Origin of the sequence: Paenibacillus sp. cl6col (genome assembly GCF_900102125.1) — a bacterium.
GTDB classification, from domain to species: domain Bacteria; phylum Bacillota; class Bacilli; order Paenibacillales; family Paenibacillaceae; genus Paenibacillus_B; species Paenibacillus_B suaedae.
The window spans coordinates 1-57,671 of record NZ_FNAZ01000014.1; the positions used below are offsets into that span (position 1 = coordinate 1).

At 46.8% G+C, this 57,671-nt stretch carries 55 protein-coding genes, 1 tRNA gene, 2 rRNA genes and 1 riboswitch (1 of these 59 running past the window's edge); of the genes, 38 read left to right on the plus strand and 20 right to left on the minus strand.

Going from position 1 to position 57,671, the window contains the following annotated elements; genetic code table 11:
• The 14 genes from BLS15_RS25900 to BLS15_RS25960 all read left to right on the plus strand — a co-directional run.
• Positions 1-131 (plus strand): 23S ribosomal RNA (locus tag BLS15_RS25900); the annotation flags it as partial.
• Between the two features lie 80 nt (positions 132-211).
• Positions 212-328, plus strand: a 5S ribosomal RNA gene (gene rrf, locus BLS15_RS25905).
• A 334-nt stretch (positions 329-662) separates the two neighbouring features.
• The gene (guaB, locus tag BLS15_RS25910; protein WP_021253505.1) at positions 663-2,126 is read left to right on the plus strand and encodes an IMP dehydrogenase; all 1,464 of its coding nucleotides are present in this window, start codon (positions 663-665) and stop codon (positions 2,124-2,126) included.
• 122 nt (positions 2,127-2,248) lie between these two features.
• Complete coding sequence (locus tag BLS15_RS25915; protein WP_028532401.1) at positions 2,249-3,643, plus strand: D-alanyl-D-alanine carboxypeptidase family protein; 1,395 nt, start codon at positions 2,249-2,251, stop codon at positions 3,641-3,643.
• A gap of 137 nt (positions 3,644-3,780) precedes the next feature.
• The gene (gene pdxS / locus BLS15_RS25920; protein WP_021253503.1) at positions 3,781-4,662 is read left to right on the plus strand and encodes a pyridoxal 5'-phosphate synthase lyase subunit PdxS; all 882 of its coding nucleotides are present in this window, start codon (positions 3,781-3,783) and stop codon (positions 4,660-4,662) included.
• A 120-nt stretch (positions 4,663-4,782) separates the two neighbouring features.
• Positions 4,783-5,376 carry a pyridoxal 5'-phosphate synthase glutaminase subunit PdxT gene (pdxT, locus tag BLS15_RS25925; RefSeq protein WP_021253502.1) on the plus strand — a complete coding sequence of 198 codons (594 nt, stop codon included), beginning with the start codon at positions 4,783-4,785 and terminating at the stop codon, positions 5,374-5,376.
• A gap of 159 nt (positions 5,377-5,535) precedes the next feature.
• On the plus strand, positions 5,536-6,816 hold the full coding sequence (serS, locus tag BLS15_RS25930; protein WP_028532402.1) for a serine--tRNA ligase: 1,281 nt from the start codon (positions 5,536-5,538) through the stop codon (positions 6,814-6,816).
• A gap of 78 nt (positions 6,817-6,894) precedes the next feature.
• Positions 6,895-6,983 (plus strand) — tRNA-Ser (locus BLS15_RS25935).
• Positions 6,984-7,089: 106 nt separating this feature from the next.
• A complete protein-coding gene (locus BLS15_RS25940) occupies positions 7,090-7,446 on the plus strand; it encodes a hypothetical protein (RefSeq protein ID WP_021253500.1) in 357 nt (118 codons plus the stop codon).
• A gap of 11 nt (positions 7,447-7,457) precedes the next feature.
• Positions 7,458-7,628 (plus strand): hypothetical protein, encoded by a 171-nt coding sequence (locus BLS15_RS29165; RefSeq protein ID WP_162833944.1) that lies wholly within the window; start codon positions 7,458-7,460, stop codon positions 7,626-7,628.
• A gap of 21 nt (positions 7,629-7,649) precedes the next feature.
• Positions 7,650-7,802, plus strand: coding sequence for a small acid-soluble spore protein P (locus BLS15_RS25945; RefSeq protein ID WP_028532403.1), 153 nt, complete (start codon positions 7,650-7,652; stop codon positions 7,800-7,802).
• Positions 7,803-8,003: 201 nt separating this feature from the next.
• Positions 8,004-9,008 (plus strand): YitT family protein, encoded by a 1,005-nt coding sequence (locus tag BLS15_RS25950; protein ID WP_021253498.1) that lies wholly within the window; start codon positions 8,004-8,006, stop codon positions 9,006-9,008.
• A 147-nt stretch (positions 9,009-9,155) separates the two neighbouring features.
• Positions 9,156-10,214 carry a hypothetical protein gene (locus BLS15_RS25955; protein WP_028532405.1) on the plus strand — a complete coding sequence of 353 codons (1,059 nt, stop codon included), beginning with the start codon at positions 9,156-9,158 and terminating at the stop codon, positions 10,212-10,214.
• 183 nt (positions 10,215-10,397) lie between these two features.
• Positions 10,398-10,775, plus strand: coding sequence for a GntR family transcriptional regulator (locus BLS15_RS25960; RefSeq protein WP_028532406.1), 378 nt, complete (start codon positions 10,398-10,400; stop codon positions 10,773-10,775).
• A 160-nt stretch (positions 10,776-10,935) separates the two neighbouring features.
• Here the strand turns inward: BLS15_RS25960 and tadA are convergent, their stop codons facing one another.
• Positions 10,936-11,424 (minus strand): tRNA adenosine(34) deaminase TadA, encoded by a 489-nt coding sequence (tadA, locus tag BLS15_RS25965; protein ID WP_021253495.1) that lies wholly within the window; start codon positions 11,422-11,424, stop codon positions 10,936-10,938.
• Between the two features lie 424 nt (positions 11,425-11,848).
• Between tadA and BLS15_RS25970 the strand changes: the two genes are divergently transcribed.
• Positions 11,849-14,191: a PAS domain S-box protein gene (locus BLS15_RS25970; protein ID WP_021253494.1), complete on the plus strand. Its 2,343-nt coding sequence runs from the start codon at positions 11,849-11,851 to the stop codon at positions 14,189-14,191.
• A 94-nt stretch (positions 14,192-14,285) separates the two neighbouring features.
• On the opposite strand, the gene BLS15_RS25975 is transcribed toward BLS15_RS25970, so the two are convergent.
• Positions 14,286-15,122: a flagellar motor protein MotB gene (locus BLS15_RS25975; RefSeq protein ID WP_021253493.1), complete on the minus strand. Its 837-nt coding sequence runs from the start codon at positions 15,120-15,122 to the stop codon at positions 14,286-14,288.
• Complete coding sequence (motA, locus tag BLS15_RS25980; RefSeq protein ID WP_021253492.1) at positions 15,115-15,906, minus strand: flagellar motor stator protein MotA; 792 nt, start codon at positions 15,904-15,906, stop codon at positions 15,115-15,117. The genes BLS15_RS25975 and motA overlap by 8 nt, the downstream gene beginning before the upstream one ends.
• Positions 15,907-16,312: 406 nt before the next feature.
• On the opposite strand from motA, the gene BLS15_RS25985 reads away from it, so the two are divergent.
• The 5 genes from BLS15_RS25985 to BLS15_RS26005 all read left to right on the plus strand — a co-directional run bounded on the left by BLS15_RS25985 (position 16,313) and on the right by BLS15_RS26005 (position 21,435).
• Positions 16,313-17,437, plus strand: a complete 1,125-nt coding sequence (locus BLS15_RS25985) for a sulfonate ABC transporter substrate-binding protein (protein WP_021253491.1) — start codon at positions 16,313-16,315, stop codon at positions 17,435-17,437.
• Between the two features lie 205 nt (positions 17,438-17,642).
• Positions 17,643-18,443, plus strand: a complete 801-nt coding sequence (locus BLS15_RS25990) for an ABC transporter permease subunit (RefSeq protein ID WP_051249893.1) — start codon at positions 17,643-17,645, stop codon at positions 18,441-18,443.
• 106 nt (positions 18,444-18,549) lie between these two features.
• The gene (locus tag BLS15_RS25995; RefSeq protein WP_021253489.1) at positions 18,550-19,362 is read left to right on the plus strand and encodes an ATP-binding cassette domain-containing protein; all 813 of its coding nucleotides are present in this window, start codon (positions 18,550-18,552) and stop codon (positions 19,360-19,362) included.
• Positions 19,363-19,495: 133 nt separating this feature from the next.
• Positions 19,496-20,755 (plus strand): acyl-CoA dehydrogenase family protein, encoded by a 1,260-nt coding sequence (locus tag BLS15_RS26000; protein ID WP_021253488.1) that lies wholly within the window; start codon positions 19,496-19,498, stop codon positions 20,753-20,755.
• A gap of 386 nt (positions 20,756-21,141) precedes the next feature.
• Positions 21,142-21,435 carry a hypothetical protein gene (locus tag BLS15_RS26005; RefSeq protein ID WP_028532409.1) on the plus strand — a complete coding sequence of 98 codons (294 nt, stop codon included), beginning with the start codon at positions 21,142-21,144 and terminating at the stop codon, positions 21,433-21,435.
• A 98-nt stretch (positions 21,436-21,533) separates the two neighbouring features.
• Here the strand turns inward: BLS15_RS26005 and BLS15_RS26010 are convergent, their stop codons facing one another.
• Positions 21,534-22,055, minus strand: a complete 522-nt coding sequence (locus tag BLS15_RS26010) for a GNAT family N-acetyltransferase (protein ID WP_036667058.1) — start codon at positions 22,053-22,055, stop codon at positions 21,534-21,536.
• Positions 22,056-22,262: 207 nt separating this feature from the next.
• Between BLS15_RS26010 and BLS15_RS26015 the strand changes: the two genes are divergently transcribed.
• The 3 genes from BLS15_RS26015 (at position 22,263) to BLS15_RS26025 (ending at position 24,979) form a co-directional block, all read left to right on the plus strand.
• The gene (locus BLS15_RS26015) at positions 22,263-23,114 is read left to right on the plus strand and encodes a sulfurtransferase (protein WP_028532411.1); all 852 of its coding nucleotides are present in this window, start codon (positions 22,263-22,265) and stop codon (positions 23,112-23,114) included.
• 322 nt (positions 23,115-23,436) lie between these two features.
• The gene (locus BLS15_RS26020; protein ID WP_028532412.1) at positions 23,437-24,009 is read left to right on the plus strand and encodes a PadR family transcriptional regulator; all 573 of its coding nucleotides are present in this window, start codon (positions 23,437-23,439) and stop codon (positions 24,007-24,009) included.
• Entirely contained in the window at positions 23,993-24,979 is a 987-nt protein-coding gene (locus BLS15_RS26025; protein WP_028532413.1) for a BtrH N-terminal domain-containing protein, read from the plus strand. The genes BLS15_RS26020 and BLS15_RS26025 overlap by 17 nt, the downstream gene beginning before the upstream one ends.
• 202 nt (positions 24,980-25,181) lie before the next feature.
• On the opposite strand, the gene BLS15_RS26030 is transcribed toward BLS15_RS26025, so the two are convergent.
• On the minus strand, positions 25,182-25,622 hold the full coding sequence (locus tag BLS15_RS26030) for a VOC family protein (protein WP_036667054.1): 441 nt from the start codon (positions 25,620-25,622) through the stop codon (positions 25,182-25,184).
• A 71-nt stretch (positions 25,623-25,693) separates the two neighbouring features.
• On the minus strand, positions 25,694-26,644 hold the full coding sequence (locus BLS15_RS26035) for a sigma-70 family RNA polymerase sigma factor (protein ID WP_021253481.1): 951 nt from the start codon (positions 26,642-26,644) through the stop codon (positions 25,694-25,696).
• 231 nt (positions 26,645-26,875) lie between these two features.
• On the opposite strand from BLS15_RS26035, the gene BLS15_RS26040 reads away from it, so the two are divergent.
• Together BLS15_RS26040 and BLS15_RS26045 are read left to right on the plus strand one after the other, a co-directional pair.
• Positions 26,876-27,469, plus strand: coding sequence for a TetR/AcrR family transcriptional regulator (locus tag BLS15_RS26040; protein WP_028532415.1), 594 nt, complete (start codon positions 26,876-26,878; stop codon positions 27,467-27,469).
• A gap of 94 nt (positions 27,470-27,563) precedes the next feature.
• Positions 27,564-28,670: an alpha/beta fold hydrolase gene (locus BLS15_RS26045; protein WP_090514501.1), complete on the plus strand. Its 1,107-nt coding sequence runs from the start codon at positions 27,564-27,566 to the stop codon at positions 28,668-28,670.
• A 233-nt stretch (positions 28,671-28,903) separates the two neighbouring features.
• Here the strand turns inward: BLS15_RS26045 and BLS15_RS26050 are convergent, their stop codons facing one another.
• The 3 genes from BLS15_RS26050 to BLS15_RS26060 all read right to left on the minus strand — a co-directional run bounded on the left by BLS15_RS26050 (position 28,904) and on the right by BLS15_RS26060 (position 32,031).
• Positions 28,904-29,473 (minus strand): hypothetical protein, encoded by a 570-nt coding sequence (locus tag BLS15_RS26050; RefSeq protein ID WP_021253478.1) that lies wholly within the window; start codon positions 29,471-29,473, stop codon positions 28,904-28,906.
• A 637-nt stretch (positions 29,474-30,110) separates the two neighbouring features.
• Complete coding sequence (locus tag BLS15_RS26055) at positions 30,111-31,016, minus strand: Gfo/Idh/MocA family protein (RefSeq protein WP_028532417.1); 906 nt, start codon at positions 31,014-31,016, stop codon at positions 30,111-30,113.
• An 88-nt stretch (positions 31,017-31,104) separates the two neighbouring features.
• Positions 31,105-32,031 carry a phosphotransferase family protein gene (locus tag BLS15_RS26060; protein WP_090514503.1) on the minus strand — a complete coding sequence of 309 codons (927 nt, stop codon included), beginning with the start codon at positions 32,029-32,031 and terminating at the stop codon, positions 31,105-31,107.
• A gap of 162 nt (positions 32,032-32,193) precedes the next feature.
• On the opposite strand from BLS15_RS26060, the gene BLS15_RS26065 reads away from it, so the two are divergent.
• Positions 32,194-32,610 (plus strand): NUDIX hydrolase, encoded by a 417-nt coding sequence (locus BLS15_RS26065; protein ID WP_090514506.1) that lies wholly within the window; start codon positions 32,194-32,196, stop codon positions 32,608-32,610.
• A gap of 106 nt (positions 32,611-32,716) precedes the next feature.
• On the opposite strand, the gene BLS15_RS26070 is transcribed toward BLS15_RS26065, so the two are convergent.
• Positions 32,717-33,154 carry a MarR family winged helix-turn-helix transcriptional regulator gene (locus BLS15_RS26070; protein ID WP_021253474.1) on the minus strand — a complete coding sequence of 146 codons (438 nt, stop codon included), beginning with the start codon at positions 33,152-33,154 and terminating at the stop codon, positions 32,717-32,719.
• Positions 33,155-33,278: 124 nt separating this feature from the next.
• Between BLS15_RS26070 and BLS15_RS26075 the strand changes: the two genes are divergently transcribed.
• The 5 genes from BLS15_RS26075 (at position 33,279) to BLS15_RS26095 (ending at position 39,077) form a co-directional block, all read left to right on the plus strand.
• Positions 33,279-33,866: an NAD(P)H-dependent oxidoreductase gene (locus BLS15_RS26075; protein ID WP_021253473.1), complete on the plus strand. Its 588-nt coding sequence runs from the start codon at positions 33,279-33,281 to the stop codon at positions 33,864-33,866.
• Between the two features lie 126 nt (positions 33,867-33,992).
• Positions 33,993-35,432, plus strand: coding sequence for an alpha/beta hydrolase family protein (locus tag BLS15_RS26080; RefSeq protein ID WP_021253472.1), 1,440 nt, complete (start codon positions 33,993-33,995; stop codon positions 35,430-35,432).
• Between the two features lie 64 nt (positions 35,433-35,496).
• Positions 35,497-36,048 (plus strand): GNAT family N-acetyltransferase, encoded by a 552-nt coding sequence (locus BLS15_RS26085; protein ID WP_021253471.1) that lies wholly within the window; start codon positions 35,497-35,499, stop codon positions 36,046-36,048.
• A 510-nt stretch (positions 36,049-36,558) separates the two neighbouring features.
• Complete coding sequence (locus BLS15_RS26090) at positions 36,559-36,969, plus strand: BlaI/MecI/CopY family transcriptional regulator (RefSeq protein WP_021253470.1); 411 nt, start codon at positions 36,559-36,561, stop codon at positions 36,967-36,969.
• Positions 36,969-39,077, plus strand: coding sequence for a M56 family metallopeptidase (locus BLS15_RS26095; protein WP_090514509.1), 2,109 nt, complete (start codon positions 36,969-36,971; stop codon positions 39,075-39,077). Before BLS15_RS26090 ends, BLS15_RS26095 begins: the two co-directional genes overlap by 1 nt.
• Positions 39,078-39,358: 281 nt before the next feature.
• Here the strand turns inward: BLS15_RS26095 and BLS15_RS26100 are convergent, their stop codons facing one another.
• Complete coding sequence (locus BLS15_RS26100) at positions 39,359-41,839, minus strand: DsrE/DsrF/DrsH-like family protein (protein WP_090514512.1); 2,481 nt, start codon at positions 41,837-41,839, stop codon at positions 39,359-39,361.
• The gene (locus BLS15_RS26105) at positions 41,836-42,126 is read right to left on the minus strand and encodes an ArsR/SmtB family transcription factor (RefSeq protein WP_021253467.1); all 291 of its coding nucleotides are present in this window, start codon (positions 42,124-42,126) and stop codon (positions 41,836-41,838) included. The genes BLS15_RS26100 and BLS15_RS26105 overlap by 4 nt, the downstream gene beginning before the upstream one ends.
• A gap of 259 nt (positions 42,127-42,385) precedes the next feature.
• Here BLS15_RS26105 and BLS15_RS26110 point away from each other — a divergent pair, with 259 nt between their 5' ends.
• On the plus strand, positions 42,386-43,132 hold the full coding sequence (locus BLS15_RS26110) for a YggS family pyridoxal phosphate-dependent enzyme (RefSeq protein WP_021253466.1): 747 nt from the start codon (positions 42,386-42,388) through the stop codon (positions 43,130-43,132).
• Positions 43,133-43,181: 49 nt separating this feature from the next.
• Here BLS15_RS26110 and BLS15_RS26115 read toward each other — a convergent pair whose 3' ends face one another.
• The 3 genes from BLS15_RS26115 to BLS15_RS26125 all read right to left on the minus strand — a co-directional run bounded on the left by BLS15_RS26115 (position 43,182) and on the right by BLS15_RS26125 (position 46,352).
• Entirely contained in the window at positions 43,182-44,327 is a 1,146-nt protein-coding gene (locus BLS15_RS26115; protein WP_021253465.1) for a DUF4179 domain-containing protein, read from the minus strand.
• On the minus strand, positions 44,308-44,892 hold the full coding sequence (locus BLS15_RS26120) for an RNA polymerase sigma factor (protein ID WP_090514514.1): 585 nt from the start codon (positions 44,890-44,892) through the stop codon (positions 44,308-44,310). The genes BLS15_RS26115 and BLS15_RS26120 overlap by 20 nt, the downstream gene beginning before the upstream one ends.
• 95 nt (positions 44,893-44,987) lie before the next feature.
• Entirely contained in the window at positions 44,988-46,352 is a 1,365-nt protein-coding gene (locus BLS15_RS26125; RefSeq protein WP_090514516.1) for an ABC transporter substrate-binding protein, read from the minus strand.
• A 380-nt stretch (positions 46,353-46,732) separates the two neighbouring features.
• Here BLS15_RS26125 and BLS15_RS26130 point away from each other — a divergent pair, with 380 nt between their 5' ends.
• From BLS15_RS26130 to BLS15_RS26150, 5 genes are all read left to right on the plus strand, one after another.
• Positions 46,733-47,647, plus strand: coding sequence for an ABC transporter ATP-binding protein (locus BLS15_RS26130; RefSeq protein WP_028532425.1), 915 nt, complete (start codon positions 46,733-46,735; stop codon positions 47,645-47,647).
• Positions 47,648-47,716: 69 nt separating this feature from the next.
• Positions 47,717-48,451, plus strand: a complete 735-nt coding sequence (locus tag BLS15_RS26135) for an ABC transporter permease (protein ID WP_021253461.1) — start codon at positions 47,717-47,719, stop codon at positions 48,449-48,451.
• Complete coding sequence (locus BLS15_RS26140; RefSeq protein ID WP_021253460.1) at positions 48,452-49,633, plus strand: sensor histidine kinase; 1,182 nt, start codon at positions 48,452-48,454, stop codon at positions 49,631-49,633.
• Complete coding sequence (locus BLS15_RS26145; protein ID WP_021253459.1) at positions 49,630-50,235, plus strand: response regulator transcription factor; 606 nt, start codon at positions 49,630-49,632, stop codon at positions 50,233-50,235. The genes BLS15_RS26140 and BLS15_RS26145 overlap by 4 nt, the downstream gene beginning before the upstream one ends.
• 180 nt (positions 50,236-50,415) lie before the next feature.
• Entirely contained in the window at positions 50,416-50,928 is a 513-nt protein-coding gene (locus tag BLS15_RS26150; protein WP_021253458.1) for a hypothetical protein, read from the plus strand.
• A gap of 305 nt (positions 50,929-51,233) precedes the next feature.
• Here BLS15_RS26150 and BLS15_RS26155 read toward each other — a convergent pair whose 3' ends face one another.
• From BLS15_RS26155 to BLS15_RS26165, 3 genes are all read right to left on the minus strand, one after another.
• A complete protein-coding gene (locus tag BLS15_RS26155) occupies positions 51,234-51,713 on the minus strand; it encodes a C40 family peptidase (RefSeq protein ID WP_021253457.1) in 480 nt (159 codons plus the stop codon).
• Positions 51,714-51,716: 3 nt separating this feature from the next.
• Positions 51,717-51,858: riboswitch (cyclic di-AMP (ydaO/yuaA leader) on the minus strand.
• Between the two features lie 295 nt (positions 51,859-52,153).
• A complete protein-coding gene (locus BLS15_RS26160) occupies positions 52,154-52,975 on the minus strand; it encodes a hypothetical protein (protein ID WP_021253456.1) in 822 nt (273 codons plus the stop codon).
• Positions 52,976-52,979: 4 nt separating this feature from the next.
• On the minus strand, positions 52,980-54,956 hold the full coding sequence (locus tag BLS15_RS26165) for a M1 family metallopeptidase (protein ID WP_090514519.1): 1,977 nt from the start codon (positions 54,954-54,956) through the stop codon (positions 52,980-52,982).
• Positions 54,957-55,072: 116 nt separating this feature from the next.
• Here BLS15_RS26165 and BLS15_RS26170 point away from each other — a divergent pair, with 116 nt between their 5' ends.
• Complete coding sequence (locus tag BLS15_RS26170) at positions 55,073-55,573, plus strand: YwhD family protein (RefSeq protein ID WP_021253454.1); 501 nt, start codon at positions 55,073-55,075, stop codon at positions 55,571-55,573.
• 103 nt (positions 55,574-55,676) lie between these two features.
• Here BLS15_RS26170 and BLS15_RS26175 read toward each other — a convergent pair whose 3' ends face one another.
• Positions 55,677-56,885: an NAD(P)-dependent malic enzyme gene (locus BLS15_RS26175; RefSeq protein ID WP_021253453.1), complete on the minus strand. Its 1,209-nt coding sequence runs from the start codon at positions 56,883-56,885 to the stop codon at positions 55,677-55,679.
• 186 nt (positions 56,886-57,071) lie between these two features.
• A protein-coding gene (locus BLS15_RS26180; RefSeq protein WP_021253452.1) for a LysR family transcriptional regulator crosses the window boundary here: on the minus strand, positions 57,072-57,671 show its 3' portion. Its footprint extends 285 nt past the window's final position; the window shows 600 of its 885 coding nt (coding positions 286-885); its start codon lies off the right edge, out of view — the gene reads right to left on this strand; the stop codon is at positions 57,072-57,074.

A 57,671-nucleotide genomic window follows, 5' to 3' on the forward strand; every position in this document is an offset into this window, starting at 1 on the left:
GTGAAGCCCCCCTCAAGATGAGATTTCCCAATTAGTAAGACCCCTTGAAGACGACGAGGTAGATAGGTTGGAGGTGGAAGCACAGCAATGTGTGGAGCTGACCAATACTAATCGGTCGAGGGCTTATCCTATTTGATTCAGAGCACGACACTTTCGCATTCAGTGTTCAGGGTATATACCTTGAACTTTATATTGGCTTTAGCCAATGCTGTTTGGTGGCGATGGCGGAGGGGTTCCACGCGTACCCATCCCGAACACGACCGTTAAGCCCTCCAGCGCCGATGGTACTTGGACCGCAGGGTCCCGGGAGAGTAGGACGTCGCCAAGCAATTAAAGACCACTGTTGAGACATCTCGACGGTGGTCTTTTTTTATATTTCTTGCTGATTAGGTGATGAATGGAGAATAACAAACAATCTCATACTATCCATAATAGTAATAAAATTGTTCGCCTGGAGTGGACATTTATTTGTTTGTACATGAATAGGATTCAAATGAATTACGAATTACCAAAACAAGACGCTTATCCTTGACAGCCTCATACCGCTTTGCTAAGATTGCAATAATATATTTTTAGAGACGACGTTAATCAGAGGACAAGCCCTGTATGATAAGGAGTTTGGACAATGAATGCGCCAATACAATCAAGGGAGGAACTTTCTGGTGTGGGAATCTAAGTTTGTGAAGGAAGGCTTAACTTTTGACGATGTGCTGTTAGTACCTCGTAAATCGAGTGTACTGCCACGGGAAACAGACGTATCGACAATTTTGAGCGATAAGGTTAAATTGAACATTCCATTTATGAGTGCAGGTATGGACACAGTTACCGAGGCTCCATTGGCAATTGCAATTGCTCGCGAAGGCGGTATCGGTGTTATTCATAAAAATATGTCGGCTGAGCAACAAGCCGAAGAAGTGGATCGCGTAAAGCGTTCAGAGAGCGGCGTTATTACTAATCCATTTTCGCTTTCTCCAGATCATACTGTTGAAGACGCGGATCGTGTAATGGCGAAGTATCGCATTTCTGGTGTCCCTATTGTGGATGCAGAAAATAAGCTTATAGGTATTTTGACGAACCGGGATCTTCGTTTTGTTCATGACTACAGCATTCAGATTAAAGAAGTGATGACACATGAGAACTTGGTAACAGCTCCTGTCGGCACTACGCTTCAAGAAGCAGAAGTGATTTTGCAGCAGCACAAGATCGAGAAGCTTCCATTGGTTGACGAAAGCAACACGTTGAAGGGACTTATCACGATTAAGGATATTGAGAAGGCAATCCAATATCCGAAAGCTGCGAAGGATGCTCAAGGACGTCTTCTGTGTGGTGCAGCAATCGGTATTTCCCAGGATTCATTCGAACGTGCTGAACTGCTTGTACAAGCTGGTGTTGACCTAATCGTTGTTGACTCCGCTCATGGCCATCATATCAATATTATTGAAGCAGTACGCAAGCTACGCGGCTTGTACCCTGAGTTGACTATCGTAGCAGGGAATGTAGCTACTGGTGAAGCAACTCGTGATTTGATTGAGGCAGGCGCTTCTGTAGTTAAGGTTGGTATTGGACCAGGTTCCATCTGTACGACTCGGGTTATTGCTGGTATCGGCGTACCACAAATTACAGCTGTATACGACTGTGCGAGCGTAGCTCGTGAGTACGGCATCCCTGTTATTGCGGATGGCGGTATTAAATACTCTGGTGATATTACAAAAGCAATCGCTGCAGGTGCAAGTGCGGTTATGCTCGGAAGCTTGTTTGCAGGTACAGAAGAAAGCCCTGGTGAATCTGAAATTTATCAAGGCCGCAGCTTCAAAGTATACCGCGGTATGGGCTCGCTAGGCGCAATGAAGCAAGGCAGTAAGGATCGTTACTTCCAAGACAGCAGCAATGAGAAGAAGCTGGTTCCAGAAGGCATTGAAGGCCGTGTAGCTTACAAGGGGCCTTTGGCTGATACGATCCATCAATTGCTTGGCGGATTGAGAGCAGGTATGGGTTACTGTGGTACGAACACTCTAAAAGAGCTTCAAAATGATACTCATTTTGTGAAGATATCTGGCGCAGGATTGCGTGAAAGTCATCCGCATGATGTACAAATTACAAAGGAAGCTCCTAACTATTCCATGTAATTGTGTTGCATTTACGGAAAATGTCGACAAGGAAAGACAGGGTATTACAACCCTGTCTTTTTTTTGCGTGTCTGGCTATGTTAGAATAGCTATGGGACTCAACAGGAGAGGAGTTGTACGTAGTGTCTAAGCAACATACAACAGTGAAACATAACAAATGGAAACGAGCGGTCGCTTTGGTTACCGCATGTCAAATATTAAGCTTCGCCTTATTGCCATCAGCAGGAATGGTGGCAGCTGAGGCAGCTGCTCAAACTCAAACGCAAACGAAGCAAGTAGCGGCAACGAAGGGGAACAACAATCAAGTTATTACGGATAAGTCTAAGCTTGATTTGAAGCTTCGCTCCGCGGTTCTTATGGAAGCTTCAACGGGAAAAATATTAGTCGATATTGACTCGGAGATCTCTTATCCTCCAGCAAGCATGACGAAAATGATGACAGAGTACATTGTCATGGAGAAAGTGAAGAAAGGCGAGTTGAGCTTCGACGACGAGGTTGTAGCGAAGAAAAATGCATCCGTAACAGAAGGATCCCGCATCTTCTTGGCAGAAGGGGATACGCATAAGGTTCGCGATTTGTATATTGCGATGGCAATCGGTTCTGCCAACGATGCAACGGTAGCTCTAGCGGAGCATATTGCTGGCTCTGAGGCTGAGTTTGTAAAAATCATGAACGAGACAGCAAAGCGTCTTGGCATGACGAAGACACACTATATCAACTCTACTGGATTGGATTGGGCAAGCATGCCGGAAGGCTTCCGCCCCGCTGAAAAAGCAGAGACGATGATGTCCGCAATGGATGTGGCCAAGCTGGTGCGTGCAATCGTTAATGATCACCCTGAATTCAGCGAGTATACAAAGATTCAATCCTATAAGTTCAGAGAACGTGATAAAACGCCAATCTCCAACTTGAACTGGATGCTTGAAGCCAATAAAGATGTCGTGAACTTCAAGCGTTATGCTTATCAAGGCTTGGATGGAATGAAAACAGGATTTACTGATATTGCTCAATATTGCTTCGCAGGTACAGCAGTACGCGATAATATGCGACTGATCTCAGTTGTAATGGGCGCGAAAGATAAAGGAGCACGGTTCGAAGAAACAGCGAAGCTGCTTAATCACGGGTTCGAGCATTTTGAAATAAAGAATGAGATTGCACCGAAGAAGACTGTAACAGGCGTAGAGACAGCTCCAATCAAAAAAGGTGTAGATACGGAAGTGCCGATCGTTGCGGAAACTGGTGTATCGTTCGTCATTCCTAAGGGAGCGAGCACAGAAGGCAAAATTACAAAAGAAGTGAATCTGAAGCCGGCAAATGAGCTTGTTGCCCCTATTAAGAAGGGACAACAAGTGGGTACGGTGACGTTCACATACAAGGACAATGGTGCCGAGCAGAAGAAGACCGTGAACATGATTGCAACAGAAGAAGTGGAGAAGGGCAGCTGGTGGCGTCTATTCTTCCGAGCAATCGGGGAATTCTTTGCAGATTTGTTCAAGTCTATCAAGAATTTGTTCTAGTTTCTCAGTATTGGTCATAAGAATTGGCTTTCGTCTGTGACAAAATCAATTGTCTATTCGAATGACGATCATGTAAAATAGAGGGATGAAACTGTAACAATCGAAAATGACTGACTAGTGGCGGGGGGCAATCGAAAATGGAAACAGGTACAGCTCGAGTAAAACGTGGTATGGCAGAAATGCAAAAGGGCGGCGTCATTATGGACGTCATGAATGCAGAGCAAGCGAAAATTGCTGAAGCAGCAGGCGCAACAGCAGTTATGGCGCTTGAACGTGTCCCATCTGATATTCGTGCAGCTGGTGGCGTAGCTCGTATGGCAGATCCAACAATCGTAGAAGAGGTTATGAAGGTTGTATCGATTCCAGTTATGGCGAAGGCACGCATTGGTCATTACGTAGAAGCCAAAGTATTGGAATCCCTTGGCGTAGATTACATCGATGAATCGGAAGTACTGACTCCAGCAGACGAAGTATTCCATATTGACAAAAATACATTTACCATCCCATTCGTATGCGGCGCTAAAGACTTGGGTGAGGCACTTCGCCGTATTAGCGAAGGAGCAGCAATGCTTCGTACGAAGGGTGAACCGGGAACAGGCAATATTGTTGAGGCTGTTCGCCACATGCGCTTGATCACTAGCCAAGTTCGCAAAGTTCAGAGCTTGTCGAAGGACGAGCTGTATGCAGAAGCGAAAAACTTGGGTGTAGCGTATGACTTGCTGTTACATGTTCATGAGACAGGTAAGTTGCCAGTCGTGAACTTCGCTGCAGGCGGCGTTGCAACACCAGCAGATGCAGCATTGATGATGCATCTGGGCGCTGACGGCGTATTCGTTGGTTCTGGTATTTTCAAATCCGACAGTCCTGAGAAGTTCGCTCGTGCGATTGTGGAAGCGACAACTCATTATGAAGATTATGCTCTAATTGCGAACGTATCCAAGAACCTGGGTACACCGATGAAGGGGATTGAAATCTCCAAGCTTGCGCCATCTGAGCGTATGCAGGATCGCGGCTGGTAATTATAGAAGCAGGGCAGCTGAGGAAGCACCGTGACGGTGCTTCCTAGTCGGCGTTAAGCGCCCTGTATCCTATCTATAGGTGTATTAGTATAGCCTCAGGGGAAAGAAGGGACTTCACGGATGAACATCGGAGTATTGGCGCTGCAAGGCGCGGTAGCAGAACATATGCGCAGCTTGGAGGCGGCAGGAGCCCATGCGGTAGCCGTGAAGCGGCCAGAACAGCTTGATGAGCTTCAGGGGCTTGTCATTCCCGGTGGAGAGAGTACAACCATTGGCAAGTTGATGCGGAAGTACGGCTTTATCGAGGCGATTCAGGCATTTGCAGCAGCTGGCAAGCCGATCTTCGGCACATGTGCGGGACTGATTTGCTTGGCGGAACGAGTGGAAGGCCATCAAGGCTCAGAGGAGCCGCATTTGCAGCTGATGGATATGACGGTAATGCGCAACGCATTTGGACGGCAGCGTGAAAGCTTCGAGGCAGATTTAGATGTGAAAGGGATCGAGCAGCCTGTACGTGCGGTTTTCATTCGCGCACCGCTTATCCAATCGGTCGGTGAGTGTGTTGATGTACTCTGCGAGGTGAACGGCGAGATTGTAACAGCAAGACAAGGCTCGCTTCTAGCTTGCTCGTTCCATCCGGAGCTGACATCAGATATTAGCCTGCACAGCTATTTCGTTGATATGGTTAAACAGGCTGCAAATGTAGCAGGATAAAGAATAACAAACACTTTGACTCTCCTGATGCTAGGAGAGTTAAGGTGTTTTTCTCGGATATACGGTATAATAGTGAAATAGTATGATACGGATCGAATCAAATAAGCCCAGCGTATATCGTTAGGGGTGTTCATCCGTTTCTGGCAGGAGGGTCAATCGGTGCTAGATATCAAATTGTTAAGAAGTGATTATGGACGTGTAGTAACAGCACTCCAAAATCGGGGCAAATCGGAAGAGATGATCGCGGACTTCCCGGAGCTTGACGCACGTCGCCGCGAAATGCTGCAAGAGACCGAGCAGTTGAAAAATCAACGCAATGTCGTGTCTCAAGATGTAGCGAAGAAGAAAAAAGCAGGCGAGTCAGCCGACGAACTTATTGCGCAAATGCGTGAAGTAGGCGATCGGATTAAGGAGCTCGATGAAGAGATTCGTGGTATTGAAGTACAAATGGAGCAGATTACATTATCCATTCCAAATGTACCTCATGAAAGTACACCAGTAGGTAAATCAGAGGAGGATAACGTAGAAGTTCGCCGTTGGAGCGAGCCTACCGCATTCTCCTTCGAAGCAAAGGCGCATTGGGATATCGCGCAGGATCTCGGCATCTTGGACTTCGAATCAGCTGCCAAGGTAACAGGCTCTCGCTTCGTATTCTACAAGGGGGCAGGAGCTCGCTTGGAGCGTGCCCTAATCAGCTTTATGCTGGACGTGCATACGATGCAGCATGGATATGAAGAAGTGCTCCCTCCGCTTATCGTGAACCGTGACAGCTTGATCGGTACAGGTCAGCTGCCGAAGTTCGAGGAAGATCTATTCAAGCTGGAAGGTACGGAGTATTACCTCATCCCGACGGCAGAAGTTCCTGTAACGAACCTCCACCGCGATGAGATTCTGACGGACGAGCAAGTTCCTCGTTATTATACAGCTTACAGCTCTTGCTTCCGTTCTGAAGCAGGCGCATCTGGCCGTGATACACGCGGACTTATCCGTCAGCATCAATTCAATAAGGTTGAGCTGGTGAAGATGGTTAAGCCAGAGGATTCTTATGCTGAACTGGAATCACTGACGAACCAAGCAGAGAAGATTCTGCAGCTGCTTGGCTTGCCGTATCGTGTGATGACATTGTGCACAGGAGACATTGGATTCAGCTCTGCGAAGACGTATGATTTGGAAGTATGGCTGCCGAGCAGCGGTACGTACCGTGAGATTTCGTCCTGCTCGAACTTCGAGGACTTCCAGGCGCGTCGTGCGAACATCCGCTTCCGCCGCGATACGAAATCCAAGCCTGAGTTCGTGCATACGCTGAATGGCTCTGGCCTTGCTATTGGACGTACTGTCGCTGCGATTATGGAGAATTACCAACAAGAAGACGGTTCCATTGTGATTCCAGAAGCATTGCGTCCTTATATGGGTGGATTGGAATCCATTCGCCGCAAATAATTGAAAGATCATAGTTGCATTGTTGTAATGCCTATGATATAATAAAGACTGTCCGACTCGACTCGGGCAGTCGAATATGGAGAGGTACCGAAGTGGTCATAACGGGGCGGTCTTGAAAACCGTTAGGGTGCAAGCTCACGTGGGTTCGAATCCCACCCTCTCCGCCATAACTTTTACATGTAGAACCCACATCCTTGGTGATGTGGGTTTTTTGCTGTATAAAATGCCTCTGCTGGCCGCAAACTGTAATTGAATAGTGGAGGTGTAGCTCTTATGAATCAGGAAGAACAACCGCAAGTCGATCAATCGAGGCTTGTGGATGCATGGCAGCAAACGTTGCCGGCGAAGCTTGAGCCTGGCGATAAAGCCACAGTACTGCCTGACGGCGCCAATCCACAGGCACTCGTTATTCATATCGATACAGCCGGCCGCCAAATGTACTCATTCGATTTCCATTGCGCTTATGTGGATTCGCGCGAGGTAGAGCTCAATCTCATCGATGTCGAGAAGAGTGGGGTTCATATCGATGAGCGGACTGAGGTTGTGCAGGAGCTTGTACAGAATTATGTGCGTCATATTCATGAATGCGCGCAAGCGCTGCATGATGTAACCCATCACGGCTTACAGTAGGAGGGATGAAGGTGACGAAAGCAAAGGATGGTCTGGACAAAAATTTGAGCAATGTCGTCAAGGACTTGGAGCAGGCACCGGTCAATAGTCATCATGCCCAGCAGTTACAGCAGGATCACAATGATCGACGCCATCAGGATGCACTGAATCATGATAAGCCGACGGACTTAGAACACTTATAATGACGGAGGAGTGTGCGTGCAATGAGCAAGCCAAGAGCAGTCCCTGTACCTAACCAGGAGCAATCCAGCCGGCATCAAGCAGGTAATGAACGGAATGCGATGCAAGAGCCATTGTCAGGGTCTAAGAAGACGAAGATGGCGAATCATGTCAGCCACAACAATCCCGAGGGATAAGATAACAGGGTACAAGCAACACGGATTTTCCTTGCAAGAGTGAGGAGAGTCTGTGTTTTTTTATGCAAATAAATAGGGTATGTTGAAGTTCGAATTAGTACTATTATTATTAATATTTACCAATAGGGTCCAACAAGGAAGTGAATTCCGATATAATAATGAGTGTAGTGTATTTAAGGCTTATATAGAGAGGTGAACGCGGTGGAGCATCTGACAACGAACACCAGTGCAGACAGCAACAGTTCTAAGGGGAATCATGCATCGGCTTCGCAGGATATGGATCAGTTTGAGGCAATTGCCCAATTGGGAGCACTCGATTCTGCAGCTATTGCCAGTGTGCAGCAGTATCAGCACACGAAGATCGGCCTAATCAAGCTTCTCAAGCGAATTATCTTTATTGTCATTGGGTCAGTCTTAATGGGTGTCGGACTTGAGCTATTTCTTGTTCCGAATCAAATTACAGACGGTGGAGTAACCGGCATTTCAATTATTTTGTCTTATGTAACCTCAGTGCCACTCGGTGTATTTCTATTTCTACTTAACTTGCCCTTCCTGATTATCGGCTACAAACAAATTGGCAAAACCTTTGCCCTATCCACATTACTCGGCGTCCTAGTGATGTCGCTCAGCACGACGCTGCTTCACGATGTAAGTGCATTTACAGAAAATACGTTCCTGGCTGCCGTATTTGGCGGGATTATTCTCGGTATTGGCGTGGGGCTCGTCATTCGCTATGGTGGTTCTTTGGACGGTACAGAGATTATAGCAATTTTGCTTAACAAACGTTCTCCCTTCTCCGTCGGCGAGATCATTATGTTCTTCAATTTGTTCATACTCACGAGTGCGGGCTTCGTATTTGGCTGGGATCGTGCGATGTATTCCCTCATTGCCTATTACATTGCATATAAAATGATCGATATTACCGTTGAGGGATTGAACGATTCGAAGGCGGTGTGGATTATTAGTGACAATCACAAGGAAATCGGCGATGCGCTGCTTAGACGTCTCGGTCGGGGCGTTACGTATATGAAAGGCGAGGGCGGCTTCTCCGGAGATGAGAAGAAAGTGATTTTCACCGTCATTACCCGATTGGAGGAAGCGAAGCTCAAGGGGATCGTAGAGGAGCATGATGAGCATGCGTTTCTTGCAATCGGCAACATTCATGACGTTAAGGGTGGCAGATTTAAGAAAAAGGACATCCATTAAGCAGTGAAAGATAGGACGAAGTTCATAATTCTATGTACAGGGTCGCGAAATATGTTTCAAAGGAACTATTTTCATTATCATACGTATAAGTTAATATATACTGGGTAATTTTAGCTCACTTATTATGATGAATAGGGGTTGAAGAGATTGAAGAGAGGTTTAAAAGGGGCATTAGCACTCATATTTGCTTTAGCACTAATTATTACGGGTTGTGGAGCCAAGTCTAGTCCGAAGGAATTAATCGAAGGTTCTCTAGGCAAGTCCTTCGATATGAAGTCCTATGCATTCAATACATCGATTAAGCTTGAAGATCTTCAAATGGATAATGGTGGCGCAATGGATCCAAATGCACAGATGGTCTTGAACATGCTTAAAAATGCTGAGCTTAGTGTAAATGGTGTAGTTCAACAAGAGCCTATGAAGATGGAAGCGAATCTCGAAATCAGCCTTAAAGGCGATATGGAAATGAAATTTTCTCTCCCATTGACTATGGATGAAAATAAAATGTGGGTAAAAATCCCGAATATTCCGATGTTGGCGGGCCAAATTCCAGATGAGTTGATCGGCAAAACAATTGAGATTGATTTGAAGAAAATGGCAGAGCAATCCGGCCAAGAGCTTCCTTCTGCGAAGGATATGAAGGCAATGCAGAACCTCTCGAATGATATGTTCAAAGCATTCCTCGGCAAGTTCGATGAGAAAATGTATTTCACTACAGTAGAGAAAAAAGACGCTGGTCTTCCTGAAAATGTAGATGCAAAGCAAATTGTGAAATTCAATGTTACCAATGAGAACTTGGAGCAATTCGTTACAACCCTGGTTAAAGAGGCATTGCCTGCACTAGCAGATGTAATGGGTAAGGAAGAGTACAGCAAGCTGTTTAAATTGGAAAAAGACCAAGTTGAGAAAATGAAGCAAGAAATGAAAACAGATGACAGCGAACTGAAAAAAGATATCGAAGAAATGAAAAAGTCGCTGAAGATTAACGAACTGAGCGTCACTACTGCGATCAACAATGATCAATATCCTGCATATCAAGTAATTGTAGCCAACTTGGATGTGACTGGCGACGATGGTGTGAAATCGAAGGTTGCCGCTCGCGTTACGACTGAGTTGAGCAAGATCAACGAGAAGGTTGAATTCAAGCCTGTACCAACCGATGTTCTGACAATGGAACAATTGCAGCAAATGTTCGGTGGATATTAAGATATAGTCATTAGCAAGACCGCCGCTCCTAGAGAGTGGCGGTCTTTTATTATGCGCGGAATAGTTAGAAGAAGAGGAGGAGGTATGCAAATGGGATCTAATATGGGCAAGACATGACTTGACGCTTCATTCTGTAATGTATATGGTTTACATATACAATATATAAGGTGTGTGGCCACAATGATTCACATTCGTATCGAATCATCGACTGACGAGCCGATATACGAGCAGATCGCAAGACAAATACGAACTGGTATATTCAGTGGTGATTTTAAGCCTGGAGATGCGCTCCCTTCTATACGACAACTGGCTAAGGATTTGCAAATTAGTGTCATTACAACGAAGCGTGCTTATGAGGAACTGGAGAGGGAAGGGTTTATTGACAGCATGGTTGGCAAGGGATCCTTCATCTCGGGCGCAAATCCACAGCTGATACGTGAGCAGCGTCTGCATCAGATGGAGATGATGATCGAAGAAGCGGTGAAGGACGCTAAGGCACTGAACGTATCCTTGTCTGAATTAATGGAGCATATTCGATTGGTCTATGAGGAGAGTGATTGAATCGTAAAGGAGAGAGTGACAACAAATAGAATTTGTTAGAAAGGACTTATAATCGTGAGCAATAGGAGCTTTATCAAGCGTGCAGATTTCATTCTAGAACGAAGCAGTGAAGCCGCATTGCTCAAATTCGTTGACTCTGCGGCTTCTTTATGCGTATTGATTAAGCTTTGCCGCGCAGACGGCGGAAGAATTGCGTTAACATTGATGCACATTCTTCTTGCAGCACGCCCTCAATGACTTCTGCACGATGGTTGAAGCGGGGCTCCTGAAGCAGGTTCATCAGTGTGCCTGCGCAGCCTGCCTTCGGGTCGGTCGTTCCGTATACAACGGTAGGCACTCGGGATTGAACGATTGCCCCGGCACACATCGGGCAAGGCTCCAAAGTAACATATAAAGTGCAATCAAGCAGCCGCCAAGCTTGAAGATGATCACTCGCCTCTCGAATCGCAATCATCTCGGCATGTGCAGTAGAGTCAAGCGATGTCTCTCGCAAATTGTAGCCGCGTCCAATAATCTCATTCTGATGGACGACAATAGCGCCAATGGGAACCTCTCCAATTGCCTCGGCCTTGAGGGCCTCTTCAATGGCCCTACGCATCCAGTATTCGTGCTGACTGATTTGTTCAGGTTCAATCGATTGTATTTCCAACTTCAGCTTCCTTTCTCGTATCCCTGCCTCTATGGATCCAAGCGATCTTGTATTAGACGCAAATATGTGTAAAAGTCTAGTCGTTATTCATCGAACAAATATTCGTTGTTAACAGTGTGTGTATAAAATTGTGGATAACTATATGGATGTACACAGTATTATACACATCTTATCCAAAACTGTTCACATTATGTGCATAACCTGTTGATAACCATATGTTATACACGTGAAGCAGGGGTTCGAACTTAATCGATATTATTATACCTTCTTCCCACAATAATCGCCAAAACAATGGACAAATCGCCCTATATTACGATATGATTCGAAGAGATACTCCAACGAAATCCAACATTTGTCAGGATATCCGACATTATCTCCGTATGTTTACTCTGATACTGATGGATAGGCCTGATAGAGGTGAAGCATGAGACTTTCCATCAAAGCGAAATTATCTATTTCTATAGCTTGTATCGTGTTTGTCGTCCTTCTGCTTCATATGATCCTCACTTACAACATAACCAAGGATAAGCTTGTTGAGGAAATTCAGCAGCGAATGAATGCGATTGCTCAGCAGATCAATGTGTCCGTACAGCAATCCCGCATGGCGGCGAATTCATTCGAAGAGCAGTTGGCAGAGAAGCTGCACATTGCGTCTATGTATGCTGCGGATAAGCTCCCGCCTCGAATTGCTAGTATAACGAACGAGCAACTGCAGCAAATAAGCGCTGATATTGGAATATCCCACATTTCCCTCTTGCACAAGACGCCGAACGGTGACGATATCACGATTAATCGCTCCTCTGATCCGAAAGAAATCGGCATGTCGACGAGACAGTGGGGGTATTGGTATCAAGCTTTCATTCAATTATTTGAGGATAAGCAAGTATGGATTGCGGAAGGGCAGAAGCGCAAGTATTTTTGGTCAGGTCCGTTTGATGTGTCTTCATCCAACCCTGAACATCTTGATAAATGGGGATATTATTACGATGGCAAGCGGGATTATATAATTAATCCGTTTATTCGCGATGATAAGGTTGAAACCTTCTTCGAACTGACAAAACCGAATATCTTAATTGAGCAGACATTGAGTGCTCAATCCAATATTGTGGAAATCGCAGCTCTTAATATTAATAATTTTAAAGATGAACCCACATTCAAAGTTCGCAGCGATGGTGTACAGGTGGTTGACGAGAGCAAGAGTCGTGTCTTATACGGTGAATACACCTTGAATCATGAGCGTGATGAAGAATATATTCGAAATGCGCTGGAGCGGAGAAAGCCTCTGTTCTATGAAAGTGATTTTGGCAGTAGAACCATCATTAAAGGGTTCATTCCAATCATCGGGGCGACTTCCTATGTATTGAACATATCCATGGATGCAAGAGCGGTCGTAGAGGCACTCCATGACCAGTTGATGCGCAATGTCGCGGTAGGCATTGTGCTATTGGAGATTGTTCTTATCGGAAGCTATATGCTGTCCGGCATATTGATACGTCCACTTCAATCGATACTGAACAAAATCAATATGATTTCGGTAGGCCATTTCAATACGCAATTGAATATTGATCGTAAGGATGAGCTTGGAATATTGGCTCAGCGAATTAATACGATGGCGCGGAATTTGGATGCTTCGACAGAGCGGCTGCGCATGTCGTATCTGGAGAACCGCGCCATGAAAGAGCATCTGGAATCATTCATTAACCAATCGAATGATGCTATTCATGTAACAGATCTGAAGGGACAAATTGAGCGAGTGAACCAAGCGTTCGTTGATATGTTTGGCTGGACCTCGGAAGAGGTGCTAGGCAAGCAACTATGCAATATTCCAGAGGACAAGGTGGATGAAGAGCACCAAATTCATGAAGCACAGCGTCATGGCGAATATGTGAGCAACTGGGAGACGACGCGTCTAACGAAGGATGGGCGAATCCTGGATGTTAGTGTCAGTACCTCACCAATGTACAACGAGGGCGGGGATTGCATCGCTTGGGCAAGCATTACGCGAGATATGACCAGTCGCAAGCGGATGGAAGAGCTGTTGCGACGTTCTGAGAAGCTGACGACGGTCGGTCAATTGGCAGCAGGTGTTGCGCATGAGATTCGCAATCCACTAACGACGTTGAAGGGATTCTTACAGCTGCAGCAGCGTACAAGAGCTCTGAATGACAATCACATGGATATGATGCTGGCGGAGCTGGAGCGCATCAACTTAATTGTAAGCGAATTTCTCGTATTGGCTAAGCCACAGGCAATTCAGTTTCAGCCGAAAGATGTACGCCGAATTGTTACGGACGTCGTCACTTTATTGGACAGTCAAGCGAAGTTGAATAATGTGTATTTTGCAACCCAGTTCGATGAGTTCGTGCCCTTAGTGAACTGTGAAGAGAACCAGTTGAAGCAGGTATTCATCAATGTGATGAAGAATGCAATGGAAGCAATGCCGGAAGGCGGCATGGTCGAAATTGCTGTGCAATCACGGTACAAGGGGCAGGTCGTCGTGGTGATTCGGGATCATGGCATCGGTATACCAGCGGAGCACTTGTCGCAGCTAGGTGATCCATTCTTCACGAGCAAGGAATGTGGAACAGGTCTTGGACTGATGGTGAGTCAACGAATTATTCACAATCACCGGGGGTTGATAGACATTGCAAGTGAGCAGAACTGTGGAACAGAAGTAACCATCTCGCTACCCGCCATTGGGATGGAGGACGCAGGTGGCGGAGATGATGCTGCGTCACAGCCAGCATTAACCGCAATCTCCTCATAAGGATTATAATAGTAAGGGGTGCCTTGATCAGTGACATTTACGTCTAGATCAGGGCACCCCTATTTGCAGCCTGCGTTATCCTATCTTCCACCGATCAGTTTTGATCGGTAAGTTCATTTGCGTTCGCAGCAGCATTATTTTTGTCTGTATACTTGCGAAGAATAGATACCTCTACACGGCGATTCTTCGCTTGACCTTCGGCACTATCATTGTCGGCTACAGGATGGTATTCACCCATCCCAACTGCCTGGAATTGCTTTGGATCGATTCCAGAACGCTCGAGGACAACCTTCATGAAGCTGAGTGCCCGTGCCGAGCTCAAGTCCCAGTTGGAATCGAACCGGCTGTTGCGGATAGGGCGATTGTCTGTATGCCCACTAATGACGACGGAGAAGCCTTGATACTGCTTCATCATGTCGCCGACAGTAGCCGCCAGCTGTTTGGAATCTGGTTTTAAGTCCGCTTTACCGGAATCGAAGAGTGCGCTGTCTTTGATCGTAATCTTCAATTCAGAGTGATTGAGCTTCGTGTTCAGCTGATCCGTTAAGCCATTGTTGGCAATATACTGGTTCATCTTGTTCTGAAGCTGTTCAAGCTGCTGCTGCTCCTGCTTGGCATGCAGCATATACTCATCTCGTTCACGATTGCGAGATTTCGTGTAATTTTTAGGCGTCGCATCAACCATGCTGGATTTTGATCCATCTGATCGAATGACTGCTGACTCATTTAAGATTCCAGCCCCCCCGCCGCCAGAGTTCAGCGCTGAGCTGAAGGCTTGGCTCATTTGCTCAAACTTCTTCGCGTCAACGGCTTGCATGGCGTACAACACAATGAAAAGGGCGAGCAGCAGTGTCAATATATCGGCATAAGGAATGAGCCATGTCTCATCGGTATGCTCTTCCTTCGGCGGGGTACGCAGTTTCTTACTCAACGCTTGCCCCCTCCTTAGTACTCATAAGAGAACGCTCTTGTGGAGTCAAGAAGACAGAGAGCTTCTGATTAATTGCAATCGTGGATACACCCGATTGGATGGACAAGAGCCCTTCAACCATCATGAGACGAATTTCAATTTCGCTGTGCGACAATCGCTTCAGCTTATTGGCAATTGGATGCCACAGCACATAACCAGAGAAAATACCCATCAGAGTAGCAACGAAGGCCGCAGCAATCGCTTTTGCCAGATGTTCCATCTCTGACATTTGCGATAAGGCAGCAATCAGACCGATAACGGCACCTAATACCCCCAGCGTTGGAGCATACATGCCGGCTTGGGAGAAAATAAGAGCGCCAGAATGGTGTCTTTCCTCAGTTGCGTGAATGTCTTCCATGAGCACGTCACGAACGAAGTCCTGATCATTACCATCAATAATCATCCGCATTCCGTTGCGGAGGAATTCGTCTTCAATTTCGTCAATGCGCGTTTCCAAGGCAAGCAAGCCTTCGCGACGTGTAATCGACGCCCACTCCATGAAGAGCGAGATCAATTCGACACGGTCAACTAAATCTTGCTTCTTGAAGAGAAGGCCGATTAGCTTCGGAAATTTCTTCAGTTCCTTCATCGGAAAGGCAATGAACAGGGAGCCCGCAGTACCAACGAAAATAATCATAATGGCTGCTGGGTTGGCGAGATTGGAGATAGGCGCGCCCTTAAAGTACATCCCTAGCGTGACGGCAGCAAGGCCGAGCACGAGACCAATGATCGTAGATTTTTCCATAATTCCATACACACCTCATCCATGAGTATAATGGTGCTTCCTGCGTGCGTATTCGACAGCGTGAGCCGAAATACGTGAAAAAAAGATGCAATATTCTTTTTATCGGCAAAAGAGGCCATTTTATTTAATGAAACGATATATCTCTAGTTCAAATGATGGAGGAAAAATAGGATTGACAGGAAAGAGGCGCGAGGAATAAAATGTCTTCTAAATACTTAGTAAGTTAATCGGATTATGTGGTTATCGGGAGTGGAAGGAGGTAGTCTACCATCGCGAGCGCTCGGTATTGCGGGAAGAGATGGTGTGTGGTTAATGATATGGCCTGTTATGTCAAACATCATTGAAGTGATATTCGTCGAGAAGGAATTGCTGCTTGCTGAATTTCATTATGAAAGGGGGACTTACGATGTCTAAAACCCAATTATATGCATTGGATAACTTGGCTAGCGGGACTGAGGCGAAGTCATCTGAGTATCATGCCAATGGGCATCCTCGTTTACGAGCAGTCAAATTTTTTATTTCATGGATCTGCCTGATGGCGATACTGGCAGGATGCACTTCGGGTGGAACTGGGACAGTAGGCGGCAATGGAGCAGAAGCCAATGGTTCTGCCAGCGATAAGGGGAAATCTCATCAAGTGATTCGCATCGGCTATCAGAAGGGCAACACGCTGAACGTACTCAAGGTGAACGGCAATCTAGAAAAGCGGCTGAAGGCAGATGGTTATGATGTCGAGTGGAAGGTATTTGCAGGAGGGAATTTCTTACTTGAGGCATTGAGCAGCGGCAGCATTGACTTCGGGCATGCAGCGGATGGCTCTGGTGTCTTCGCTCAAGCGGGCAATAAACCATTTGTGTATGTAGGCAATGATCTTCCGAATCCTGAAGGGATAGGCATTGTGGTGCATCCGGAGTCAGGAATCAAGTCGATTGCCGACTTGAAGGGGAAGAAGCTCGCAGTGGCCAAGGGAGGCAATCATCACTACTTGGCAGTGCTGGCGATAGAGAGGGCGGGGCTGAAATTGGAGGATGTCCAATTCGTATACGTCAAGGATGCCTCTGAAGGGCGAGCTGTATTTGAGACGAAGCAGGTGGATGCACTTGGCTCCTGGGATCCCTTTTTTGCAGCAATACAGACGGATCTGAAGCCGCTCACGCTCACGGATGGCCAAGGTTACTCTCCGAATCGTACTTTCTATTATGCCAATGAACACTTTGCCAAGGAGAAGCCTGAACTAATCCGTACCATTCTTGAGGAGATCCAAGTGTCTGATGAATGGGCGAACTCACACAAGGACGAAGTGATTAAGCTATTGTCGGAAACACAGGGAATTGACAAAGAGGCTGTCGAACTTGCCGTTAAGCGCCGCACGTACGGAGTGGAACTGTTCAATTCTGCTATTATCGACGCACAGCAGCAGCTGGCGGATACGTATTATCGGATTGGATTGATACCGAGTCCGATCAAGGTGGCGGAACGGATGCCGCTGGATACACCGTGGGCTGCGAAAGGCCCTGTTACGAGCAAGTGATGAGGAGGGATATACAATGCGCACGACAGATGCGGCTTCACCCATCGATCCGGCCAATCGAGATGTAGAACCCTTAGGGACGAATATTGTTGGCACCGATTCAGCTCGGTCAGTGGGGTTCACAAGACGTGAACAGTCTTCACGTACCGTTCGATCAATATCCCCTGATGTGCGGGGCACAGCGGATACGAAGCGGTTAGGCCAATTGGACGGAACGAATCAGCGAAGTGGATGGAAATGGGGGAGTAAGCTCGCCTCTGCCATTGTGCCATGGCTGCTGCCCCTATTATGCCTAGCGCTCTGGCAATGGGCAGCTTCGTCAGCGATCGTGTCGGCGCAGCTGCTGCCTACACCCATGAAGGTGCTGAATACTTTATGGGAGCTGACCTCAAATGGAACACTTGCCTATCATATTGGTGTTAGTTTACAGCGGGCACTTATAGGCTTTCTTATTGGCGGAGGGATCGGTTTTCTATTTGGCGTACTTAGCGGCAGGTATTTGGCTTTCTATCGATTGTTCGATACATCGATACAGATGCTGCGCAATGTTCCTCATTTGGCACTTGTCCCACTCGTTATTATTTGGCTGGGTATTGATGAAGGGGCTAAGGTCTTTCTCGTCTCTCTAGGCGTCATGTTCCCGATTTATGTGAATACGTACCATGGCATTCGCAGTGTTGATCCAGGCGTTGTGGAAATGGCGAAAGTGTATGGGCTGCGATCAGGCTTATTATTTCGGCATATTATATTGCCCGGTGCACTGCCATCCATATTTGTCGGCTTGCGGTATTCGCTTGGCGTAATGTGGTTGACGTTAATTGTCGCAGAGACGATAGCTACGGATGCTGGTGTAGGTTATCTGGCGCTCAACGCACGAGAGTTCATGCAGACAGACATCATTATTCTGAGCATCATGCTGTATGCGGCATTCGGCAAAGCAGCCGATGTGATTGCGAAGCTGTTGGAGCGCAAGTCGCTTCGTTGGAATGCAGAGCAACGAACGTGAGGTTGAACGAAGCAGCCCCGCTTGCAGTAGGTATCGGAAGTAAGGCTGATGAGATTCATTAGGTGTGGAGCATGCTTGAATGTGGAGAGAAGGAGGCGTTTGAGAAATGGGAGGATATCAAGCCATGCGCCCGTTAGCGCAAACAGGATGGCCGTTCCAAGCGAATGAGACCGCACCTGATCAGGCTGCTGCAGTAGGGGCAGAGATTAGGATTAGTGGGGTCAGTAAATTTTTTGGAGAACATCAGGTTCTTGATCATATCGATGTAACAATTACGGAGGGGCAGTTCGTTGCAGTTGTTGGTCGCAGTGGCTGTGGAAAGAGTACGCTGCTTCGTCTCCTGGCAGGGCTGGAGACAGTGACGGAGGGCGAACTACTGATTGATGGTGAGCCAATCCATGGCATTCAGGGCAGCACTACGGTGATGTTCCAAGAGAGCAGGCTCATTCCGTGGAAGACGGTGATCGATAATGTTGGAATTGGCTTGCAGGGGGATTGGAAAGGAAGAGCGGAGCAAGCGCTGCAGCAGGTCGGACTCGATAGTCGCCAGAACGATTGGCCTAGCACTCTCTCTGGCGGGCAGAAGCAGCGTGTAGCGCTGGCAAGAGCGCTGGTACGGAAGCCAAGGCTGCTGCTGCTCGATGAACCGCTCAGTGCACTTGATGCGTTGACGAAGCTGGAGATGCAGCAGCTGATTGCCTCCCTCTGGGGAACCCAGCGGTTCACAACTCTGCTTGTTACGCATGATGTGAATGAGGCTGTACGGCTTGCAGATCGTATCGTGCTTATTGATCAGGGGCGGATTGCGCTGGATGTTGCCAATCCATGCGCAAGACCGCGACAGGTAACCGATCAGGAGTTTGGAGCATTGGAGCGGCGAGTATTGGAACGGATTTTTGCTGATAGCACAGCTGTTTAGTTGTTTAGTAGCTGTCTGGCAAGACTCGGATGGAAATAGGCCTTTCCTTATTTTCTTTTGCTGTTTGCATTACTTGTTTGCTGGCAATTGTTTATGAGGGAGTTAGAGATAAGGTGACGGAGGGGGAACAAGTGTGGCACAAAGTGCAGGACATACGCTGAGAGAACGGAGAGATGAACAAAATGGCGTGGAAACGGAGCAACAACATCTCCAGAAGCAGACGGTGGCTTCGGATTGCAAAGTAAAGCGTGGTTTGCTGCAGGTGGAACAAATTGTGAAGCATATGCATGAGGATGCAGCAGAGCTGGATGCGAAGCACGGGCTGCCTGCGCATCATGTAGCGAAGCTGAAGGAAATCGGCTATCCAGCTTGGAATGTGCCGGAAGAGTATGGCGGTCAGGCCATGCCGCTTACCGCATGGCTGAAGGCTCAGGAGCTGCTTGCTCAGGCAAATCCTTCTGTAGCGCTTGGCATGGGATGGCATATGAGTATTGTGCATGAGTTGGCAGAGCGCCGAACTTGGCCGGAGGTAACCTTTGCAGACGTATGCCGCCGCATTGCTCTTGAGGGAGGGCTGCTGAATCGCGCCGTCATGGAGGTGGGGGGAGGCAGTCCTTCCCGTGGAGGCAAGACACGCACAACAGTCAAGCCGATCCCTGGTGGTGGTTATGTGGTGGACGGACGCAAGACGTTCACAACTTTCGCGCCGCTGCTGGAATGGTTTATTGTGACGGCAACACTTGAGGACAGTGAGGAAGTCATTGAACTGCTTATCCCGCACGACAGTCCGGGTGTGTCCATTGAATGGACATGGAATATGGCGGGTATGCGGGGAACAGCAAGTCATGATCTTGTGCTGGAACAGGTGAGAGTATCAAAGGATGCGTTCCTATATAAGCATAATCAGCGTGATCGTTCGCTGCTGAACCCTTATTTGCTTCATATCCCAGCTTGCTACCTGGGCATTGCAACAGCTGCCCGTGACGAGGCGATTGCCTTCGCTACCTCGTATACGCCTCCGTCGTTGTCGGAGCCTATTGTGAGTACGCCGAACGTGGAACGGCATTTAGGAGAGATAGAGCTTGAATGGATTGCAGCCAGAAGATTGCTATATAGCGTTGCGAAGTCATGGGAGTCGGGCGGAACTGAGAGAGCGGAATTGCGAGCTGCCGACCTTGCGGCTGCCAAGGTATTCGTCGTGCAGGCTGCACAATCGATTGTCGATAAGGCGATGCGAATCGTCGGTGCACACAGCCTCCGATTGGATCATCCGCTGCAGCGGATGTACCGCGATGTACGATTTGGGCTCCATAATCCCCCGATGGAGGATGTCGCGCTGACCCAGCTTGCGCGTGCATCGGTTCAACAATGGCAAGCGAGAAATCAGTCTTAGCTGAACCGTTGGATGGATCACGATATGAACGTGAACGGTGATGACTTTTTGAGCAAGGAGAGGTGATTGCCATTGAGATATGCATCAGTATCGGCAGGAGCAGATCGATTAGGTCTGCTCCTTGTTCTGTTGCTGATTGTGGGGAGGGGGGAATGTGTTCTTGTAGCCAGAATTGCCGAGACAGGGCTACCTGGATACGCCATGTGTCACTTAATTAGGCCAGCAGTGTAAGTTTCCGCATACCGCTCTGACAGTGGAAGAACTGATTGAAGCAGTAGCCAGTTCGTGGGGGAATAATTAGGTTTCTGGTGCAATCGCTATTCGAGTGAATAGACGTTCTATGCTACAATACGGAAGACATAGTTGATTCGAGAGGGGCAGCGTAGATGGGCGTTTCATTCGGGAGACCATATGAAGATATTTTGAAAGAATTGACGAACGCAATAGGACTGATTCCGGACGGGTATACGTTTTTCGAAATGACCGAAGAAGACTGGGCCGAGCTTGGACAAGCGGAACGCCAAGAAGTGTTGGAAGCGCTCGCAGATGATGTGTTCTATGGGCTGGGAGAGGATCGGCTGTTGTTCATCGGAAGCGGCAGTGTACAGTATGATCCCCAGTTTCACAACATCGAGATTGTGGTGGAAAGCGATACGGTGGCCACGGTTTCTCTAATCTAAAATTTCGCAAAAAAACGAAGAGCTGCCCGTACCGGGCAGCTCTTATTATACATAGGTGAAAGAATGCTCATGGAACAGCCAAGCATCATATTGGCAGACTACTCTGCTAAATTCGCTTCGGGCTGATACACCATACAGTGGAATTCCCCCATCCCTTCTGGTGTAGGCCGTTCATACGTATCTGTAATGAGGAATCCGGCTGTTTGATAGGCGCGAATTGCGCGATGGTTCCAGGTAAGTACCTCGAGGTCGATTTCATCTTCGGGGTGACGGCGTGCGACATCACTCACGATGGCTTGCACGAACGCAGTCCCCTTTCCATGACCAAGCAGATCAGGGCGCATGCCTAATCCGATGCGCGTAACTCCAACCAGCGGAAAATACTGTGCGAAGCCGATAAGTTCCTCGTTCCGGTTCTTGACGGATACATATTGCTTGCGGCGAATGTCGGGATCGCCCATCTCAATGCCCAACGCCTTCATCTGTTCCCAAGGAAGGAATCCATATAGCTGATACGGCGGTTCGTATTTCCAGGTGCAGATGTCCTGCGCCTCTTCCTCGGTCATGGGGTGAACGTGAAATAATGGTTCTGGCTGTGCAGGATGGTGATGACCGGACATCGAATGATTATGATTAGGTGATGATGGATCATGAGGCGAACTCATTGGTCTGTTCTCCTCCTTCGCGGCGATACAAGACGTTATCGCGTGGATTTTCTCCCATTGTGACATGGGAAGGGGAGTTTGGCAAACGGGTGTCTTACGATGTGAACGACAATGGCTGGATTACATAAGCAAAGTACAAATGGATTCGGGAGGTATAGGGACATGCAGGAGTATACGGTAATTGTATCTGTGGAAGAAGCAGCGAAGCTGATTGAAGAAGGGCAAGCGGCAGTAGCGGACTGCCGATTTTGGCTAACAGAGCCGGAGCGTGGACAGGCAGCGTATGAGGAAGGACATCTTCCGGGGGCCGTTTATTTTGATTTGGATCGGGATCTGTCATCACCACGTGGGGTACATGGCGGACGTCACCCATTGCCAGAGATTAGCGAATTGGCACAGAAGCTTGGTGCAAGCGGCATTGACCGTACTACGACGGTAATTGCCTATGATGATCAAGGTGGAGCCATGGCTAGCCGCCTGTGGTGGCTGCTGCAATATATCGGTCATGAAGGCCATGTTTATGTAATGGATGGCGGATACACTGAGTGGGTGGAAGCGGGACACCCTGTATCGGCAGAAGGCCCTGAAATTGCAACACGCAGCTATGAACCGCAGGTTCGTCCGGAGCTTGTTCTTCATGTTGATGATATTCGGGAGCGACTCGGAAGACCGGGTGTCGTCATGATTGACTCTCGCGAGGCTGACCGCTATGCGGGACGCATTGAGCCTATAGATGCGAAGGCGGGGCATATCCCGGGAGCGGTGAACCAATTTTGGCGCAATCGCCTCGATGAAGCAGGGAACTGGCTAACTGTGCAAGCGCAGCGTGAGCAATGGGAGCCGGTCGTGCAAGGCGCAGAGGAAGTCATCGTCTATTGCGGATCTGGCGTAACGGCATGCCCGAACCTCTTGTCCTTGTGGCAATCGGGAATTAAGGGTGCGAAGCTGTATGCAGGAAGCTGGAGCGATTGGAGTTCTTACGCGGACAATCCGATTGCAACGTTGGAGGAATAAGAGCTGGACCGCGTCGGACGCGAGCTTTGGGGCTGTGACAGGTGGTGAGCAAGTGACCTGTTTCGGCTCTCTTTGGCGTTCTCGTTCAACAGCTGGCAAACAAGAAGCCGGAGAAAACAGTTGCAGCAGGCCCAGAGCCAGCCACGGTTCAACAATTGAGACAGGTTACTGTTGAAAAGCTCGTCAAGTATATCCATCCACAAACGTGCGATTGTCTTTGGCTTGGGAGCAAGAGTCCGATCGTCATGCTAGGTAGCTCTTCTTGATTTTATATTTCATCAGTGTTATATTACATGTATGTAATATGAAGAGGAGATGAACAATGAGTTCTCTTTCCAACGTGGAATTTATGTTGCTGCAAATTATTGCGGAATCCAAACAAGCGTCGGGGTACCAAATCAATAAGTTAATAGAGCTTAGAGGCTACAGGGAATGGGCGAATATAGGTACTACTTCTATTTACGTCGGATTGAAGAAACTGAAAGACAAACGACTGATCCGATCCGAAAATTCCGTCCATAAGTCTGGCAAAGGGCCTGTGCCGTCTACGTATGTCATGATGGAAGCGGGGATAGAAACATTAAGGAATGAAATCATCGTAAGCCTAGCTTCTACGCGGGAACGAGATAACCGTTTCGATCTCGGACTCGCGGCTCTCCCTTTTATAGGGAAGAATGAAGCCGTAGAAGCTTTGCGGAAACGGGAGAACTTTCTAGAGGAGACATTGAGGAACTTAGCTCAGAAATATGAATCGCAAGGCGGCTATCAATTGCCATTGCACGTTAGGGCTCTTTTCCTTCACCCGATGAATCTCATCGAGACTGAAAAGACATTTGTCGCAAATCTGATCAGTGAACTCACAGGAGAACTGGAGGGACATGTCCATGTTGATTGAAGGTTTTACTCTTTTTCACGGAGAACACTGCGAGACGACAGCGATGGGCAATCTCCTTCAACATAAAGGTGTTCGATTATCGGAGCCGATGTTATTCGGTATAGGGCAAGGTTTGGGATTCATTTATTGGGATTCAAAGGGGATGGACTTTCCTTTTATCGGGGGTAGAGTAAAGCCTGATGAACTGTCTGCTTGCATAGCATCCCGGCTCAATTTGAATATCAGGGTGCAAGAAACCTCGTCTGTTACAAAAGCATGGCAGAACGTGCAAAGCTGCATAGACCGTGGAATTCCTGCGGGACTTAAATTAGATTCGTATTATTTAGATTACTTTACGAACAAAATACACTTTGCAGCCCACTATGCGGTGATATATGGCATGGATGACGAATACGCCTATATGGCAGACACAAGCCAACAAGGCGGACTCGTGACAACGCGATTGTCGAATTTGGCTATGGCAAGAAACGCAAAGGGGCCCATGAGCTCCAGGAATCGCTCCTTTACGATCGAGCAAACGGATACCCTTCCGCCGCTTGCACCCGCCATACGATCATCCCTTATCAACAATGCTCATGCCTATTTGAATCCGCCTATCCGCAATATGGGCAATAAAGGAATCAAAAAAATGAGCGGTGAAATCCTGAATTGGCCTTCTAGAAGCAAGGATTTAGAGAAAGATCTGTGTTTGACCGCTTTATTGATGGAAAGAGCGGGGACCGGCGGCGCCTTATTTCGAAACCTGTATAGAGATTTTCTAAAAGAATGCGTGGATTTGTTCGGTGATTCTAAATTAGAGCAGGCATACTCTCTGTTTACGGAAATCGCGCCGATGTGGAACGGTGTTTCGTCATCGATTGATAATGCGGGAAGAACCGGAAATCAACAGGAGCTAAGACTTGCATCCGAGCTTCTACTCGAGATTGCGGAGAAAGAACGATTAGCCATGGAGTCTGTATTGACAATTTAATTTAATAATTGGTTTTACAATTTAACTCGTTTTGAATCGACATTAGGGTAGACGCAAGTCGTATTGTAGAAAATAAACATTTTCGTTCGTTATAAGTAACCGACCACGTTGAATAAAGCGAAAAGACCGTAACTCCACACAAAGGGGATTCGGCCTTTATTGACGATACAAGAATTAATAAGTTCCCTTATGAATGAACAGTTTATTTTGCGTCTTGCCACACATTGAACTTGTTTCCGTCCGGGTCTTTGAATTTGAATTGCAAACCACAGCTTCCTTGGTCGCTTATCGGCTCGACGTAGACGCCGCTTTCGCGAAGTCGTTTATGGACCTCTACGATATTATCAACCTCGAATGTCAGAGAGAACATTTCATATTGGTCGCCTTCCCATTGATCCGTCATGAAGTTTGCTGTTTTCTTCTCTTTCGTTTCCAGCAGGAACAACCATTGCCCGTTACAGAGCACAAGGATGGCACCTTCGGCAGATCCACGGGGTCTTACTGAAAGTCCTAATGTCTCTTTGTACCACTTGGATGCAAGTTCCACGTTAGATACGGGTAAGTAGTTATGAGAGACTCTCTTTAACATCGGTGTTTGTGTTGCTTGTTGCTCCTCTGTTTTGATTGATTCTTTTTCGGCCATGAAAGTTCCACCTCTCACCATAATTTACATTTCTATATATAGACGATCTGACTTCATCAAAGCCGTCGCCCTCAAGCTTTCCTTTTTTCTTTATGTTCAACCGCATGATATGAGTTGCCGTCAGGGTCATAGAAAATGAAGTATTTGCCGATAAAGGGGTTCGTATTGATCGACTGCAACTTGACTTCGTCATGTTGCAGCTTATGCCACAGCTCCTCTATATCGGACACCTCGAATGCCAATAAGGGCAAATCACTTGGTAGATGGGTATGGCATTCCAGTAAATACAATTCATGTCCAGACTCTACTAAAAGATTGCCATGTCTGCTGATTCCCAGTTGAAAATGCTGGACGAACCAATTTAATACCCGTTCTCGATGAAGTACGGGAATGTAGAAATGACCTGCGCTTCTTAATATTCGTTCCGAGACTTTCTGTTCGAACTTCCGATCTAGGCGCTGCATTCGGAAATAAGACTCAAATTCGCCGGTGAGCTGACGCCTTAGCGTTGCTCTGGCCCGCCGAATACGGCTTTCTACGGCGGACAAAGAAATATTCAGGAATTGACTGATTTCCTTCATTGTCCATTCGCTTAAGTAGTGCAGCATGATGGCCATTTTACTTGTCTGCTCTAAATGCTGCATGGCATTCCAAATCGTTTCTTGCGTCATATGCTGATTTAACCATGTATCGATATTATTATTGGAGGGGGCAATCACCCCTTCGTAAGGCAAGGTTTGTTTTTTCTTTTTTACGAAATCGAGACTTGTTCGATAAACAATGGCATATAACCAACTGCCCAATTTTGAAGGATCGTCTAGGGTATGTAGTCGACGATAGCATTTCGTAAAAGCCTCTTGCGTTGCATCCTGCGCTTCATGAAAGTCCCCGATGATGCTGAAGGCAACGGATAACATAGCGTTAGAATATTGTAGAACGATCTGGCGAAAAGCATCGAAATTTCCATTCCTAGCTTCGGTTATGAATCGATGAATATCGATCCCCTGCTTATCCTCATCCATGCCAATCCCCCTTATATAAAGACATACACATTCCATGTAGACCATTCTCACCAAATATATCATGGAAATATTGGGAAAAGTAATCAATCTGTATTTTTACAAATTGCGGTTAAACGCGGGATTTCCCAGACTATAAAAGAAGTTATAAAACATATTGTAATATATAGGAAAATGGTTTAATATTTTATTGACTGAATTATGATTTTATAGTCATTAAAAAGGAGGGGGATTATGCCTAAGATTGTCACTGAGCACGAAAAACAAATGGTGAGGGAAGCGATGTATACAAAAGGGATCGAGCTGATTCGCAAAAAGGGGATAAAGCGAGTGACGGTGGAGGACATCACCACAGCGACCAACATCGGTAAAGGCTCCTTTTATTCCTACTACAATTCCAAGGAAGAATCCCTTTATGCGATCATCAAGCAGAACGAGAGTCGAATTTTTGAGAGAGTAGAGTCCGTTCTATCCGAAAAAATAAATGTGAAAGAGAAGATTGTAAAGGCATTGAAGGAGATTTATCTGGCTGGAGACAGTATTGTCCTTTACGTGTCTCCATCGGATTTCGAGTATCTGCTTCGCAAGCTTCCTGAAGAGGTGTCCGAATGGGAGACCTTGAAATCAAACGACTATTTTAGCAGGACACTATCGCTTTGCGGCATTGATGAATCAGAATGCGAGATGGATGTGCTAGCTTATTTAATGAATGCACTCCATTATGTCGGTTCGGCAGATATAACTTTTGGTGAGCGAGGTAAAGAGAAGGCCCTGGATATACTCGTCCATTCTATTGCCGACTATATGGCAGGGGGAGTCCGGCGATGAGAGAATTCCTAATAGACTGTAGACCATCACAGTGGATTGGTTGCAATGGTTTGCTTGAGCAGAGGCGAGGTTATATCGATTATTGGAGGCAGCTATGATCATATTATGGATCGTTATTTTAGGCGGACTGCTTATCATGTTAGGGACGGCTTGCTTGGTTCTGCTTGTCCAGTATCAGAAAAAGAAGAAGGCCAATCAAATTCGCATTGCTCCCACGAGCAACGGTATTGATTGTAGGGAGTTCGTAACGATCGGCGGCATTTCGCAATATTTGCACCATCGAGGCGAGGACATTGACAATCCTGTACTTCTGTTTTTGCATGGTGGCCCGGGAGAGACGATATTGCCATTTGCGCAAGAGTTTCAGATCCCATGGGAGAAGCACGTTACGGTTGTGCACTGGGATCAAAGGAACTGTGGCAAAACCTATTTTAACAATGATCCGAAACAAGTCACGCCAACAACCACGGTTGACCGTATCGTTCAGGACACTTATGAGGTTGTACAGTATTTAAAAAATAAGTACAGCAAAGAGAAGATTATCATTTTGGGGCATTCATGGGGATCGGTACTAGGTAGCCTGTTCACTAAAAAATACCCTGAGCTTGTACAGGCTTATATCGGTGTCGGGCAGATTGTCAATATGATTGATAATGAACGTGTCGGTTACGAAAAAGTACTAGAGTCGGCAAAAGAAGCGGGCAACGAAAACGATGTTCGAGCTCTACTTCGTTTGAAGCCTTACCCTCCAAATACATTTGATGGTGAAATGATTAGGAAGCTTAAAAAGGTTCGTAAATTTCAAAGTAAATATAAGTTAGCGGCTGGCCCTACAATTGAGTTGATTGGCAATGCTTTAAGCTCTCCGTTTTATACATTCAAGGATATGCGCTATTTCTTTATCTCTGGGGCATTTGGAGAAGGACAACGTCATATTTGGAAGTATTTAATGGAGTCGTTCGATTTGGCGTCGATGGGTGCTGCATTCGAAGTCCCTGTTTTTTATATACATGGCGAGCGGGACTGGCAAACACCTTATCCACTGGCACGGGAATTCTATTCGACCATTAAAGCACCGCTCAAGCAATTTTACTCCATTCCAGATGCGGGGCATATTGCCATGCTTGAACGAAAGGGGATATTCAACGAGGCGTTATTTGATATTTTTGAGCGAGTGAATAGTATGATGACGACGAAGTAAGTCAAAATTACATTTCGGGAGAGATGGGTGTAATCGGCATACGAAGCAGCGGTGAAGTATATAGCTCCACCGCTAAACGTATTGCTGCCGCGCTGCCGAGGGCAGCTCGCTATGATAGACATGACAAATCTCGCCTCATGTGTAAGGCCGTCTCGCACCTTATTCAGGTGTAGGGGAATCGGCCAGAGCGTTATATTGGATAGACGCTCTGGTCAATAGGGCTGCCGGAACGATTAGGCGTTGTTGGATACCTCAGCGCCGGCAATCTCTTCTTGATTTTCTTCTTTTCTTCTCCAGCCCATAATGGCCGGACCTAGCAGTATGATACCGAACTTAGCGACCTGGAAGACTACGCCGGCTGGAGACGACTCATCATCACCGACAGTTCTTCCAGTCTTGGTCGTGATCTCGCCACTCGTCAGGTTGATCGTGTACCCGACAATGCCTTTATATCCGGTCATTTCCATTAACCGTTCATCGAGAAATTCATTGACCGCACTCTTAATCTCCGCATCGCTACCAGTGAAGCTGCCCGCTTTTGTCATTTGAGTCTGGAGATCTTTTTTCAATAACTCCATGCCGATGAACAGATTAGCAGCAATGGCTACAATGCCGAGCAGGACACCGAGCGAGATCACGGTGCTTTTCTTTTTGGATACCCATAGTATAAGCAGATACAGCAATCCAGCTAAAATTAATGGGTATACCGGGACAAGATCTGACCATTGGTTAGTTACCCAGGCATAAGCGCCTCCAGCCACAATACTTGCGACCAGGGCGACGATTACTTTGACAGCATTCACTTCTCATGACCCCATTTCATATCTTTTCTTTTTTAAAGCCATTCTGCTACCCTAGTTCCGCATACAAAGGTATGCCATCTTTCGATTTCCCCGATTTTTGTTCAGAAGAGATGGAGCTGCCATGAAGGATAAATTGTCCATTATCTACATCGTCTATCGGCAGTTATAACCAAATATATTACAGTCGGCGATTGAAATGAAGCCATTTATTACCACAATTTCCATACAGGACAATTTTCAAAGCAGTTCAGATAAATTCTTTTCAACATCAAGTTCATAAATAGGTATTATTTCCATTGTTGGATTGGAAATGGGGTGGTCTTTAAGTTGCGGTTGGGCTTGCAAAGCTGATTTGAGGTACGTGAATCTGGCATCTGGTCATATTCCTACTAAATGATGGATGTATTGCAGTATGAAGAAGATAGGGAGGAAGGCAGCGGAAAGAGCCATGTTCATATCTCTTACATAACATGTAGTTGTCGAGACTACACACGAGTAAGGTGGATGTGAAATGGCTCAATACAAATTTGCTACTGCTTCGCATAGTATGTCTTTAACCTAAGGGGCCAACGGGTTCCCTGTTGTCACTCAATATATAAGCCCATGCGGCAGTTGATGCTACAGGTGCAAAGGCGAATCATAATATCTCTAACTGTTGCGAGATATCTTCACAGATGCGATGAGTCAGCAGTGACTTTGCTCCACTGGATAAAAACTCGTCTCCGCTCTTCACACAGCTGATGAAATGGTCGATCATATCAACAAACCCGCGGCGATAGAGAACGGGAGTCCAATCCCCGAATGTGGACTGCTGTTCGGTGTTGTTTACATACGTTGTCTTATGAACGCAGTTATGGACGACGATCTTCTGCTGACATCCCATGACTTCCAGTCGTTCTTCCGTTATTCCCGTTTGTCGGTTCATCATTGCGAGCCCGGTCGTCTTCTTGCCCACCAAGTTAAGGACTAAGTAATGCAGTAAGCCATCCTCGACCTTGCCGTTGACCGTAATCGTCTCTGGTTCGCCTACATAGTACAGCAGCGTGTCTACCACGTGAATGAAATCATCAAAAACCGTCTGCCGGATTGGCGACAAGGGGCCGGTTCGATTCTTTTGCATGAAGGCAGTTTCGATTGCCGGAATGGTTTCTTTTGCGCCTTTGTACATCGGCATGAACCGACGGTTAAATCCGACCATGAGCTGCACGTTTTGCTGTTGAGCCAGAGAAACGATTTCCTCCGATTCATGCAATGTATAGGCGATGGGCTTGTCTACAAATACATGAATTCCTGCAGTGATAAGCTGACGCAACATATCTACATGCGATTCCGTTGAAGTATGTACGAAAGCGGCATTGATGTTAGAAGAGATCAATTCCTGCACGGTAGAGAATTGGTTGCGAATACGATATTGCCGACCAACTTCATCGACCACTTCTTGATTGCGGCTGGCAATGGACAGTTCAATATCCGTACGGGTTCCTAGTACAGGCAAGTATGCTTTGCGTGCGATATCACCGATACCGATCATGCCGATTTTCATGTTGGTTCCCCCTTCATATCCATAGATTCCGTTTATTCCATAGATTGAGTACAGTATAGCCTGAGACACAGGTTTCAGGCTATATGTTTTAGACTAAGCGGCCAGGAGGCTGCTCTATTCTATTCACGAGCAATTCTAGCTCATCCATCAAATCCGGAATCCACGCATCTGAACCTGGGATTGTATCGGTTCCGCCATAGACAAGCCATTTCAGCGTTTTTACAAGCCAGCATACCCCACCGACGTTCACTTGCCATTTAAGCTGATCCATCGAACAATTCTGCTCCATCGCGCTATGGAATGCGGACAACATCTCTTCTCTAGGGACATGACTATATTCTCGAGCTTCATCAATGAGACAATGCAAGTCGCCTAAATGGGGACTTAGATACGAAAGCGACCAGTCAATCGGCATAATCTGTGTCCCCTGAATGAGCAAGTTCTTCGCATGATAATCATGGTGCACGAGTGTAAGGGGCTGAGTGCGATATAGTCTCTCCAGCTGTTGCGGCAATATGTCCTGTAGTTTGCCGAGGGCAGGATGGCCAGCTAGACGAGGCGAGTGAAGGAGATCTTTCGCAAGCGCCAAGAAATCGGCAGCTGTCTCGGTGTATTGATGAATGAGACTGCTCGGAATATTCTGCTTGATATGCATCGCAGCTGTATCTCGAATTCTAGCTAACGCTCTTGCAGCTTCCAGAAAGAGCGCCGAGCTGGGACGCTGCTCCAAATTGTACTGCCCGGCATCCTCCATAATCATGACCGCACTGCGTTCCGATTCATAATATTCAAAAATGCGAGGGGCTGATATGTGCAAAGGTTTCACGAGGTGACGGTAATTGGCGGCTTCTTGAGCCATTTCTTTGCCGCCCCATTTCAATATGCGAGTTTCACCTGTACGTAAAGTGATGCGATACACTTCGGATAGCGCCCACTTTCGTAAAAGTGCCCACTCGGTTACTTCAGCTAGCAAAGGGATTCTGTTGGTATAGGCAGATAGACGTTCTGGAATCATATGCTTCCTCCTGAATGATGGGGTTCATCTTACAGAGGAGAATTTTACACGAAAACCCAAAAAAATATAGACTTATAATGACCGGTTTGCTATGATGTTGAATAGGGTCTCGATACTTTTCGGGACCCATTTTTTGTTAATTGTGAATCGGGAGATGAAGAGATGCAGGGCTATAATGTCATCATGGTTTACAATAAAGAACTCGACAAATTATTGATGTGCAAACGATTAAAAGAACCGTACAAAGGACTAAGTAATCTAGTCGGCGGTAAAATAGAGGCTGGTGAAGCAGGAATCGAAAGTGCTTATCGAGAGCTGGCGGAAGAAACGAGCATTTCCAAAGGGGATATCACGCTGCACCACCTGATGGACTTCACGTACCACTATCAAAAATGTTATGTGGAAGTCTATGTGGGCAAGTTGAAGCATGACGTCGCGATTCATGGCGATGAGAATGAATTGTACTGGTCGGAGCTGACCCACGATTTCTTCGACATGACCTTGTATGCAGGAGAAGGCAATATCGGTCATATGATCGAGCAGGTGAATATGTACAAGGATACGATTCTAGGTGATTGAAAAGGAAAAGACGAAGGCAGACGCTACATGGGCGTGTTCCTTCGTCTTTTTCTATACTAGAAACCAAGTTTGTATTTACTCCTTTTCACAAAAGCTGTGCTGTGACTTACCTCTTTACATCGAACACATGGGATTGGAGAAGCTCTAATGCCCGCTGTATGTCCTTCAAGTCTTCTTCTGAGGAATTCTTAATTCGCTCGAAGAAACGCTCGCTAATCCGCCCAAAGGCCTCTTCCATCATAGCTTGTCCAGTTTCCGAGAGTTGGATCATTTGCTTGCGTCTATCATCCGTGGACTCCAGTTTTTCACATAGATGCTTTTCCGTTAATTTCCTCAGTTCCCGGCTCGTATTTGGCATAGACATGTGCATGCAATCGCTAATTTGGCTTAAGGTAACAGGTTGGCTGACCGCGATATATTCCAAAATACGATATTGAACGGGTGTAATATCCTCTGGCTTAATGTCCCTCGTTAATTCATGCGTCACTTCGTGCACGGAGGTTGTAAAGCTCACGAATTGATGAAACAGAGCTTTCTTGTCCACAAAAATCACCTCTTACCAGAACACGATAACAAATCAATTATCAATAAACAATTATCATTTGACAACTATATAGGTGGGTTGGTATCTTTTAGTTATCAAATGATAACTAAATGGCGGTGGGAAGATGAAGGTGTTAATCGTATATACGCATCCGAATCATAGTAGTTTGAGTTACGCCTTTTTACAACAAATCATACAAGGGTGTACAGAGAATAAGAACGTGGAAGAAATTCAGGTTCTTGATTTATATGAAGAGGACTTCGATCCAGTACTTGTGTTCCACAAGACGAAGCGGAGGAGAGATATGCACCTCGATCCGACCCTGGAGAAGTATCGTGAGCAGATACGCTGGGCAGATAAGTTGGTGTTTGTGTATCCGATCTGGTGGCTGCGTCCGCCTGCGATGCTGCTCGGCTACATTGATCAGTTATTTGCTTCTGACTTCGCCTATCGAGACAACGGAGGCTTGCTGCCTGAAGGGCTGCTGAAAGGGAAATCGGTTGTTTGTATATCTACAATGAAGGGTCCTACCCTGTATCCATTTTTCTTTTATCGCAATGTGCATAAAGTGTTGATGAAAAGGGCCTTGTTTCAGTATGTAGGTATCAAAAAAGTGAAGTTCTTTGAATTCGGGAACATGGAAAGTCCGAAGGGCAAGCACGACAGAAAATTAATTAATATTTACAATTATTTCAAATTTATGTATCATTAAACACCTGAGCAGGGTTCATATTGTTGAGGATGACGAATAAATTATAAGTTTTGAATGTCTCCTTACAGACGGATCTAATGTTGAAATTCACCGCTGTAAGCCATAAATGGGGAGGGTGCAATTCTTATGAGATCGTTTGAACTGCTGTTAGTCGTCATTCATGTTTTATTGCTTGGTTGGCTGCTACTTGCAAGGAGCAAAACAAAGCAAATGCTGTTCATTAGTTTCATCATATCTTCCATATTCGTGCTGCTGCATGGACTCATCGAGGGACTGCGTTGGGAGATGGTTCCGGCCTATGTGATAACGTTTCTGCCGATCTGTATCCTTGCAGCACGATATCTGTTCAGATCGAAGGAAGTGAAGGGAAAGAAGTCCATAGTTCAGCAAATTCTTGTGGCTATGCTGGCAGTGCTATATTCCCTTATCACTGTGTTTCTGCCTCTCTTGTTCCCGGTGTTCACATTCGAAGAACCTACAGGTCCGTATAAGATTGGGACAGTAACGTATGATTGGAAGGATGAGCGGCGTGAAGAAACACTTACCCCAGAAAAGGGTGACAAGCGCGAACTGATGGTGCAAATTTGGTATCCAGTTAGTTCGAGCGCACAGGGAAAAACCGCACCTTATGTATCTAATCCGGATGTGTTTGTAAATGCGTACAGCCAAACTTTCGATATGCCTAAAATGTTTTTTACAAGCATGAAATTCGTCAAGACACATGCGATCGAAAATGCCGAGATATCCGGTAAAGAAGCTGCTTACCCAGTACTGCTGTTTTCTCATGGAATGGGTGGGCATAAGAGCCATAACACCTTCCAGATCGAACAATTGGTCAGTTATGGGTATATCGTTGTGGGTATTGATCACACGTATAATAGCATTACATCGGTGTTCGATGATGGCCGCGTTGCGAATTTTATTCCCCAGGATCCGTCAGTTGAGCACTTGGATGAACTGAACAAGGTATGGGTGGAGGATGCCAAATTTGTAGTCAATCAAGTGGAGAAGCTGGCACAGGGCGATCCAGACCATCGCTTTACAGGAAGAATGGATTTGAAGAACGTCGGTATGTTCGGTCATTCCTACGGTGGAGCAACCAGTGTTCAAATGCTGATGTCAGACGCAAGAATTAAGGCAGCTATTAATTTGGACGGCGGCTTATTTGGTCAGCTCCGGATTCCGGAAGGCGGGGTGAAGAAGCCGTTGTTGATGATGAGTGCGGATAGAACGCTTGCCGGTGCAAACCAGTTAGCAGCTGCCCAAGGTACAACGAGAAAAGCTTTATACAAGTACTTCGGTGACATATTTGAACGATATAAGCATGTTGCAGAGGGAGGAAACTACTGGATGAAAATTAAAAACATGGATCATTTAGCCTTCTGCGACTTCTATCTGCTATCGCCTCTACTCGAGAAGGCTGAAGGGGTAAATTTACGCCCTGTACATCGCCTCATTAACGAATACTCGCTTGATTTCTTTAACCATTACTTAAAGGGGCAACCTTTCGAGAAGATGGAACAAAATCTTGGTGACAATCCGGAATTTTCACTGGAGAGAGGCTAAGAACAACTAAAGCGGTATGTATGAACAAGATGATGGAGAAGTAATTTCCATGAGGGGGAGCGAAATGGTATTTCATATTTGGGAAGGACGGAAGGTTAGATTGCGCGCTATAGTCCCAAGCGATTGGGAGAAGTTCCACAACAATGACTATGATACGGAAACTGCCCGATTATGCGATGAGGTTCATTTTCCAAGATCCGAAGAGGGTGCGCGAATATGGACGGACCAGCGGGCAGCTGCAGTGCCGGAAAGTGATCAATTTCGGTTTGCCATTGAGACGATTGCGGGTGAAATGGTGGGCGGAATGAACACGCATGGCGTGGATAAGCGGAACGGCACATTCAAGTACGGCGTATCGATCTTCCGAGAACATTGGCGTAAGGGCTATGCATCGGATGCAATTCAGGTATTGCTCCGTTACTATTTCGAAGAGCTGCGTTATCACAAGGTGATTGCGCATGTATATGCGTACAACGAGGCATCAATTGCGCTGCACAAGCGCCTAGGGTTCCTACAGGAAGGGCGACTTCGGGAGATGATATTTACGAAGGGGCAATATCATGATGAACTCATTTTTGGCTTAGTGCGCAGTGAATACGATGCGATGCAGGAATGAACTTGGTCACTGAATAGATGCAATTCAAGATAAATAGGAAAGCCATAGAATGTCCGCCTGTGGAAGGCAGCACTCTATGGCTCTTTGATGTTGTGTATTTTGTGCAACCGAAACAAATTGAGCTTTAGCCCGCTTTCAAATAGGCATAGCAAGATGGGTTATTTTCGTAACAAAGGTATTGACAAACATATAACTACAACTGTAGTATATACATGACTACAATTGTAGTTTTAATGATAACCATAAGGGGGTGCTATATAAAGAACGTAATATTAAAAGTAGCCATTCAACAGCAGTGCTGTTCATCGTTGATCTAGTGGCAGAGAAGAAATCTTTACACCTTTAACGATGAGCACTCAGCGCATGCTTACCCAAAAACTAATACTGGTAGGGAGGTGGTATATACGAACACGGCATCTCCATTTCTTCGGATTTTATCAAACTACAAGTCTAGCATTGTTTTCCAACTACATACGTAGTCTGATTAAATTGACTTTGGAGGTTACATGCATGAAGCAAATACCATCGATTACGGATGCAGAGCTAGAAATTATGCGAGTATTATGGGATATTCCGGATTGCCCTTCCGGCGAAGTCGTAAAGCTGATGGCAGAGAAAATGGGCTGGAGCCCGAATACGACTCGGACATTCCTCAGTCGGCTGGTGCAGAAGGAAGCTGCTGGTACGAAGATGGAAAAGGGTTCGAAGCGCAACCAGCTATTCTACCCCATTATTAGCGAGCAGGAATTCTTACGGTTTGAAACCAGATCCTTTATAAAAAGGTTATATGGCGGTGCATTAAAGCCCATGCTGGCCAATTTTTTAGACGATAAAAAGCTAAATGCGCAGGAAATTGAGGATCTGAAGGCTTTATTTGATGAAAGCTGTATAGACGGCGGGCCGGAAAAGAGAAATAGCTGATGGGCCCAACATTACATGCAAGCTTGTTATCGTTTTTTGGCTGGTTGATTCGCGGATCATTTATGGCCGGTATCCTGGTTCTACTAATCCTGACCCTGCAATTTTTATTAAAAAACAAGCTAGAAGCAAGATGGAAATATTTGATTTGGCTGCCTGTGGCGATTCGTCTGCTGCTTCCTTGGGCGCCGGAATCTTCGCTTAGCCTGTACAATGTGTTCTCTCTGAAGGATGTAGCGCCTGGAATTCATCAGATGACCCATGATCCCCAAGTTTTGAGGGACGCGGGGAGAGCAGGTAAAGTGGCGGTGCATGGTGAGCGATATGTACAGCCGGAAACAGGTGGAACTTCGGAAATGCCTGCTCTATCCCATGAATCGGAGACCGTGCAGGGGCGCGGTTTCTGGTGGAACCGGATCAAGCAACTTGGGTTTATCAATGGGCTTATGCTGGTATGGCTTGCGGGGGGATTGTTTCTTGCTGCGAAAACGGTATACGACCAGCTTCGATTAAAGCGGGCGCTGCGTGCAGGCCGAGTCATCGATACGCCTTTTTTATCGGGCGTGTTTCAAGAGACAAAGCAGCGATTGGGCATAAATCGTAACGTACGATTTGTCGCATCGGAACGGATTCCTGGACCTGCCGTAGTCGGTTTTCATAAACCTGCGATCGTTATTGCTCCAAGTCTGCTCGTCACGCTACAGAAGGAGCAGCTTCAATATATTCTGGCGCATGAGTTCGCACATATTCAGCGGCGGGATGTGATAGTGAATTGGGTGATACACGTCATCCTGATTCTCCACTGGTTCAATCCATTGATATGGCTTGCTGCACATAAAGCAAGGCAGGCCCAGGAGATGGCTTGCGATGCATGCGTCTTGGATCGGATGGATCCGCAGCAAAATAGAGCATACGGACAAACCATTATTCATGTACTGGAGCATGTTTCAGGCAGCCATCATCAGCCGGGGCTTGCCGGCTTGTCCTCGACACATAAAGAAATGAAAAGGAGACTTATGATGATCAAACAATTCAACAAAAAATCTTATCGCTTGTCCATTCTGGGGATCGGAATGATTCTCGCGCTTGGTAGTGTGACATTGGTTAATGCTAAGGAAAGCAACGCAGCGAGCGCACCCGTTGCTGCGGTTGTACAAGAGCAGCAGAAATCGGATAAGAAGGAAGTTCAAATCGACAAGACGATGAAAGAAAAGCTGAATAAAGTGGTAAAGCAATTTGCAGGGAAAGATATAAAGTTGCAGGATGTTGGCGAGATGATAATTGATTCAAACAAAGTGAATGCAGAGGTTAAATCAGTAGACGGAAAATATAAAATCCAATATAGCACTAAAACAGGTGAAGTATGGTCGGTTTCTGGATTAGTCCCAATCAATAAAATCAGTAAAAAGGATCAGGAGAAGGCCATTCAAGAGCTAAAGAAGAGATATCCCAAAAAAACATATGCTTTTGGAAATGAAGTGAAAGCGATACGAGTGTATGATGATAAGAAGGCTGATTTTAATGGGGAAGTATGGTATACGTTTAAGGGCAAAGACTTTGAAGTCCTTCTAGTTAAATCCAAAGGATCGTCGGAACTAGAGTCTATGGGATACATGATTAAAGTTGAGGCGCAAGAAATTGAAGGGAAATTGCTAAAAACAGCAGCAGACGCGGTGAAAACGGCTTTAGATCAAGAGTTTAATTTTACAGAAGCTAAACTTATTCCTGGCGAATTTGACTTTAAAAACAACATCAATCTATCTAAGTGGGAACTGGAAGGCAACGGTGTTTTAGTTGAGATAGAAGCAGAGTCGGGCAAGGTACTTAATGTAATTCATAAAACGACAGAAAAGGTGAAGACAGACAAAGAGATTCCGGTAAAAGAAGCAAAAGAAGTGATTGCTCCGATGGCAAAAAAGTTGTTCAATATAGACATTACGGGATATGAAGTGAAGAGGGATAACTTATTTGGGGATTACTGCTTCTTCAAGTACGACAAGGACGACAAAGGCGCCAAGGCAGAAGCAACGATAGTGAGGGCTGCATTGGATGCCGACAAAAACGTGGTATACCTGATGTCTGGAAGTAGAGCTGCAAGCGGGGGGTATTAAACGCTATAGATACCAAAATGCAGAAAAAATAAATTGCCTGCCATCTGTTTTCCGCCAGAATCAACATAGATAGTGAATACCTAGGTATCTCTTGACTTATGGACTTCGGGGTAATACCCGGTGATTTCTGGTTTGGGTGTAAACCAAAGAAGCATTAAAATAGAGTGGCTGGAAAATGGGGAAAAGGGAACTGAAGAGTAAGTAAAAAGGCTGCAGATCGTTGATCTGCAGCCTCCTTTAGTTGGAGTTTTCCTATCGATTTGATTGCTCTGATTGATATATTAAATAAACAAATTAATGCCTGATTGATCAGCCTTGCCTAAATAGTAGCCTACGCCGCCGATGGTAACGCCGTCGATAAGCTCCTCATGGGCAATGCCCATGACGTCCATCGACATCTGGCAGGCAACGATTTCGACACCCTGCTGGATCGCAGATTCAATCAACTCTTCTAGTGAAGATACATTGTTATTGTTCATCACTGAGCGAATCATTTTCGGTCCGATACCCATCATGTTCATCTTCGACAAGCCCAGCTTCTTGCTTCCTCGTGGCATCATCGCACCGAACATTTTGCCGATGAAGCTCTTGTTGACGGGAACCTTGTTCGGCTTGCGCAAAATATTCAGACCCCAGAAGGTGAAGAACAGAGTCACTTTCTTTCCCGAAGCAGCAGCTCCGTTCGCAATAATGAAGGAGGCGATTGCTTTATCGAGATCGCCGCTGAACACGATCATGGTACTGCGATCCGATGATACACTGCGATTGTCTGCCTGTTGCAAATCCTCCGCGGAGGTAGGCGGCAGCTTGCGTATATGGGCTTCAATCGTCCCATCCGTGTGTTTCTGCACATGCAGCAGCTCCTGCTTGCTCATGCCCACCCAAGCTTGGATATCCTCATAGAAGCCGGGATCAGATGCATTTACTTTCAGCACTTGACCTTCCTGCAGCAAATCCATATGCTGCTTCACTTGCATGAGCGGCCCTGGGCAGCATAAACCACATGCGTCCAGGGTACGATCGAAGGAGTACTGTGTATCTTTCTGTTCATTGCTTTCTTTTACCGGATTCCCAGACGTGTCCTGGTCAGGCCTGGCAGGCGGCGTAACCTGTCCGGGGGTATATTGTGCATGCTGGTATGTCTTATATCCACCCGTTAAGTTTTTCACCTTGAAGCCATGCTGACTTAGGATGCGTGACGCCGTATAACCGCGCAAACCAACTTGGCAGTAGACCCATATTTCTTTCTCCCGATCGAGCTCATTCAGACGGCTTCTTAGTTCATCTACAGGAATAGACAGGGAGTTAGGAATATGACCGTTCTGATGCTCCATATCCGTACGCACGTCAACAAGCATCGTAGCTTGTGGGTCGCGCTGTTCCAGATCGGCAGGCGTAAACGCGTTCACAGCTCCTGTCCATATATTGTCGGCAGTATACCCGGCCATGTTCACGGGATCTTTAGCGGAAGAATACGGTGGTGCATAGGACAATTCAAGCTCCGTAAGATCGGTGACGGTGCCGCCTAAGCGTATAACCGTAGCAATGACGTCCATCCGTTTGTCCACACCGTCATAACCGACAATCTGGCTGCCTAGTACGTTGCCTTCCTCATTAAAGATCAGCTTTATTGTCATTGGCTTGGCACCTGGATAGTACCCGGCATGGGAATTTGGATGCACATAAGTTACCTTGTACGGCAAACCTAATCGTTGCAATGTTTTTTCGTTATTCCCTGTTGCAGCACCCGTTAATCCGAACACCTTCAGGATAGATGTTCCTTGCGAGCCTTTATAGGCAGTGCCAATTCCGCTCACATTGTCTGCTGCGATACGCCCTTGCTTGTTGGCTGGCCCTGCAAGCGGGATCGCTGTCTTCGTCCCATTGACGAAGTCGACAACCTCAACAGCGTCTCCTACGGCATAAACGTCTTCTACATTAGTCTGCAAATAATCATTCACGATGATGTGACCTCGTGGCCCCAGCTCAATGCCACTGTCTCGAATAAAGCCCGTATCAGGTGCTACCCCGATTGCGAGAATGACCATGTCGCTTGTGAGCACTTTGCCGCTGGCCAGCTGCGTTTCAATTCCGCCGTTCGTATCACGGAACGATTGAACGCGGTCATTTACAATGAGAGATGTACCGTGCTGTTCCATCTCCTTAGACAGAATTCCAGCCATTTCTGTGTCAAATGGAGCAAGAATTGCTGGTCCAGCCTCTACCAACGTGACATCCAGCCCAATTTCGCGCAAATTCTCGGCCATCTCCACCCCGATGAATCCGCCGCCGATGACGACAGCAGAGTGGGTGCCATCTTCCATCACGCGCGTCTTCACGCGATCCGTATCCGGAATGTTGCGAAGCGTATAAATGCGCTCGCTCTCAATACCAGGAAGAGACGGACGTACCGGCTTCGCACCAGGGGACAGAATCAGTGAATCATACGACTCCTCATATTCCCCTTTCTCTTTGCTGCGTACCCGTACCTTTTTCGCTTGTGTATCAATGCTGATGACCTCGCTGTGCACGCGCACATCGATATTGAATCGGCGGTGCATAGCTTCTGGTGTTTGCACGAACAGCTTGTTGCGATCTTGAATTGTATCTCCGATATAGTAGGGAAGCCCGCAGTTGGCGAACGATACATAAGCATCCCTCTCGAACATGACGATGTGGGCATCTTCATCCAGTCTGCGCAGACGTGCTGCGGCAGAAGCCCCTCCAGCTACTCCTCCAACGATCAGTACCTTTTTGCTCATGATGTCTCCTCCCCGAAAAAAGCTTCAACGAGCTGTTTTACCTTCTCGTTCTCTACCCGATAGTTCACTTCTAGGCCGTTGCGATGTGTGGTTACAATGCCCATGCTGCGCAGCTTCTGTAGGTGTTGGGATACCGTCGATTGCGGCAAGCCTAGGCAGTCCTGCATGAAGGATACATTGCAGCTTCCCTTATCCAGCAGCCCCTTCACGATACAGAGGCGAACAGGATGTGCCAGAGCTTTTAACAGCTCGGCAGTATCATTAAAACGTTCATAGTCGTTATTCATATCATGTCTCCTTTGATTTATAGGAAAGTGAAAAGATGGAATGGTTCATTTTGTACATGAACTCATACACTTAATAAATCGTTATATCGTTATATTACGATATTAATATATAAGGGAAATAAAATCAACACAAGAAGTTGAAACTAATAAATGGAAAGGGAGGTGCCGGATTCAGCGTTATATTGTGCAGAAGGTGACAGCCTTACCCGAACAGGTATGCTAGAATGGACATAAATACTAAAATAATGTGGTGATAACGATGCAATTAAACGATATTGAACATAACATACGAGTGATCCGTGAGCGTATCGAGCAGGCATGCAAGCGCAGTGGGCGCAATCCCGAGGAAGTGAAGCTGATGCTCGTTACGAAGACAGTTCCGGTTGAACGAATTCAGATGGCATTAGATGCAGGGGAGAACTTAATTGGGGAAAATAAAGTGCAGGAAGGGCTGCAGAAGCGGGAGCCGCTTACCTCGGCTAATCCGTCGCTAGACTTCCACTTTATCGGCCATTTGCAAACAAACAAGGTCAAGGATGTGCTCAAATTCGCAACATGCGTTCAATCTGTTGACCGCATGAAGCTGGCTACGGCACTCCATGAGCGGCTGCAAAAGGAAGGCCGCACGATGGATATCCTTATCCAAGTGAATACGTCGTATGAGGATAGCAAGTTCGGTGCTGCCCCAGAGGATGCACTCGCATTAATTCAAGAGGTAGCCAAGTTGGACACGCTCCGCATTAAGGGGCTCATGACAATTGGGCTGTTCACTGACGATCAAGACAAGGTGCGCAAATGCTTCAAGCTGCTGCAAAATATCCGTCGTGAAGCAGAGGAGCTTGCATTGCCGAATGTCAGCATGGAAGTTATGTCGATGGGGATGTCCGGAGACTTCGAGACGGCAATCGAGGAGGGCTCGACACTGGTGCGGGTTGGGTCGGCAATTTTCGGCAAGCGTATTTATCCAGATAATCATTATTGGAATGAGAACGCGAAACCGGAATAAATGGATGAAATAAGGATGGAAGGAGAGAGCAGTGGGGCTCTCTCCTTTTCTATTTTGGAGTTTCAACGGGTAATGTAACTTCGAGCTCGGGGATATATTTGATGAGTGGTTGGCCGTCTGCTCCAAGCTTGAATTGGGATTTATCATGCTCGTTGATAAGACTTATATAAGGTTTGATCGTAATAGACGTAGGAATAGGGTCGTAAGGCTGATAAAGCAAATTGAACAGGATCGTTTTCCCGTTATCCTCATGTAGTCCTGAACCGTTTAGCAATTTGACTGTGCGCCCCTTATTATCGTAGATTTCGAATCCAAACGGTAGATCGTTGGCCGTAAGCGGATCGTCTTTCGATATTTCCAGCCTTGCAGCAAGACTCGTCGTAATCGGCGTCAATTCTATTTTATTGTACTTGATGGTGAATGGACTGCTAGATTTCGAAATGTTTGGCTTCATGACGACTGAATCATTTGATTGCATGGAAACGGGAATCGTCATTTGATAGGGCTCCTGTATGTCTGACACGGTAAGCTTTACCGTTAAATCGAACTTGTCGGGCAAGGATATTCCTTCTTGATTTCGCATATCAGAGAACATAAGGATTGCCGAATTTTCATTTTCCCCTGGGACAGTAATGATGCCAACCGAGTGCTGGTTGTATGCATAATCGGCAATACTTTTTCCATCAATAAGGAGTTGGATATCACTCAAAGATTCCATCAAGGTATTGCGGCTACTGCTCTCCTGCAACCCTGATAGGCTCGATCGTTCAATACCAACTGCCACTCGTACTCCGTCATAGGCTGCTACCGGAATCGAAAGTGTCAGACCATGATGGGTTAGGCTCTGCTCAGATGAGGTGACAAGTCCTTTTTCGTCGGCCGCCTGCAGACCTAAATCTCCCGCAAAACGAAAAAGACTGCTCACGCCCGGCACATGTCTCATTGACTCGGCTACCGTGGGAGACAGAAAGGAGCCCCCTATTAATAAGACGAATGCAGCGGCTGCTGCAGCAATCGATGTGACAATGGAACGAACTGCTGTACTACGACGTGTTGTACGTGAGGCATCAACAAATAGAGACCCAGTGTCCAATCGGCTCATAATTTGCCCCGTAAAATCAGGATTTGTCGGCGTCTGGCGAATCCATGCCTCTAATTGTTCGCTATCTACACCGTTACGATGGCTTGATGACATGCTTATGAAGACCTCCTTCCTCTGTGAATGGATTGGCTTGATAGCGAAGCAGCTTTTTTCGCAAACGTTCATATTTTTTGCGAATTGTCGATGGCTTTAAATCCATAATCTCGCTAATTTCATCGAAGCTATATTCTTCCACGGCCCTTAACAACAAAATATGCCGCTCTTCTGCAGAAAGCTTGTCTAGCAATTGATAAACCAGATCTTCATACGGAAGTTCTTGATCATTGATTTGATCTCGTTTCAGCAGGAACAGTATTTTTCGGAGCCTGCTTCTACGGTTCAAAATATCCAAGCAATGATTGTAGGCGATCTTATATATCCAGGCTGAAAAAGATACCTGAGGCTCGAAAAGGTGTATACGTTGAAAGCCTTTAATAAATATGTCCTGAACAGCGTCCTCGGCTTCTTCCTTGCTGCCCAACAAATAGTAGCAATATAAATAAATTTGTTTCTGAAATCGATGGATGATAAAGGTGTAGGCTTCTTTATCTCCGCACTTGACTTGAGCAATGGCATGTTCTAAAGTCCCAACAGTTTGATATTCTGAGCTGGATGGCATAGCCGTATGGATCCTCCTTTCATACAGCCCGGCTTAATAACACCTTTTTATTGTATAACTTCACTTTCGGGTGATAAGAGCACTTTTTCAGTACATTATTTTTCGGCTTTTTTGCTTTTTGCTTTTTGCAGTGCTTCTTGTCCCTTCACTTCCAACACGGCTATCGCATCCTCGACGGTCTGCTTATCATCAATAATCGCTTGCAGTTCCTCTGATAAGACAGGTTGGAATAATTGATTGAACTCTTTAGAAGCGGCTGTACTGCCTAGAGATTCCTCAAAAGAAGGCGTTGTTTTGGGCGTAAGCAGATAGAAAGGTTCCGTGCTTTTGCCTTCAATATCTTTGAGCACACCAGAGCGTGCGGGCAATTTTCCATTTGCCGTCCGTGAAGCGGCCGAAACCATGTCCGCGCTATTTACGAACTTGACGAACTCCCATGCCGCCTGCTTATTTGGTGAGTCTTCGGATACCGCATAAATTTCCGAGACATGTACATTTGCCGATTCATCTGGGGAGGAAGGGTCAACAGGCATTGTGGCGATATCCCATTCGAACGATTTCGATGCACTGTCGAAGAGAGCTCGTGCTTTCAATTCTTTTGCAAGCCAAGGCCCATTGATTGTCATCGTAGCCTGACCTCTATAAAAGGTTTCGGCCATCTCCTCGCTATTTTGATTTGAAGCCTGTAGGTAGATAAATTTATCGCGTACGGCATTTGTTACGAGTTTGATTGCTTCTTTCCAACCGTCTGAGTTGATAAGCAGCCTGTCTGCCTTTGCATCGAGTAATCGTAACCCGGAGGAAGACGCGATCTCCTGTAACATCTGCTCCACACCGTAGTCCTGATATAATCCAACTATTTTCTTTTCGCCAGTGCCCGTGTTGATGAATCTTCTCGACAGTTCAAACAATTGCTTCCAGGTCATCTTGTTCGTCGGCATATCAATATGATGCTGCTTGAACAAATCGCGGTTGAAATATAGGACATCCGCATAAAAAGATGGAGCTAATCCGTATAACTTGCCATCTCCTTTCCCTCTAATCATTTCGATAAGTCCGGGAGAAATTGCGTCAATATCGAATTTGTCCTTCGCAATCATAGTTTCGATGTCGTACAGCCGTTCCTGCCGCGCATAATCTTCGAACAAATTCTCGTTTAGCAGCAGCACATCAGGTTTGTATGTCTCAATTAATTTTTTCAATTCTGCATGATCGTCCCAAGCGCCATTTTGCTCGCGATTTGCGAGCACGTTATTCATGCTAATGACATCGAATTCGATTTTTGGGTTCTTCATCTTGAAGAGATTCCCGTAATCGTTATAGAACGACGGTTCATCATGGTACATGACTTTGATTTTTTCACTTTCCAAGTTCTCATTTTGTTGTTGTTCCCCGTAGCAACCACCTAGCAAAGGAATGATCAGTATCAGTGCATTTCCTAGCTTCCACATCTTTTTCATGCTATCTCTCCTTTTCTGCCTATACAACGGACAGACATGCCGTTTTGTGACGGGGCTGCAAAAATTATGGCACAGGATAAATGGTTGACTTTAAAAAGTGGCCTTGAGGAAAACGAGGCTCGCAGCAATTCGAATATTGCCACCTCATTCCTGACATTTGTCATATGCAGTTGGTGACATCGTACACTAACTGGCTCAAGCGTGCCTGCCGTACAATACAAACATAAGCGATACGGCAACGGGCAACAGAAATTGAGCAGCACAGCATCGTGCAGCATATCTCGAAAGATTAACTGGTTAGCCGAAAGCTGCACGCAACACAATGACCGCATCATAGAACCACATACGGTTCCTAATTTAATGACAAAGGATGATTATAGATGACATACGCAATCGAATGTACCAACCTTATAAAGCAATTCGGCAGCTTTCGCGCCGTGAACAATATTAATCTTCGCTTCGAGCGTGGACAGATCAGCGCGCTGCTCGGTCCGAACGGAGCGGGTAAGACAACGACGATTTCCATGATCCTCGGGTTGCAGAAGCCGACATCAGGAGAGATTAAGGTGCTTGGCCAGCCCGCAGGCACACGGGAACTGCGCCACAGAGTAGGGGCGCTCATGCAGGATGTGAAAGCTCCTGATGGCTTGAATGTTGCAGAGGTATTGAATCTGTTCCGCAGCTACTATCGCAACCCACTTCCACTGTCCAGACTGCTTGACTTATCAGGTCTGCACGGAGAAGCGAAGCGGCGCGCAACATCGTTATCCGGTGGACAACGGCGCAGATTGGCCTTCGCGCAGAGCTTAGCTGGAAATCCAGAGCTTGTCCTGCTTGATGAGCCGACGGTTGGCATGGATGTGGAGGCGCGTGGTCGCTTCTGGGATACGGTTCGCGCTCTGTCGAACGATGGGCGGACGGTTGTGCTTACGACGCATGACTTGGAGGAAGCAGATGCAGTGGCGGATCATATCGCGATTATTGCGGCAGGTACAGTAGCGGCCAGCGGAACCTCACAGGAGCTCAAGGCACAGACGGCACTGCGGACAGTGTCCTTCCGTCTTCAAGTCGAACAGCAGGACGAAGCGTTAATGCAGCTTCCGGGAGTCGTAAAGGTCGAACGTGCATCAGGTCGGATTCGTCTTCACGTCCGCAGTACAGACGAAGTGTTGTCCGCACTCTTGCAATCTGGTTGGGGAGTCAGCGATATTGATATCCAATCCGCTAAGCTTGAGGATGCTTTCCGATCAATAACAAAATCTCATGAAGCTGCACGTACTCAAGCAAGCATATAGTTGAAGCCTGAAAATAAACGATAGAGGCAGAGGGTGCCTTAAATCATCATATATAGGGGGAATTGATCGATGTTACAAGCACAAATCAAAGCAGAAAGTTTACGAATTATGCGCAGTCCATTCTTCTTGTTGTTCTCACTTGTCATGCCAATCGCTTTTTATTTCTTATTCGCTAGTTTAAATGGCGCATCGAAGTCTATTGAATCGACCACCTATGGCGCCTTCTCACTTATGTCGATGACAGCATTCAGCTTGATCGGCACAGCAATGAGTCAGTTCGGTATTCGCCTTGCTTACGAGCGTCGTGATGGATGGACACGTCTGCTTCGCCTGACACCACTATCTCCGTCGGTATGGATTGGCGCTAAGATCGTATCGCATATGTTGGTTCATTTGCTTGTCATTCTCATCATTTTCCCTGCTGCCTACTTTGCCTATCACATTGAGCTGACGGCTGTACAATGGGTGACATGCGGATTGTGGCTGTGGCTTGGAAGCATTCCATTCCTGGCGATCGGCTCTATTTTAGGAACGATGAAGAGCGCGGATGCCTCCATTGCGGTCGCGAACATTTTGCTCATGGGATTTGCCATCATGGGAGGCTTGTGGATGCCGCTGAAGACATTGCCAAGCTGGATGCAAGTTATTGGAGAATGGCTGCCATCCTACCGCTATGCACATGGTGCATGGAATATGCTCGCTGGGGGAAGTCCTGCCCTGCTGGATTGGGTAATTCTTCTGGGCTGTGGCATGATCTTCATGGTAATATCGAGTTATATCTTTAACAGACGGGAAGCGATGTAAGTGAACGTAGTCAAGAAGAGATTATTTCCCGAAAAAGAGGGAGCGGAGCCTTACATCTCCCTCGTCAACTTATGCGTCCCCATCTTTTTCCTGCTGCGTGAGACTCCGACCAAGCTATTGGTGGGGTTCACGCTGCTTCTGTTTCTAGTGATCGCATTTTGGCTGCAGTATCGGCACGAGAAGCAGGCATTGCTGTGGTTGGCTGCTCAGGCTGTAATTATTCTCGTATTCATCCTTTTCTATCACCCTATGTATGCTTATATGGTGTTCATGATCGCGCAGATGATAAGCAGGCAGAAGACCTCCATTATTTTAGGAACAGCTGCCGTCATGGCGGTAGGTATCTTAATCGGATTGTCTCAACGCTTGGATACGGTAGCCGTATGGTCTTCCCTGCATACCCTGCTGCTTCCTCCATTATTCGGTGTGCTCGTCATGCCATTCATCATGCGTGCCGCTGGGCAATACAAGCAGATGGCGGAACGATTGCAGGCAGCGACCTCACAGCTCGAGCGGATGGCCCAGCAGGAAGAGCGCCAGCGCATTGCACGCGAATTGCATGATACACTTGGACACACGTTGTCCTTGATCACGCTTAAGAGTGAAGTGACAGAGAAGCTTATTACACGGAATCCAGAGCGGGCCATCGCTGAAGCAAGGGAGATTCAAGAAACATCGCGTGCGGCGTTGAAGCAGATGCGCCAACTCGTAACTGAAATGAAGATTGTCAAGCTTGCAGAGGAATATGAGCATGGAAGGCAGCTATGCGCTGCCGCAGGAATTGAGCTGGAATTTCAGGAACGCAGCGAGGGAATTAGCCCTTCAGCAGCAGCTCCAAGCATTGTGGACCGATTGCCATTATCAGCATTGCAGGAGACGATTCTCGCCATGTGCTTCCGGGAGACCTTAACGAATGTCGTCAGGCACAGCCGGGCGAAGCATTGCTCGGTTCGGGTTGAGGTGGAAGAGGCAAGGGTTCGATTGGAGATTGCAGATGATGGCATCGGAATTGATGAGCACCAGCTTAAGCAATCAAGTGGGACAGGCATGGCCGGACTGAAACAGCGGCTTCAGCTTGTGGACGGGACGCTTGCTATAGAGTCTGGTGCCCACAAGGGAACGGTATTATCGTTAGTCATTCCGCGTGTAATCCGCGATGGGAAGGGGAAAGGTACATCATGATTCGAGTGATATTAGGAGAGGACCAACAGATGCTGCGAAGTGCACTCGCCACCTTGTTGTCGCTTGAGGATGATATCGAAGTGATTGGACAGGCCGAGAATGGCAGTGTAGCGCTGTCGCTTATAGAGGAACTTCAGCCGGATATCGCGGTATTGGATATTGAGATGCCGCTTATGACGGGGCTGGATGTCGCGGATGCAGTCAAGAAGAAGGGGCTGGACTGTCGGATTATTATGCTGACGACCTTTGCTCGCTCAGGCTATCTCCAGCGTGCAATGACATCCAGTGTAGGCGGTTATTTACTCAAGGACAGCCCAAGCGACGAGTTGTCAGATGCCATTCGCCAGGTATATGCAGGCAAGCGGGTGATGAGTCCCGAATTAACGTTGGCTGCGTGGGAAGACCCTTGTCCGTTGTCCCCGAGGGAGAAGGAAGTGCTGTTGCTTGCTGAGAATGGACTGTCCATGCAGGATATTAGCGCCAAATTGTTCTTATCCTATGGAACGGTGCGCAACTATATGTCGGATGCGATTAGCAAAGTAGGAGCGGGTACGCGCATTGAGGCGATTCGAACTGCCAGGGAGAAGGGCTGGCTGGATTAAGAACTGCTGCTGGAATATATGCAGAAGATACTTGATGGAGAATTGTCGGCTCAATTAGCATCCAGAATATAAATGGGTAAGTGCTTCATTCTCTCTAAGTGAATATTTAGCTTATTTTCAGTTTCATTTCAGGAATTACGAACATACTATAGCCATCCCTTACATAAGGAGGTGGAACCTATGAAACGCAATTCAACCGTAGCAGCGTGGACGTGCCTAATGCTTCTCTTGATGGCTTCACCTGCAGCAGCGCAAAGCAGAACTGCGCTAGATGCTGCAACAGATAAGAGCAGGGAGCAAGCTGCTGTACGAGTGGTCACTTCATCTCAGGCTGTACAGCCGAATCAGCAGAGCACGGAGACGGATAAGCAATTAGAACAAGTACAGGCACAAATGAAGGAGCTTCGTGCAGAAATGAAGCAGCTGCGCGAGAAGAAGCTTCAATTGCTAGCTAAGAAACACGGAATTTCGACAGAAGGCAAGACCAACAAGCAAATTCACCAGGAATTACGCGAGAAATTAGGCATAAAAGGACGACTGTTCCACGAGAAACATCACATTAATGGGAAGCATGTCGAGGATCGTCAGACTCAGCTTCAGCACGAGGAAGAAAAGCATCGAGCGGAGGCGGATGGGCTCACACCAGAAGAGATTAAGGCGAAATTCCAAGAATCGAATGGGTCAGTCAAGTAAATCAGAAGCGTCTATGCAAAAATAGTGAATATCCAGACAAGATATTGGGACATGCGTACAAGCGCATGTCCTTGTGTCGTTAATGGCGATGAGAATGGTTGAAACCGAAAAAGAAATATTTCGTAAAGATAGATAAAAGCACGAATCGTTGACATGCAGAGATGCATAGGATAAAGAAGTTGGATTTGCGCGGATAATGAGGGTAACATGAAACAACCCGACGAAAAGGCGCGTAGCGCTTCTCATCGGGTTATGTAGTCGTTCATATCATTATAAGAGTGCAGTAAACAATCAAACTATTGATATTATTGATTTTCAGTAGCGATAGACGAGAAGTCATTCTCGCTCATTACACGACGTGCACCTACATAGCGCTTCTCGTAGTAGTCCATGCTAAGGCTGTCGATGCGCGTACCCTTGCTTGTCGAAGCGTGTGCAAATTTGTTGTCGCCTACGTAAATGCCGACATGCGATACACCGTTGCCGCCGCTTGTGTCAAAGAAGACCAGGTCTCCTGGACGAAGCTCGTCTTTGCTAACTTTCTCACCAGCGTCAAATTGCGACGAAGATGTGCGAGGAAGATCAATTTCGAACTTGTCGAACACGTACTTCGTAAATCCGGAGCAGTCAAAGCCTTTCGTTGTTGTACCACCATACTTGTACGAAATGCCAAGCAAACCTTCAATCGTGTTGTCCATTTTGGATGCTGCGAATGTGCTGCCTGCACTGAACGAAGTAAACAGAACGCTCAGTCCGAGCACCGCTGTCACTAGCTTCTTCTTCAAAGGGAAAGCTCCTTCCGTGCCTGCGAGGTTAGCTGGAGGGTTCGGTTGAAGGACCCCTATGATCCCTGTGTTACAAGATCAATTCACCCGTAAAAACTGGTTCCCCCGCTTTCCGGTCCGCCCGGAAACTCGGCATTCTGGTTTTTGGAATATGTATTGCTGCGTGCGATAGTAACAATTTTGCAAGAGTTAGTGCCGCTTTCATGACAAAGTTGTAATAAATCTAGATTTATTGTAACAGACGGAAATTCCTTTGACAAATATTTTTTGTCCTTGACACGAAAAAAACTTGTCAGATCAGCGTTTTTTTCGCTGATAGACAAGTTTTTTAATTCATTTTGTTAGGTTACGCTGCTTCAATATCATCGTAACCCTTTGTAACTTTGTAACTTTGTAACTTTATAACTCTGTAACTAAATTGCGTTCAATCAGAACCCCCATTATTTCATCTGTTGCTCTGCTTCCTGCCAGACAGCGTGGCGTGCAGACAATCCCCACATTTTAAGTATAGTCATAATGGCAGGCAATGCCTGTTGAATAATGAGTGCGGTAATTCCGGTGAACACGGCCGCCGCCGTTGTGGACAATATGCCTACGCCAATAGTGATACCAATAAAGAGAAGTGACAATCCTAGAATGGGAAGCAAGCGACGAGTTCCGGCTGTCACAGATCGAATTAACGGTGTTTCTGAGGCAGCGCCGAAGTTAAGGAATAAGAACAATTGATGAACAAGCCAGCCGCCAATGAACCAAGCGATTACAAACGGTGCCACTGCCACGAGTAAGGAAGACAGAGAAGCCGATGTGGACAGGGCATGGGCCGCATAAGGAACGAACCATATAGCGGGTGCGATAATGAGCAGTGTCTCGAGTAGATAGAGGACAAGCATTGGCTTCCAAGCGAGCTTGATCCCTTGGAAAAAGGCAAGCCCCTGCTGCTTGGGCCGTGACATAGCATGGAATACACCCGCGTGAATGAAGGGGGTAAGCAGCATATGGACGGCAACGAATCCGAGGATAGCCCATAAGTAAGGGAAATAGTCATTCGTCTTCATTAGATAGAACTGGCTTTCGGTCAGAAAGAGCTGCCTGCTCATCTCGGTAGGTGCTGGATCTGGGTAACGGCGCAGGATAGGTGTTACCACTCCATCGACGAAGCGATAGAGGAAGAACCCCCATAACAGTTGGTACAAGAATAGAATGACCCATATATAGATGTGCTCTTTGCACCAATTCCAGCCTGAACGCACATAAGCCTTCACACTATCACCACCCCAAAATGTTCGTAACAGCTTCGATTACCTTGATGACGGATAAATTAACTCGTGTACGGACAGGTTCATCGACATGAGCACGCATATAATTATTGATGTGCTTGTTCTCAACGACAATCGAATATAGAGGATCAACCATGACCCAGCTGAGCGGCGCTTTATGGGTGACGGTATATTGGATGCGGTCTCCCTCTCCATTCCATCCCTTGCGAGTCGTCGTGCCATCCAAGAATCCGAATACGATCGGAATGGATGGATAATTGGCACCGAGCTTGCGGATATAGACAGTCGCTTCATATTGGGTAGACCCATTCGATTCAATCGTACGTGAATCAATGTTCTCCACGGCGAAGTCTGCCATCATGCCGTTGTACACATATTGTTGGAAGAAATCATTCCACTTGCGGTTAGTTACCTGCTCAACGACTCGCTGAAAGTCTGATGTAGTTGGGTACTTGAAACGGTACTTCTGCGTATAAGTTCTCATAATGCGGCTCATCATTTTTTCCCCGACCTGCTTCTCGATTGCAAGCAGCACCAGCTTGGCACGCATGTACACATTTTCTGCGTAATGATTTTGATTTTTGTAGCGCCATGCATTCAGCTTCAGTGGAGCCGGATCTGTGATGTAGCTGGCTTGTATTGCGTTATTTGGAAGTACTCCGAATTCTTGCTCCATCAGCTTGTCTTCTGCATAGGAAGTGAACCCTTCATCGAGCCATGCTTCCTCGAATTCGTTTGAGGCGAGAAGTCCATAAAAGTATTGATGTCCAATCTCATGAACGACGGTACGTTCTAAATCGTAACCTGGACTCTCATCTTCTGCACCGAATGCTGTAATCAAGGTCGGGTATTCCATTCCTCCAGCTCCGTTGCCCAATTTAGGAGGCACGATAATGGACAAGGTAGAGTACGGGTATTTGCCGTACCATTCGCTGAACTTGGACAGCGCCGTCTTCGCAGCGTAGAAATAACGCTCCTTCAAATCTTTATGCTTCGGGTCTAAATATAGCTTGATACGAACCCCTGGTACTTGGCTAGAAGAGAACGGCTCTTCAAAATAGACAAAGTTTGGAGATGCGGCCCACGCGAAATCATGAACATCATCCGCATAGAATTGATAAAATTTCTTTCTGTCTGCTATCGTAGGGGTTTTCGTTGGAAAGCCTGTAGCGCCTACGATGTAATTGTCGGGTACTTGAATGCGTACACTGTAAATGCCGTAATTGGAGTAAAATTCGGAATTACCGTGATATTGGTGCAGATCCCAGCCTTCTGATGCCCGGCCGCGTACCCCTGCCTTTTCATAGGCAGCAATCTTAGGGAACCATTGGCCAGCCATCACGAAATTATCGGCGTATCCCATACGTGCAAATATTTTCGGCAGTTTTACTTCAAAATCCATGCGAAGTGTGACTTTCTCTTGACTTCGTACTGGCTTGGTAAGACGCAGCTTCAGAAGCGTCTCATCCTTCGCGTTTCCGTCATCTGGCTGAATGTACTGTACCCGGTTCATTAGGGACATACCGTCAACCGTGGATAACGATTTTAGCGTCATGCTGCCATATCCATCCGCAGGGAACTTGTCTTCCCGCAATTTTCCGCCAGACTCCTTCATGAAGGTGGTATCGGGCGAACGGAAAGCGTTCGGATACATGTGGAAGAACAGTTCATTGACAGTCGATCTCCCAGGATTGGTCCAAGTTACGGTTTGCTTGCCGATAAGGGTATGTGTGGACTCATCCAGTTTAACTTCAATATGGTATTCGGCAATACGCTCACTCAGTACCTCCGCATTGGGGGTCTCCACGGCTTGCTGCGTAATGGGTTCCTGAACCGCCTGCTTGTTCACCTCGGGTCCAAGGGACGGAACGGATCCAGACGGCCAGAACCGAACGAGGAGGAAGCTGCAGGCGGCTAGGAACAAGGCAGTGAATAGAAGCCGGCGATATACATTGCTTCGGGTCATACGTTTTTACCTCCCGTTGACAAGCATCTACAGCATGTATATGTTGGCTTTTTGCAGATTATTAGCTAAAATGAAAATGATTTTGAGTACGTGGTAAGGAAGGAGCGCATGACGAAATGGAATCTTCAGATAAGAAAGTAAAGAAGCCGCTGGCATTGAACGTAATGAGCAGTGGTAAGCATAAAGGATTCGGTTCGGGTAGTATCGATCTGAACAACGTGTCGCCCGTCATCATCGATGAAGGAACGGCGTACATCGATCTAGGCGCGATGCATGCGAAGAGTAAGGTGGAGCGTGGAATTAAGTTCTCTACGAATAAAGAGGATGTTCCGAATGGCCGCCAATGCTGGATCGTATGGGTGGCAGTCGATCGTTCTGCGGAAGGTGCGTTCTACGGCGGTTTGGCTGCTTGTGAAATGCTGATCGACACGGAGGCGAAGCGCGGTTGGAAGATGCTCGCAGACCACGTCAATCGGATGGACTATGCAATGAAGCGCCGCGTGCTCGTCGAAGAGCTGAATACAGAAGACAAGGCAGCGCTGCGTGAGCTGCTTATGACGCACAATGCTGAGTGGTGGGAGCGTACGCCAAAAGAAGTAAAGGCACAGCTTGCCTAGCATATTCATTTACATTTAAAGAAGGCCGCTATTCCGATCTCGTGATCGGTGCAGCGGCCTTCTATTATTATAGAGATGAGTTCACTCATTACAACAAGGTGACTTAGACGCGATATACAGGCATCTTCTTCACCTGTGCGACTCCTGTTTCGATCGCAACCTGAGCAATCGCAGATGCGACACTAGGCACGACACGCTTATCGAGCGGGTTCGGGATAATATACGTCGGGCTGAGCTCTGCATCGGTAACGATAGCCGCAATACCGCGGGCTGCCGCCAGCTTCATATCATCCGTAATATCTATAGCACGAACATCGAGTGCGCCGCGGAAGATGCCAGGGAAAGCGAGCAGGTTGTTCACTTGGTTCGGGAAGTCCGAACGACCTGTACATACTACTGCCGCTCCAGCAGCAAGCGCTTCGTCCGGGAAGATCTCCGGCGTTGGATTCGCCATTGCAAATACGATCGGCTTCACATTCATGGAGCGCACATGCTCCTGCGTCAGCACCTTCGGTGCGGATACCCCGATGAATACATCTGCTCCGCGTACAACATCGGTCAGCGTACCGCGTAGATGTCCGCGATTCGTTACCTTCGCCATGTCTGCCTGCGCAGGATTCATCCATTCCTCGCCTTCGCATACTACGCCCTTCAGATCCACTAGGGCAACATGCTGAATGCCTGCCTTCAACAGCAGCTTCGCTATGGCAATGCCTGCAGAGCCGGCGCCATTGATGACAACGCGTACGTCTTCCATCTGCTTATCTACCACTTTCAGTGCATTGATTAACGCAGAGAGCAGCACGATAGCAGTGCCATGCTGATCGTCATGGAAGACGGGGATATTCGTTTCTTCCTTTAAGCGCCGTTCAATTTCGAAGCAGCGTGGTGCCGATATGTCCTCCAGATTAATACCGGAGAAGGTAGGCTCCATATTTTTGACGATGTTCACGATCTCATCTACACTTTGCGTGGATAGACAGATTGGGAAGGCATCGACATTGCCGAACTGCTTGAAGAGCATGCACTTGCCCTCCATGACTGGCATAGCCGCATAGGGACCGATGTCGCCGAGGCCGAGAACGGCCGAACCGTCTGTCACAACGGCGATCATGTTGCCGCGTGACGTATACTCGTTAGCAGCATTCGCATCATTTGCAATCAGGCGGCATGATTCAGCCACCCCTGGTGTATATACAAGGCTCAGATCCTCTGGGGATGTCACCTCAATTTTGCTAGTCACTTCAATCTTGCCGTGCAGCTTCTTATGAAGTTGTAACGACTCTTCTTTGATGTCCAGTGCGACTGGCATACTACAATCAGCTCCCTGTTTATCATTCCAAGGAGACTCGCTGCTGAACATAAGCCCCGCAAGCCCCATGCTACCATTGTGCTACGTTAGTGGGGAAAAGGGAAATACGTTCCGCATATAAGCTAATAAATTTTATTTATAGTAACGAAATGGAAGTTATGTCCTCTGTTATTTATCCGTTCGGCGTTATGCTTCTTGAAGTGGGAGCTGGCGCATGCACTCGATCATGCTGAGGCAGTCTTGCGACAGATGATGTCCTTCCTTCCAGCATAAATAAATATAGAAGTACAACGGATCCTCAAGTGGTATGGCTACAAGACCAGGCATATTTTTGACCGCCATAGAGACGATTAGGGAAATGCCTGCCCCACTGGCTACCATCGACTTAACGGTTTGAATTTCATCTGATTCAAATACAATATTCGGCTTGAATCCGTATGTTCCACAAGCGAGCATCAGTTGTTCATGATGTACATAAGCTTCCGTCAGCACGATAAAATGTTCATGCTTGAGTTCAGCAATGGATATGGACTCTCGAGTCGCGAGTGGGTGAGTGTCAGGCACACACACGTTTAAGTGATCCTCATAGAGCAGCACAGAATGGAGATCGGAGATTGGTTCTTGATCTGCCTGTCCGATAATGCCTAAATCCAGCTTACCCTCTTGCAGCAGCTCTGTTGTAATGCGAGAACCGTACTCGGTTACTTTAAATTGCACATGCGGATACCGCTTCCTTATGTAAGCGAACATGGAAGGGAACAGATAGGCTCCGATAATTGGCGGCAA

Excerpts from the sequence above, each read along its gene's own strand:
- pdxS (WP_021253503.1), top strand. The coding sequence starts at position 3,781 with ATGGAAACAGGTACAGCTCGAGTAAAACGTGGTATGGCAGAAATGCAA.
- pdxT (WP_021253502.1), top strand. The coding sequence starts at position 4,783 with ATGAACATCGGAGTATTGGCGCTGCAAGGCGCGGTAGCAGAACATATG.
- BLS15_RS25940 (WP_021253500.1), top strand. The coding sequence starts at position 7,090 with ATGAATCAGGAAGAACAACCGCAAGTCGATCAATCGAGGCTTGTGGAT.
- BLS15_RS25945 (WP_028532403.1), top strand. The coding sequence starts at position 7,650 with ATGAGCAAGCCAAGAGCAGTCCCTGTACCTAACCAGGAGCAATCCAGC.
- BLS15_RS25970 (WP_021253494.1), top strand. The coding sequence starts at position 11,849 with ATGAGACTTTCCATCAAAGCGAAATTATCTATTTCTATAGCTTGTATC.
- motA (WP_021253492.1), bottom strand. The coding sequence starts at position 15,906 with ATGGAAAAATCTACGATCATTGGTCTCGTGCTCGGCCTTGCTGCCGTC.
- BLS15_RS25985 (WP_021253491.1), top strand. The coding sequence starts at position 16,313 with ATGTCTAAAACCCAATTATATGCATTGGATAACTTGGCTAGCGGGACT.
- BLS15_RS25995 (WP_021253489.1), top strand. The coding sequence starts at position 18,550 with ATGGGAGGATATCAAGCCATGCGCCCGTTAGCGCAAACAGGATGGCCG.
- BLS15_RS26005 (WP_028532409.1), top strand. The coding sequence starts at position 21,142 with ATGGGCGTTTCATTCGGGAGACCATATGAAGATATTTTGAAAGAATTG.
- BLS15_RS26010 (WP_036667058.1), bottom strand. The coding sequence starts at position 22,055 with ATGTCCGGTCATCACCATCCTGCACAGCCAGAACCATTATTTCACGTT.
- BLS15_RS26015 (WP_028532411.1), top strand. The coding sequence starts at position 22,263 with ATGCAGGAGTATACGGTAATTGTATCTGTGGAAGAAGCAGCGAAGCTG.
- BLS15_RS26020 (WP_028532412.1), top strand. The coding sequence starts at position 23,437 with ATGAGTTCTCTTTCCAACGTGGAATTTATGTTGCTGCAAATTATTGCG.
- BLS15_RS26025 (WP_028532413.1), top strand. The coding sequence starts at position 23,993 with ATGTCCATGTTGATTGAAGGTTTTACTCTTTTTCACGGAGAACACTGC.
- BLS15_RS26030 (WP_036667054.1), bottom strand. The coding sequence starts at position 25,622 with ATGGCCGAAAAAGAATCAATCAAAACAGAGGAGCAACAAGCAACACAA.
- BLS15_RS26035 (WP_021253481.1), bottom strand. The coding sequence starts at position 26,644 with ATGGATGAGGATAAGCAGGGGATCGATATTCATCGATTCATAACCGAA.
- BLS15_RS26040 (WP_028532415.1), top strand. The coding sequence starts at position 26,876 with ATGCCTAAGATTGTCACTGAGCACGAAAAACAAATGGTGAGGGAAGCG.
- BLS15_RS26045 (WP_090514501.1), top strand. The coding sequence starts at position 27,564 with ATGATCATATTATGGATCGTTATTTTAGGCGGACTGCTTATCATGTTA.
- BLS15_RS26055 (WP_028532417.1), bottom strand. The coding sequence starts at position 31,016 with ATGAAAATCGGCATGATCGGTATCGGTGATATCGCACGCAAAGCATAC.
- BLS15_RS26060 (WP_090514503.1), bottom strand. The coding sequence starts at position 32,031 with ATGATTCCAGAACGTCTATCTGCCTATACCAACAGAATCCCTTTGCTA.
- BLS15_RS26065 (WP_090514506.1), top strand. The coding sequence starts at position 32,194 with ATGCAGGGCTATAATGTCATCATGGTTTACAATAAAGAACTCGACAAA.
- BLS15_RS26075 (WP_021253473.1), top strand. The coding sequence starts at position 33,279 with ATGAAGGTGTTAATCGTATATACGCATCCGAATCATAGTAGTTTGAGT.
- BLS15_RS26080 (WP_021253472.1), top strand. The coding sequence starts at position 33,993 with ATGAGATCGTTTGAACTGCTGTTAGTCGTCATTCATGTTTTATTGCTT.
- BLS15_RS26085 (WP_021253471.1), top strand. The coding sequence starts at position 35,497 with ATGGTATTTCATATTTGGGAAGGACGGAAGGTTAGATTGCGCGCTATA.
- BLS15_RS26090 (WP_021253470.1), top strand. The coding sequence starts at position 36,559 with ATGAAGCAAATACCATCGATTACGGATGCAGAGCTAGAAATTATGCGA.
- BLS15_RS26095 (WP_090514509.1), top strand. The coding sequence starts at position 36,969 with ATGGGCCCAACATTACATGCAAGCTTGTTATCGTTTTTTGGCTGGTTG.
- BLS15_RS26100 (WP_090514512.1), bottom strand. The coding sequence starts at position 41,839 with ATGAGCAAAAAGGTACTGATCGTTGGAGGAGTAGCTGGAGGGGCTTCT.
- BLS15_RS26105 (WP_021253467.1), bottom strand. The coding sequence starts at position 42,126 with ATGAATAACGACTATGAACGTTTTAATGATACTGCCGAGCTGTTAAAA.
- BLS15_RS26110 (WP_021253466.1), top strand. The coding sequence starts at position 42,386 with ATGCAATTAAACGATATTGAACATAACATACGAGTGATCCGTGAGCGT.
- BLS15_RS26115 (WP_021253465.1), bottom strand. The coding sequence starts at position 44,327 with ATGTCATCAAGCCATCGTAACGGTGTAGATAGCGAACAATTAGAGGCA.
- BLS15_RS26120 (WP_090514514.1), bottom strand. The coding sequence starts at position 44,892 with ATGCCATCCAGCTCAGAATATCAAACTGTTGGGACTTTAGAACATGCC.
- BLS15_RS26125 (WP_090514516.1), bottom strand. The coding sequence starts at position 46,352 with ATGAAAAAGATGTGGAAGCTAGGAAATGCACTGATACTGATCATTCCT.
- BLS15_RS26130 (WP_028532425.1), top strand. The coding sequence starts at position 46,733 with ATGACATACGCAATCGAATGTACCAACCTTATAAAGCAATTCGGCAGC.
- BLS15_RS26135 (WP_021253461.1), top strand. The coding sequence starts at position 47,717 with ATGTTACAAGCACAAATCAAAGCAGAAAGTTTACGAATTATGCGCAGT.
- BLS15_RS26145 (WP_021253459.1), top strand. The coding sequence starts at position 49,630 with ATGATTCGAGTGATATTAGGAGAGGACCAACAGATGCTGCGAAGTGCA.
- BLS15_RS26150 (WP_021253458.1), top strand. The coding sequence starts at position 50,416 with ATGAAACGCAATTCAACCGTAGCAGCGTGGACGTGCCTAATGCTTCTC.
- BLS15_RS26165 (WP_090514519.1), bottom strand. The coding sequence starts at position 54,956 with ATGACCCGAAGCAATGTATATCGCCGGCTTCTATTCACTGCCTTGTTC.
- BLS15_RS26170 (WP_021253454.1), top strand. The coding sequence starts at position 55,073 with ATGGAATCTTCAGATAAGAAAGTAAAGAAGCCGCTGGCATTGAACGTA.
- BLS15_RS26175 (WP_021253453.1), bottom strand. The coding sequence starts at position 56,885 with ATGCCAGTCGCACTGGACATCAAAGAAGAGTCGTTACAACTTCATAAG.